Annotated in this window: 57 protein-coding genes (2 of these 57 cut by a window edge); 37 read left to right on the top strand and 20 right to left on the bottom strand. The window is 40.8% G+C overall.

The window, feature by feature from the left end; translation table 11 throughout:
- Both Q0779_RS10685 and Q0779_RS10680 read right to left on the bottom strand, forming a co-directional pair.
- Window positions 1-1,146: the 5' portion of a porin gene (locus Q0779_RS10685; RefSeq protein ID WP_298772434.1), read on the bottom strand. 36 nt of this gene lie to the left of the window's left edge; 1,146 of the gene's 1,182 nt are visible here — the first part of the coding sequence; its start codon is at window positions 1,144-1,146; its stop codon lies off the left edge, out of view.
- Window positions 1,147-1,391: 245 nt separating this feature from the next.
- Entirely contained in the window at window positions 1,392-2,027 is a 636-nt protein-coding gene (locus Q0779_RS10680; RefSeq protein WP_298772432.1) for a queuosine precursor transporter, read from the bottom strand.
- 321 nt (window positions 2,028-2,348) lie between these two features.
- Here Q0779_RS10680 and Q0779_RS10675 point away from each other — a divergent pair, with 321 nt between their 5' ends.
- On the top strand, window positions 2,349-2,771 hold the full coding sequence (locus tag Q0779_RS10675; protein WP_298772430.1) for a GNAT family N-acetyltransferase: 423 nt from the start codon (window positions 2,349-2,351) through the stop codon (window positions 2,769-2,771).
- Here Q0779_RS10675 and Q0779_RS10670 read toward each other — a convergent pair whose 3' ends face one another.
- From Q0779_RS10670 to cmoA, 7 genes are all read right to left on the bottom strand, one after another.
- Complete coding sequence (locus Q0779_RS10670; RefSeq protein ID WP_298772428.1) at window positions 2,772-3,659, bottom strand: LysR family transcriptional regulator; 888 nt, start codon at window positions 3,657-3,659, stop codon at window positions 2,772-2,774.
- Between the two features lie 27 nt (window positions 3,660-3,686).
- A complete protein-coding gene (locus tag Q0779_RS10665; RefSeq protein WP_298772426.1) occupies window positions 3,687-5,429 on the bottom strand; it encodes a M3 family metallopeptidase in 1,743 nt (580 codons plus the stop codon).
- Window positions 5,430-5,506: 77 nt separating this feature from the next.
- The gene (locus Q0779_RS10660; RefSeq protein WP_298772424.1) at window positions 5,507-6,457 is read right to left on the bottom strand and encodes an alpha-L-glutamate ligase-like protein; all 951 of its coding nucleotides are present in this window, start codon (window positions 6,455-6,457) and stop codon (window positions 5,507-5,509) included.
- 2 nt (window positions 6,458-6,459) lie between these two features.
- On the bottom strand, window positions 6,460-7,968 hold the full coding sequence (locus tag Q0779_RS10655; protein ID WP_298772420.1) for an inactive transglutaminase family protein: 1,509 nt from the start codon (window positions 7,966-7,968) through the stop codon (window positions 6,460-6,462).
- A gap of 10 nt (window positions 7,969-7,978) precedes the next feature.
- Entirely contained in the window at window positions 7,979-8,752 is a 774-nt protein-coding gene (locus Q0779_RS10650; protein ID WP_298772418.1) for an ATP-dependent zinc protease, read from the bottom strand.
- 19 nt (window positions 8,753-8,771) lie between these two features.
- A complete protein-coding gene (cmoB, locus tag Q0779_RS10645) occupies window positions 8,772-9,767 on the bottom strand; it encodes a tRNA 5-methoxyuridine(34)/uridine 5-oxyacetic acid(34) synthase CmoB (protein WP_298772454.1) in 996 nt (331 codons plus the stop codon).
- A 91-nt stretch (window positions 9,768-9,858) separates the two neighbouring features.
- Window positions 9,859-10,590 (bottom strand): carboxy-S-adenosyl-L-methionine synthase CmoA, encoded by a 732-nt coding sequence (gene cmoA / locus Q0779_RS10640; RefSeq protein WP_298772416.1) that lies wholly within the window; start codon window positions 10,588-10,590, stop codon window positions 9,859-9,861.
- A 149-nt stretch (window positions 10,591-10,739) separates the two neighbouring features.
- Here cmoA and Q0779_RS10635 point away from each other — a divergent pair, with 149 nt between their 5' ends.
- The 8 genes from Q0779_RS10635 (at window position 10,740) to Q0779_RS10600 (ending at window position 20,244) form a co-directional block, all read left to right on the top strand.
- A complete protein-coding gene (locus tag Q0779_RS10635; protein ID WP_298772415.1) occupies window positions 10,740-13,019 on the top strand; it encodes a transporter substrate-binding domain-containing protein in 2,280 nt (759 codons plus the stop codon).
- Between the two features lie 202 nt (window positions 13,020-13,221).
- Complete coding sequence (gene aspS / locus Q0779_RS10630) at window positions 13,222-15,003, top strand: aspartate--tRNA ligase (RefSeq protein WP_298772413.1); 1,782 nt, start codon at window positions 13,222-13,224, stop codon at window positions 15,001-15,003.
- A gap of 105 nt (window positions 15,004-15,108) precedes the next feature.
- Window positions 15,109-15,855 carry a YebC/PmpR family DNA-binding transcriptional regulator gene (locus Q0779_RS10625; protein WP_298772411.1) on the top strand — a complete coding sequence of 249 codons (747 nt, stop codon included), beginning with the start codon at window positions 15,109-15,111 and terminating at the stop codon, window positions 15,853-15,855.
- 270 nt (window positions 15,856-16,125) lie between these two features.
- Entirely contained in the window at window positions 16,126-16,647 is a 522-nt protein-coding gene (gene ruvC / locus Q0779_RS10620) for a crossover junction endodeoxyribonuclease RuvC (RefSeq protein ID WP_298772409.1), read from the top strand.
- 89 nt (window positions 16,648-16,736) lie between these two features.
- Window positions 16,737-17,354 carry a Holliday junction branch migration protein RuvA gene (gene ruvA / locus Q0779_RS10615; protein WP_298772407.1) on the top strand — a complete coding sequence of 206 codons (618 nt, stop codon included), beginning with the start codon at window positions 16,737-16,739 and terminating at the stop codon, window positions 17,352-17,354.
- Between the two features lie 36 nt (window positions 17,355-17,390).
- Window positions 17,391-18,395: a Holliday junction branch migration DNA helicase RuvB gene (gene ruvB, locus Q0779_RS10610; RefSeq protein ID WP_298772405.1), complete on the top strand. Its 1,005-nt coding sequence runs from the start codon at window positions 17,391-17,393 to the stop codon at window positions 18,393-18,395.
- 145 nt (window positions 18,396-18,540) lie between these two features.
- Window positions 18,541-18,747 (top strand): hypothetical protein, encoded by a 207-nt coding sequence (locus Q0779_RS10605; RefSeq protein WP_298772403.1) that lies wholly within the window; start codon window positions 18,541-18,543, stop codon window positions 18,745-18,747.
- A gap of 399 nt (window positions 18,748-19,146) precedes the next feature.
- Complete coding sequence (locus Q0779_RS10600) at window positions 19,147-20,244, top strand: alpha/beta fold hydrolase (protein ID WP_298772401.1); 1,098 nt, start codon at window positions 19,147-19,149, stop codon at window positions 20,242-20,244.
- A gap of 532 nt (window positions 20,245-20,776) precedes the next feature.
- Here the strand turns inward: Q0779_RS10600 and Q0779_RS10595 are convergent.
- Both Q0779_RS10595 and Q0779_RS10590 read right to left on the bottom strand, forming a co-directional pair.
- Entirely contained in the window at window positions 20,777-21,355 is a 579-nt protein-coding gene (locus tag Q0779_RS10595) for an integron integrase (RefSeq protein WP_298772452.1), read from the bottom strand.
- Window positions 21,328-21,735: a phage integrase N-terminal SAM-like domain-containing protein gene (locus Q0779_RS10590; RefSeq protein WP_298772399.1), complete on the bottom strand. Its 408-nt coding sequence runs from the start codon at window positions 21,733-21,735 to the stop codon at window positions 21,328-21,330. Before Q0779_RS10590 ends, Q0779_RS10595 begins: the two co-directional genes overlap by 28 nt.
- A gap of 410 nt (window positions 21,736-22,145) precedes the next feature.
- Here Q0779_RS10590 and Q0779_RS10585 point away from each other — a divergent pair, with 410 nt between their 5' ends.
- The 10 genes from Q0779_RS10585 to Q0779_RS10540 all read left to right on the top strand — a co-directional run bounded on the left by Q0779_RS10585 (window position 22,146) and on the right by Q0779_RS10540 (window position 33,218).
- Window positions 22,146-22,757, top strand: a complete 612-nt coding sequence (locus tag Q0779_RS10585; RefSeq protein ID WP_298772397.1) for a LysE family translocator — start codon at window positions 22,146-22,148, stop codon at window positions 22,755-22,757.
- Between the two features lie 188 nt (window positions 22,758-22,945).
- Window positions 22,946-23,320 (top strand): cupin domain-containing protein, encoded by a 375-nt coding sequence (locus tag Q0779_RS10580; protein ID WP_298772395.1) that lies wholly within the window; start codon window positions 22,946-22,948, stop codon window positions 23,318-23,320.
- 72 nt (window positions 23,321-23,392) lie between these two features.
- A complete protein-coding gene (locus tag Q0779_RS10575; RefSeq protein WP_298772393.1) occupies window positions 23,393-24,223 on the top strand; it encodes an EVE domain-containing protein in 831 nt (276 codons plus the stop codon).
- A 67-nt stretch (window positions 24,224-24,290) separates the two neighbouring features.
- Entirely contained in the window at window positions 24,291-25,283 is a 993-nt protein-coding gene (locus Q0779_RS10570) for a transposase (protein ID WP_298772392.1), read from the top strand.
- A 236-nt stretch (window positions 25,284-25,519) separates the two neighbouring features.
- The gene (locus Q0779_RS10565; RefSeq protein ID WP_298772389.1) at window positions 25,520-26,356 is read left to right on the top strand and encodes a DUF4020 domain-containing protein; all 837 of its coding nucleotides are present in this window, start codon (window positions 25,520-25,522) and stop codon (window positions 26,354-26,356) included.
- A 601-nt stretch (window positions 26,357-26,957) separates the two neighbouring features.
- The gene (locus tag Q0779_RS10560; RefSeq protein ID WP_298772386.1) at window positions 26,958-27,764 is read left to right on the top strand and encodes a class I SAM-dependent methyltransferase; all 807 of its coding nucleotides are present in this window, start codon (window positions 26,958-26,960) and stop codon (window positions 27,762-27,764) included.
- A gap of 331 nt (window positions 27,765-28,095) precedes the next feature.
- A complete protein-coding gene (locus Q0779_RS10555; protein WP_298772384.1) occupies window positions 28,096-30,351 on the top strand; it encodes a hypothetical protein in 2,256 nt (751 codons plus the stop codon).
- 124 nt (window positions 30,352-30,475) lie between these two features.
- Window positions 30,476-31,702, top strand: a complete 1,227-nt coding sequence (locus tag Q0779_RS10550; RefSeq protein ID WP_298772383.1) for a DUF924 family protein — start codon at window positions 30,476-30,478, stop codon at window positions 31,700-31,702.
- A 137-nt stretch (window positions 31,703-31,839) separates the two neighbouring features.
- Window positions 31,840-32,598 carry a hypothetical protein gene (locus Q0779_RS10545; protein ID WP_298772381.1) on the top strand — a complete coding sequence of 253 codons (759 nt, stop codon included), beginning with the start codon at window positions 31,840-31,842 and terminating at the stop codon, window positions 32,596-32,598.
- Window positions 32,599-32,978: 380 nt separating this feature from the next.
- Window positions 32,979-33,218 carry a hypothetical protein gene (locus tag Q0779_RS10540; RefSeq protein WP_298772379.1) on the top strand — a complete coding sequence of 80 codons (240 nt, stop codon included), beginning with the start codon at window positions 32,979-32,981 and terminating at the stop codon, window positions 33,216-33,218.
- Between the two features lie 96 nt (window positions 33,219-33,314).
- On the opposite strand, the gene Q0779_RS10535 is transcribed toward Q0779_RS10540, so the two are convergent.
- The 5 genes from Q0779_RS10535 to Q0779_RS10515 all read right to left on the bottom strand — a co-directional run bounded on the left by Q0779_RS10535 (window position 33,315) and on the right by Q0779_RS10515 (window position 38,938).
- Window positions 33,315-34,163, bottom strand: coding sequence for an ABC transporter permease (locus Q0779_RS10535; protein WP_298772377.1), 849 nt, complete (start codon window positions 34,161-34,163; stop codon window positions 33,315-33,317).
- A 4-nt stretch (window positions 34,164-34,167) separates the two neighbouring features.
- Window positions 34,168-35,430: an ABC transporter permease gene (locus Q0779_RS10530; protein WP_298772376.1), complete on the bottom strand. Its 1,263-nt coding sequence runs from the start codon at window positions 35,428-35,430 to the stop codon at window positions 34,168-34,170.
- A 1-nt stretch (window position 35,431) separates the two neighbouring features.
- On the bottom strand, window positions 35,432-36,502 hold the full coding sequence (locus Q0779_RS10525; protein WP_298772374.1) for an ABC transporter substrate-binding protein: 1,071 nt from the start codon (window positions 36,500-36,502) through the stop codon (window positions 35,432-35,434).
- A 168-nt stretch (window positions 36,503-36,670) separates the two neighbouring features.
- Window positions 36,671-37,735, bottom strand: coding sequence for an ABC transporter substrate-binding protein (locus Q0779_RS10520; RefSeq protein ID WP_298772372.1), 1,065 nt, complete (start codon window positions 37,733-37,735; stop codon window positions 36,671-36,673).
- Between the two features lie 81 nt (window positions 37,736-37,816).
- Window positions 37,817-38,938 carry an ABC transporter ATP-binding protein gene (locus Q0779_RS10515; RefSeq protein ID WP_298772370.1) on the bottom strand — a complete coding sequence of 374 codons (1,122 nt, stop codon included), beginning with the start codon at window positions 38,936-38,938 and terminating at the stop codon, window positions 37,817-37,819.
- A 218-nt stretch (window positions 38,939-39,156) separates the two neighbouring features.
- Between Q0779_RS10515 and Q0779_RS10510 the strand changes: the two genes are divergently transcribed.
- A complete protein-coding gene (locus tag Q0779_RS10510; protein WP_298772368.1) occupies window positions 39,157-40,029 on the top strand; it encodes an SDR family oxidoreductase in 873 nt (290 codons plus the stop codon).
- 95 nt (window positions 40,030-40,124) lie between these two features.
- On the opposite strand, the gene Q0779_RS10505 is transcribed toward Q0779_RS10510, so the two are convergent.
- Window positions 40,125-41,744, bottom strand: a complete 1,620-nt coding sequence (locus Q0779_RS10505; protein WP_298772366.1) for a S8 family serine peptidase — start codon at window positions 41,742-41,744, stop codon at window positions 40,125-40,127.
- A gap of 470 nt (window positions 41,745-42,214) precedes the next feature.
- Between Q0779_RS10505 and Q0779_RS10500 the strand changes: the two genes are divergently transcribed.
- From Q0779_RS10500 to Q0779_RS10425, 16 genes are all read left to right on the top strand, one after another.
- The gene (locus Q0779_RS10500) at window positions 42,215-42,700 is read left to right on the top strand and encodes a GNAT family N-acetyltransferase (RefSeq protein WP_298772364.1); all 486 of its coding nucleotides are present in this window, start codon (window positions 42,215-42,217) and stop codon (window positions 42,698-42,700) included.
- Window positions 42,701-43,734: 1,034 nt separating this feature from the next.
- A complete protein-coding gene (locus tag Q0779_RS10495) occupies window positions 43,735-44,130 on the top strand; it encodes a hypothetical protein (protein ID WP_298772362.1) in 396 nt (131 codons plus the stop codon).
- Window positions 44,131-44,269: 139 nt separating this feature from the next.
- The gene (locus Q0779_RS10490) at window positions 44,270-44,938 is read left to right on the top strand and encodes a hypothetical protein (RefSeq protein ID WP_298772360.1); all 669 of its coding nucleotides are present in this window, start codon (window positions 44,270-44,272) and stop codon (window positions 44,936-44,938) included.
- Window positions 44,939-45,033: 95 nt separating this feature from the next.
- Window positions 45,034-45,600, top strand: a complete 567-nt coding sequence (locus Q0779_RS10485; protein ID WP_298772358.1) for an alpha/beta hydrolase — start codon at window positions 45,034-45,036, stop codon at window positions 45,598-45,600.
- A gap of 2 nt (window positions 45,601-45,602) precedes the next feature.
- On the top strand, window positions 45,603-45,959 hold the full coding sequence (locus Q0779_RS10480; protein WP_298772356.1) for a VOC family protein: 357 nt from the start codon (window positions 45,603-45,605) through the stop codon (window positions 45,957-45,959).
- A gap of 157 nt (window positions 45,960-46,116) precedes the next feature.
- Window positions 46,117-46,461, top strand: a complete 345-nt coding sequence (locus Q0779_RS10475) for an aldehyde-activating protein (protein ID WP_298772354.1) — start codon at window positions 46,117-46,119, stop codon at window positions 46,459-46,461.
- 79 nt (window positions 46,462-46,540) lie between these two features.
- Window positions 46,541-47,965 carry a DEAD/DEAH box helicase gene (locus Q0779_RS10470; protein ID WP_298772351.1) on the top strand — a complete coding sequence of 475 codons (1,425 nt, stop codon included), beginning with the start codon at window positions 46,541-46,543 and terminating at the stop codon, window positions 47,963-47,965.
- Window positions 47,966-48,035: 70 nt separating this feature from the next.
- Window positions 48,036-48,842: a PhzF family phenazine biosynthesis protein gene (locus Q0779_RS10465; protein WP_298772349.1), complete on the top strand. Its 807-nt coding sequence runs from the start codon at window positions 48,036-48,038 to the stop codon at window positions 48,840-48,842.
- Between the two features lie 35 nt (window positions 48,843-48,877).
- Window positions 48,878-49,276 carry a GNAT family N-acetyltransferase gene (locus Q0779_RS10460; protein WP_298772346.1) on the top strand — a complete coding sequence of 133 codons (399 nt, stop codon included), beginning with the start codon at window positions 48,878-48,880 and terminating at the stop codon, window positions 49,274-49,276.
- A 78-nt stretch (window positions 49,277-49,354) separates the two neighbouring features.
- Window positions 49,355-49,969, top strand: coding sequence for a LysE family translocator (locus Q0779_RS10455; protein WP_298772345.1), 615 nt, complete (start codon window positions 49,355-49,357; stop codon window positions 49,967-49,969).
- A gap of 137 nt (window positions 49,970-50,106) precedes the next feature.
- Window positions 50,107-50,535, top strand: coding sequence for a GNAT family N-acetyltransferase (locus Q0779_RS10450; RefSeq protein ID WP_298772450.1), 429 nt, complete (start codon window positions 50,107-50,109; stop codon window positions 50,533-50,535).
- A gap of 76 nt (window positions 50,536-50,611) precedes the next feature.
- Window positions 50,612-51,064, top strand: a complete 453-nt coding sequence (locus Q0779_RS10445; RefSeq protein WP_298772343.1) for a cupin domain-containing protein — start codon at window positions 50,612-50,614, stop codon at window positions 51,062-51,064.
- Window positions 51,051-51,482, top strand: a complete 432-nt coding sequence (locus Q0779_RS10440) for a GFA family protein (protein WP_298772342.1) — start codon at window positions 51,051-51,053, stop codon at window positions 51,480-51,482. The genes Q0779_RS10445 and Q0779_RS10440 overlap by 14 nt, the downstream gene beginning before the upstream one ends.
- A gap of 106 nt (window positions 51,483-51,588) precedes the next feature.
- Window positions 51,589-52,044: a DUF952 domain-containing protein gene (locus tag Q0779_RS10435; protein ID WP_298772340.1), complete on the top strand. Its 456-nt coding sequence runs from the start codon at window positions 51,589-51,591 to the stop codon at window positions 52,042-52,044.
- Window positions 52,045-52,107: 63 nt separating this feature from the next.
- Window positions 52,108-52,917 carry a DUF4937 domain-containing protein gene (locus tag Q0779_RS10430; protein WP_298772338.1) on the top strand — a complete coding sequence of 270 codons (810 nt, stop codon included), beginning with the start codon at window positions 52,108-52,110 and terminating at the stop codon, window positions 52,915-52,917.
- Between the two features lie 78 nt (window positions 52,918-52,995).
- Window positions 52,996-53,529, top strand: coding sequence for an SLATT domain-containing protein (locus Q0779_RS10425; RefSeq protein ID WP_298772336.1), 534 nt, complete (start codon window positions 52,996-52,998; stop codon window positions 53,527-53,529).
- A gap of 522 nt (window positions 53,530-54,051) precedes the next feature.
- Here the strand turns inward: Q0779_RS10425 and Q0779_RS10420 are convergent.
- Window positions 54,052-54,390: a helix-turn-helix domain-containing protein gene (locus Q0779_RS10420; RefSeq protein WP_298772334.1), complete on the bottom strand. Its 339-nt coding sequence runs from the start codon at window positions 54,388-54,390 to the stop codon at window positions 54,052-54,054.
- Window positions 54,391-54,513: 123 nt separating this feature from the next.
- Between Q0779_RS10420 and Q0779_RS10415 the strand changes: the two genes are divergently transcribed.
- Window positions 54,514-55,107, top strand: coding sequence for an NAD(P)H-dependent oxidoreductase (locus Q0779_RS10415; protein ID WP_298772332.1), 594 nt, complete (start codon window positions 54,514-54,516; stop codon window positions 55,105-55,107).
- Between the two features lie 12 nt (window positions 55,108-55,119).
- Here Q0779_RS10415 and Q0779_RS10410 read toward each other — a convergent pair whose 3' ends face one another.
- Together Q0779_RS10410 and Q0779_RS10405 are read right to left on the bottom strand one after the other, a co-directional pair.
- Window positions 55,120-56,424 (bottom strand): hypothetical protein, encoded by a 1,305-nt coding sequence (locus tag Q0779_RS10410; RefSeq protein WP_298772330.1) that lies wholly within the window; start codon window positions 56,422-56,424, stop codon window positions 55,120-55,122.
- A gap of 177 nt (window positions 56,425-56,601) precedes the next feature.
- Window positions 56,602-57,671, bottom strand: the 3' portion of a protein-coding gene (locus Q0779_RS10405) for a hypothetical protein (RefSeq protein ID WP_298772328.1). 355 nt of this gene lie beyond the right edge of the window; 1,070 of the gene's 1,425 nt are visible here — the last part of the coding sequence; its start codon lies beyond the right edge, outside the window; the stop codon is at window positions 56,602-56,604.

Genomic DNA, 57,671 nt, shown 5'->3' with positions numbered 1-57,671 from the left:
AGCATCATTGGCCCCACCTTGATTTTCGTAGTCTGCTTTAAAGACCACATTCTCATGTAGCCAGTAGTTGATACCAATATTTGTTTGTGTTATTGAGGTATCATCATTATTGCCTGCTTGAGTATCATATTCATTATAACGTGCGAATACACCAAAACTCTCATTAAAGCGGTATGATGGTTCAATATAATAACCGTCTTGTTTATCTTTCCCTAGCGCTTCAGCTTCATTGCTGTCTATGTTCCAGTTGGCAATGAGGGCTTTCAGAGTAAATTTTTGAATAGTGTAAATCACATGCCCTGTTAGTAACATGGCTTGAGCGGAGTCAACGCCGGCTGCGCCTTGAGTGATGTCACTTTGATATTGCGCTGTTGCTGCTAGCTCTAAACCTGGAATGGCGGTGTATTTAATGCGCGCAGTATAAGCGAAATCAGAGGCAATTGCTTCGGAGACTTTTTGGCGGCCACTGCGAATATTATAGGCATTATCGCCCGTTGTGGGCACATTAAGTCCACTGGTAATCGCTGTATCGACAGACAGGCCTGGCATGGCTAAAATATTGAGGGCTAAACCGCCTTCCCACCAAGTGGTAGGGATGATATTTTTTTCAACTGGATTACGCTCCACACCGTAGAAAGTTGCAGGCTCATGGACTTCGTTCAAAATGCCCACTGGCATCAGAAACAGACCTGCTTTACCTGTAAACATTTGATTAAAATCATGTTCGACATAAGCTTGTTCTAGTTCTACCTCTCCGTTTTGTCCATCACCTGAGATGGAGTGTTCCAGTTCGACCTCAGAGAAAAAGCGAGTATTTTCAGTGAATTCATGACCAAAGAATAGAACAAAGCGATGGAAGTCTATTTCTTCCTTGCGCGTGTTAGTTTGATTATTTTTAATATTGTTATAATGTAACTCACCATATCCTCCTATGGTGGTTGCACTTTTACTGCCAACACTTTCGTCAACGACATCAGCAGTTCTTTCCACTCTTTTTTCTGTTTCATTTAAACGTCGCTCAAGTTCATCGAGCACTTGCTGTTGTTGTTCAATGATTTTTCTTAATTCTGCCGTGTCTTCCGCTGCAAATGCGATGGGTGTAGACAATAACGTTGCGAGTGCACTAGCAAGTATGGTTTTTTTCATCTTAATCCCAATGAGTCAGTAGTCATTTTTTGTTTTGAAATTGATTGTATGTATTTTATTTTTTATGAGCTTGTAATGCAAATTATTATTGTTTGTAAATGCGTTTGTATTCAGGTGATTATACTGTGGCTTTTGTGCAGTTTATTTTTATCAGTATTAACTAGTTAAAAATATTGAAGTGCTTCATCGCAAAGCGGAAGCGGCGCTGCAATTTTTATAGAAACAGAGGAGAGTGGGTACAGTGTTTATAACAGTGATTTCTGTTGAATGTATTTTACGATTTGTGCAGATGGCCAGATCATAATGGCTGTGATCACTATTTTCGAAAAAAAGGACACACTAATGAGCTCAATCATTTCGGGAAGGGTTTTAATGTCATAAAACCAGATGCTGTAGCCTATAACCGTAAAGAAAAAGACACCAATAATGGTTGAGCAGAAACTACGAAGTACGTAGTGGCGATGATTCCATTTGTTTTTCCACCAAGCCATTATACTGATATTAATTAATGAGCTAATGGTCAATGCAATGATGAGCCCCCAATAAATATGCGGTAACGGTCCCAGTATTGCTTCATAGGCAGGCTGCATTTTGAAGCTAGTGGGGGAAGGCAAATAAATAATTTGGCTGAGTACAACATCAAAAATAAACTCCATAAACAGTGAGCAAAATAATAAAAATTTAGCCAGTTGCTTGCCGTACACTTCATTGATCATGTCGCTGATTAAATAAATAACCGGAAATACAATTAAGGATGCAGAACCATTAATATTGCCAAGTTCGATGATTTTATAGGTGAGTAAGTCACTTGAAATAACGCAGAGCATGTAAAACATCGCAATGGTGATCAGCAATCTATAGTGGAATTGATGAATTTTCATGACAGATCTCGATTATTGTTAGCTATTTGAAGAATAGTCGAGGGATGAAAATCAACCATGTTTTGTGAATGACAATCAGGTGGTGGATGTTTATTATACGCGATTCGGCTAAGCGTGTTTTACTCTTTATTGTAGACCTCTTTATTAAATAAAGGGGAGCTTAGATCGCTAGGTGTCATCCTTCCCGCCGCGATTAAAACAGGTTTATCTTGGACATAATCTAACCATGAAAAATCAACAGGCTCTAGAGTCTGTTCCAAATTTGTCTTTAACTGTATAATAATGAGTTATTTTTTGTCTCATTAAAATGTTGGAAGCCCTATGATAAGAGAAGGCACATTTGAAGAAGCAATGAGTGTTTTTGATAACATTCCTGAATTTGAACGCTATGCAAGCGAAACAGAAATGCAGTCGAAATTGATCGAAGGCTCGCTTATTTTAGTCACAGAAAAAGTGGGTGAATTAATTGGTTTTAAAATGGGCTATCCTCTCAATGACAGTGAGTTCTATAGCTGGTTAGGCGGTGTGGTGCCCAAATACCGAAAAGCAAGTTGCGCTAAAGATATGCTGAAAGCTCAAGAAAAGTGGCTTAAAGCACATGATTATAAACGGGTGAGAGTGAAATCAATGAATCGCTTCTCGGGGATGTTGTGCATGCTGATCCGTAATGGTTATGATATTGAGCGGGTGGATGAGTATGCTCATCCTGAATTAGAGCGGATCTGTTTTGTAAAGGCACTTTGATTATTGGTGCTGCTTTAAAATTAACGACTCAAGCAGCTTTGAAGCCGGGCCTTGTAAATCTCGATTGGGGATCACTAAACTGAGCATGGCTTTTCGTTGAGTATTGCCTTTGATGATGAGTTGACTGAGCTCACCGCTTGTTAGCTCAGATGCAATAAGATGCGAGGGGATCCAACAAAAGCCAATGCCTTTTTTTAAAATTTTTATGGCTTCATGAAAGTTCGACACTGTCCAGCGCTGTTCTGCTTTAAGCCAGCCGAGATCGGAGGTTTCATGACGTGCGGTGTCTTTAATGACAATTTGTAAGTGCTGAGTGAGTATTTTGTCATTTTCAATATTCTCCCTTGCTGCTAAAGGGTGGCTTGGGTGGCAAACCAATAAGAAAAATATGTCGCATAAAGGTTCGGCAAGATAACCTTTTGGTGGGGTACCGCCAGAGATAGCGATGTCTACCGATTGATTGTTAATGTGTTCTTTTGTGCCTGTGATCACAGAGTCAAGTATCGTTACACGCGTGCCTTGACTTTGCGGTAAAAAAGCATCTAAAGCACCGATTAAGCTATCCATAGGATAAATAATTTCTCGCGCTATTGTGAGCTCTGGCTCCCAGCCTTGTTGTAGGTTACTGGCTAAATTTTCGAGATGATTTACCGATTGCGTTATTGTGCGTGAGTGGCGCAGTAAAACTTCACCATTGGGGGTTAACTGCGCTTTACGTCCTTGAACTTCAAGCAGTGCCACTCCGAGTTGTTGTTGTAATTTTCCCACAGCATGATTTAAAGACGACTGACTCTTATTCAGTTGCTCTGCAGCTTGGGCGTAACCGCCAAAATCGACCACGGCTTGTAAAATACGCCATTGCTCTAATGTTGACTTTGCTCTATCCATAGTAAAAGGTCTCTTTGTATTTCCGTTTCAATGTGTAGATCGTCTTCTTGAACAGGCGAGAGGACTATTTTGCTGCATTTTTTGAATGAGGCCATAGGGCGTGATTGGCATATTGAGTAAATGTGACAACCTATCAGTAAGTTTGACGCCCATTTCATTCGTCACTAAAGCATTAAAAAGCGTTTTTGGAGCGTAACAGCTTTGGAATGAGTGATAGAGATATTGCCCAAGGCTTGATTGCCATAGTGAATGATAATATAAGGGTCCTTCATCAGCAATAGCACTGAAGCTTACGGGGTAATTGTTGACTTGTGGCCAAGTGTCACCGAATGCGTTCACAAAGGCTTGGCTGAGATAATTCACTTTCGTTTGCGGGTTATTTTGGTAGGTACTTAATGCTACCTTAGCCCTAAAAACGGCTAGTTGTTTGCTATAAGCCTGAAGGATAGCATCACGGCTGCCAGCTAAAGGCTTCCCAATTAGGGACTGTGTTAATGCGTACGTTAGCCAATATTGGCCTATATTGGCACTGTCATGGGTTTCACCTAAGGTATTATTAAAATAATAATGGCTCCCTTGACTGAAATCGTTAATTGCCATAGCCACGACTTGGATGATTTTTTGGGCAGCATGATAGCTAGAGACTGTCTTTTTTACTTTGAGTTCAATTTGTCCAAATTGTTGTCCAACCACTAAATGTCGTATGGGTTGATAGGCAAATTGATTGGCAGATGAAATAAACAATTCACCTAATAATCGCCCATTAAGCCAAACCCGGTGAATATGTGGCGTGATGGCTTCAACGCGAATGCCGTAGGGCATGAGCGCTTGGTATATTTGTGTTAAGAAATCATTGCTACTCAAGGCGGTGAAAGGCGATTTTTTCGCTTTTTTTAGTGCCATCCCTATGTTCCATGGGGAAATGTTTATCGAGTGGGTTTGACTGTCCAAAAAGGCGTTAACCAATTCAGGAGAATACAACATTTGTGTGGAGGTTTGTAAACTGGCGTAATCATTAAAGCCTTTTTTCTTGGCATATGCGTTTTGAATATCGACAATAGTATTCAGGATAGGTGTATTACGTTCGATAGTTCGAGCTTGGTAGGCTTGCCAGATTGTTTTTCGGCAATTTGGATCCGTTTGTTTTAATAGATAGCTCGCGATAGATTGATTAAAAGCCGATGAACTTTTGATTTTATCGGGTAAGGCTGCATTGTCGCTTTGAGGGAGTTGACAACGTTTATCATTAAAATTCAATGATAATGCTTGGGAGGCTAATCCTTGTTTAAAAGCGGCCTGAGCAGTGTGAAGTTGTGATTTTGTTTCTCTCGCTTGTTGATTATAGAGTAGTCGATATAATCGCTGTCCTAATTGTGCCAATTCGTTATCAGAAGCATTTAATAATTGAGGGAGCAACGCGGTGAAGCCATCGGACAAAACAAAATGTTGCAGACTATCGCTTAAATAAAACTGACAATTTAATAAACTTTCTTTGTCATCATTGCGAATGGGAAATTGCTTATAATAATTGACTCGGTCTTTGATATTATAAAAACTTAACAATTGATGTTCAAGTTGAGTCATACGCTCGGCCAAGGTATCGACATCTTGTGCTGAGTCGAGAGGAAAGCTCATGAGTCCCGTCGACAAAGGGGGCAGTTGCAAGCACTGTTTAACTAAGAGTGATAACGGCGTTGTTGCTGAAAAAGCCATAGAAGAGAAGCCGATACTGATAAGTAACAGCATCGCTCTAATACCAACAAACATCATTGTATTATCCTGAAATAATGAATCATTGAAAACAACCAAAGACAAGGGCAGTGTAAAGGTTTTATCCTTAAAACAGTTTACCCTTTAAAACAAAAATGTGTTTTGGCATAAGCGACGCGATCTTCAACGGCCATGGGTTCATTTCTAAGATTTTCAATATGTTGTAATGGACCCAATAATCCGCGGTTATTGGCAATTTGAATGGCCAATCCAGGCCTTGCATTGAGCTCCAGTAACAAGGGACCACGTTGTTTATCCAGTACCATGTCGGTGCCTAAGTAGCCTAATCCAGACATTTCATAGGCTTTAGATGCCGTGTGTAATAAGGTATCCCATTCAGGCACGGCGATGGCGGTGAGGTTTTTTTGTGTATCTGGATGATGATTAAGAGGTGTATCAAACTGCACAGCATGCAAGCCTTTGCCAGTCCCAATATCAATGCCGACACCCACCGCGCCTTGGTGTAAGTTTGCCTTGCCGTCGGAAGCGGCTGTGGATAAACGTAACATGCCCATGACTGGAAACCCTTTGAACACAATCAAGCGAATATCGGGGACACCTTCATAAGAGTAGCCTTCAAAAACAGGATCAAATTGAATGAGTCCTTCGACAAGCGCAACGTCTGGATTGCCGCCTAATGAAAACAAGCCACTGAGTACATTAGAAACATGACGATATAATTCATCATGTAAGACTTCATCGCCATTGGGTTTGAAATAGCGATCACCTTCTACTTTGGTGATCACCAAAATGCCCTTACCACCAGAGCCCTTAGCGGGTTTAATCACAAAACCGGGCAGTCCTCTGACCATCGCGGGAATGTCATTGATGGCGTGCTGAACAAAAATGGTGCCGATCAAATCGGGCACCGCAATGCCATTGGCTAGGGCTAATCGCTTTGTACTTAGCTTGTCATCCACTCGTTTATAATATTTACGTTCATTATAACGGCCAATATAGTCGATATTACGTTTGTTCATACTCAGTACACCGTTGCGGTGTAAAGCTTGGGGCCGGGCGAAGATCATTGTTATTCTCCTGCCAAGGGTTTAAAACGTTTTAATTCAAGTAGGCGATACCCAGTATATTGTCCCATCACCAACACTATGGCTAAGACAATCAAGTGGATCCCTAAGAAGTTAAATACCCAATGTTGTACCCAGCTAGCACTCATAGCAAGGTAGGCCAATGTTGCGACAAGTAAACTGCCCCCCCCTTGGATGACGACTTCTTTAGGGCCTTCTTCTTCCCATAAAATAGACATTCGCTCAATGGTCCATGCCAAAATAATCATAGGAAAGAAGGTGATCGTTAATCCTTCACTTAAACCGAGTTTATAAGACAGGAGAGTGAATACACCGATAATGCCTATGACGACAATAATCACCGCCGATATGCGTGATATGAGCAATAAGTTTAGCTGGGATAAATAGGCTCGGATCATGAGTCCACAGGCCACAATAAGTAAGAAGCCAACGAGTCCAGTGAATAAGGTCGTTTGAATAAAGGCCAAGGCAATTAAGACGGGCATAAAGGTGCCTGAGGTTTTAATGCCAATCAGTACGCGTAAAAAGACCACCATAAGTACACCAATAGGGATAAGTAATATGCCTTTGAATAAACTTTGCTCTTCCAAGGGGAGTTGGTAAAGAGAAAAGCTTAATGCGTCATTATTACGTAAAATATCGATAGAGGTGGCAAGTGCAGAGCGGGTATCTTGTAACATCGAGAAGCTGACTTGTGAATTAGTCCCGCCGATCACATCTAATACTGATTTGCCAGATTGCCCCCATAATAGTAGGTTTTCAGGGCGTCCTTGTGTGCCGTCATTTGGGTTAAACAAGTACCATTGACCTTCATTGTATACTTCAACAAAATTAATTAATTCTTGTCGACGTCGTTGATCTTGCAAATACAGGCCGCTGACTTCACGTGCTGGTATTGCTTTGTTATGTAAGATATTAATAAATAAGTTTGTGGCAGAGTTTCCTGATAGGAGTAGCTCTACATTTTGACTGCGCTCTGCGGCATTAAACTCTTTATTTAATTGCTGGGCAAAAGACAAATTGGTTGCACTGTGATCCCAGACTTCCTGCGTGACTTGTTCTGCGGCAGCTTTTTCTGTTGCAGGCCAAATATAAGGGGTCGGCGCCTCGGGTTTTTTTGTGGCCATAATTCTGGTTTGGCCTGTCGGGATCAGGGTGACTTTATAGTAGAGATCTTGTCGTCCTGTGGCAGAGCGCTTTGACCAAATGGCGCGTTTATCACGATTATCGCTATTGCTGATACTCAAGCCATATCCAGGTGAGGTGGTATTTTCCACTAGCACTTCATATGCGGGATCTTGAGGTAATGAAAAAGACGCTTCGACGGGTTTTCCCGTTCCTTGAAAGCTCACTTTAGCATCGACAGCCCAACTTTGTACCTGTTGACCAGGTAAAAAAGGGACATGGTGTTCCACACTGCGATACACGCAGGCTGCAACACCTAAAATAAATAAGAAGGCAACTAAAATATAGAAGGGTTTCTTAGAATGCATCGGAGTATCCCTATTTGTTAGAAATGTTATTGTTTGGGTCCTTCTTTCCATGAATAAAGGTTTTTCCTACATCAACAACGGCAATATCTTTCATGAATTTTCTGCCTAACAGTAAGGGGTAATCCAGATGACTTCGATTGACTAAATTTAATTCCGTTTGGGCTTCGTATTCACCAATTTTGAGGTGGGCGAGGATAACGGGTCGGCGATCGGCGCCATCATCTGCGTCTTGTTTAATACGCACAAAGCGGACGACTTTTGCTTCAAAGGTTTTTGCGGGTTTATCGGGGCCATCGACAAAAACATCAAAACGAACCCAAGAATTGCCATCTCGTTCAAATAAAACGATATTACGTGAATCTAATGAAGAAGACTCAGCGCCAGTATCAATACGGGTATTGAAACTGGCTTTGACTTCATCGACATAGACACGCTCAATGGCGCCTAAAATGAATTTATCACCTAAGGGAGACGGACACTTCTTATTCATTGTCGGTTGACTCTCTTTCGTGGCAGGTTTGACTGCTTGAGCATGCGATGCCGCTTTTAGTGTTTTGACTTGATTTTGTAATGAGGCTAATTGATCATTGAGGGCATCTAAACTGGCTTGTTGGGATGCGCTGCCGAGATAAATCCCCGTTAAAATTGTGTCTCTTTGCTGGGCTAAACTGGTTTGAAGGTCCTCAGCATCGACAGGTTTAGGTGTTGGGGTTACTGCGTCTTTGGTGGCACATGCTGCCATTAGGCTAGAGAGTGCAATTATACAGGTCATTCGCTTCAACATAGAGTTTCTCATAACACAATTACTCGATAAGATCTTTATTTGGCTGGTTTTTGGTTGCAATAATTGTCGCTCGTTTAGGTGCTGGATAACCTTCCACAGTCAGGTTAATATCATTGGGATCTAAATAATCAACAAGCGATTCATTCGGCATCCAGTCAGTGCTCCGTTGCTCTGCCAATGACGTTACATCGATATTAACGCATTTTATATCAATAAAGTCACTTTTTCTTAGCCATAACATTAATGCGGCAACAGAGGGGAGAAACCACACATTGTTCATTTTACCGTATCTATCTTCGGGAACCAGTACAGTATTTTCATCGCCATCAATGACTAAAGTCTCTAAGACCAATTCTCCACCTGTGCGTAATTGATCTCTAAGTTGTATTAGGTGATCAATAGGTGAACGTCTGTGGTAAAGCACGCCCATGGAGAAAACGGTATCGAATGCATCCAATGGTGGGAGCGACTCTATGCCCAAGGGGAGCAAATGAATTGGTTGATGTTGACCTGCAAGGCGTTTAATGGCCTCGAATTGACATAAAAACAATGTTGAAGGATCAATTCCTACAACATGTTTAGCGCCTTCGCCTAACATTCTCCACATATGATAACCACTGCCGCAACCGACATCGAGAACGGTACGATTGGCTAAGGGAGATATATGGGCTTGTAGTCGTTCCCATTTCCAATCCGAACGCCATTCAGTATCAATGTCTATGCCATGTATGGAATAGGGGCCTTTTCGCCAAGGTTTAAAAATGCTTAATAAGTTTTTGAGTTTCTCTTGCTCGCCAGATGAAAGCTGATTGCCTGAGCCTATGGTAACACTACTTTTAAAATCAATCAGATCAGGAGCGGGATAGTGTAATTTATTGAGGACTTTTTCCCATTTGGGTAAAGTGCCATGTTTATGTTCCCGTTGCCATTGCCCTAAAATAGTCGGCAGCGTTTCTAACCAATGTTGTAAATTGGAGTCGGCAATTTGTTTGTAAAATGAGCTAAAGCTAATCACTAATTTTGGCCACCATGGTTGCATCATGTTTGTAGTATCACATGAAAGGGTCATTATTCGGTGTTGATTTGTTATCGATTTAACACGGCATTTATTTTATTGCGATCATAGAAGCAAAATTAAAACATTGGAACCAGATATTGAAATGTTCAAACCCTTGTGATTTTAAGCGTTGTTCATGTTCTTGTAGTGTATCGGGCTTCATTACATTTTCAAGAGAACTGCGTTTTTGACTGATTTCAAGTTCACTGTAGCCATTGGCACGTTTAAAATCGAGATGTAGCTCATCAAGCGTATTTTGGATTTCATCATGTGCAAAATATAATTTTTCAGACAAAATTAATATCCCCCCAGGATTAAGGCCATCATAAATCTTTTTGATTAATTGATCTCTATCATGTGGCGCAAGAAATTGCATGGTGAAATTCAAAATAACTAATGAAGCATTATTAATGTCAATGTCCCTAATGTCTCCACAAATTAAATCAACGGGGGTTTGACTGACATAGGAGGCGAGATTTTCTTGGCAACGTTCAATCATTGCTTGACTATTATCAACGGCAATAATGCGACAATGTTTATCTTGAATGCGTCGCCTCACACTTAAGGTGGCAGCGCCTAATGAGCAACCTAAGTCATAGACATGGCTGTTTGGGGTGACAAATTTATGGGCTAAATCCCCAATTGAATTAATAATTTGCCCATACCCTGGAACGGAACGACGGATCATGTCGTTAAATACGCCTACCACTTTACTATCAAATTGAAAATCGCTGACTTGGGTTAAGGGTGTGGCAAAAAGTGTATCTTGAGAAGAATTCATTTCGTTTACAGTGTGAAAATAGAGCCCATTATTGGCTGTATGATAGCAATTACTCGGCTGACTAGCACTGGAAATCTTTAGAAAAATTCGGTTTAATATCATTTTAGATACATCTTTGTCACATCAGTATATCAACATTAGGATCATCATTGAAAATTCTCGTTTATTTTATGTTCATTTTAGGCAGTTATAGTCTGGCCTCCTTTGTTATCGCTGATGAAGAGGGAAGGGATAAAGATCTGATTTTAGGTATGGATGGACAGGCTTACCCACTGCAATTTATCGATGAGATGGGGAAACCTGCGGGTTTATTAGTTGATCGTTGGCGCTTATGGGCTAAAGAAACACAAACGCAGATCCAGTTTACTGCACTTGAAAATAATGAAGTTAAACAATCACTCATGGATAAAAAAATCGATTTACATATTGGGGTTGTTAAATCAAATAAGCCTATTGATAGTCAATTTGCAGCACTAGCGGCGTTAACCAGTGTGAACCATTATTTGTACTTGCACCAAGCCTTATCGGTACCTAATGATATTAAGACATTATCGGCATTTACAATTGGTGTGGTAAGGGGAAGTTCAGCTGCAAGCGTTTTGGAAACGGATTTTACTTTTTTACGGTTACATTATTATGCGGACAGAAATGCGTTGCTGCTTGGCGCTGAAAAGAGTCAAGTTTATATCATTGCGGCAACGGAGGGGCTATTAGCTAGTCATCAAGCAGAGCGGCAAGTGACAAAGGGGTTACAAAGTTACCACCTCTTGCTGTTAAAGCAGTCACTGTTTCATCCTTGGGCGTTGTCAAGTCAGTTGCCGCTTATCGAAAAGGTGAGTCAACTTTATACGAACAATATGGCCACAGCATTATTGACGCAAAAATGGTTAGGTAAAGGGCAAGGTCAGGCTCATTTGACTTTAGGGCTTCCATTGGCGTTTGCGCCTTATGCCAGTATTGGTATTGATGGACTTGCTCATGGATTATTGGTTGATATTTGGCACGCTTGGTCACAACAGTCGGGTGTGAAAGTGGATTTTGTGTTTGATGAACATCAAGCCAATGTTAAGGCGTTGAACGCTGGGCGGCTAGATGGAATATTAGCTTACTTCAATAATGGTATGAGTCAGCCCACTTTTAATAAGCAACAAAGTGTTTATCAGATGAAAATGCGTTTATTTAGTCAGTTTCCAATGACCGATTTATCGCTTTTAGCGGGTCAGTCTGTGGCGATGAGTCGTGATTTTGAGTCGGTTAATGTGACTCATAAAGGTTTGTCTGATGTGAATATTGTTTACATGGATGATATGAAGGCTATGATTAAAGCCACTGAAAATAATGATGTTATTGGTTTTATCGCCCCGAGTGCTTTAACACAGCATTATCTGCTATTAGCGCAAAAATGGGACAGGTTTTATCAGGACCCATCATTGACGTTTAATGTTGGTATTGGGTTGATAACAGCTGCTAAGGGAATAAATGCTAAGGACAATCATTTATTGCAATTACCTCTGCTTTCAGCAGAAAAGCTAGCCGATATCGAGCGACGTTGGATTGTAGATAAACAGGATTATACACTGAATTCAACGTCTCAAAGGGGGTTAATTAATGCAAGTGAAAAGGCTTATTTGACACAGCTAAAGCGATTAAAAATCGGTTACTTGGCCAATTGGAAGCCCATGGAGTTTACCAATAATCAGGGTGAGTTTTCTGGGATTAATAGTGATGTGTTCGCTCGAATTTCGACAGATCTTGGTTTAACCATTGAGCCAGTTGCTTTTGAGCATTGGAATGAATTACTCACGGCGCTATATCAAGGCGAAGTGGATATGGCGGGCAGTGTGGCCAATATTCCTGAGCGTCAACATCAACTGCTTTTTAGTCAATCTTATTGGCCATCTTCATGGGGCGTGTTGACGCACTTAGATGCCGTTAATTTTTTTCATCTTGAAGATTTATCAGGGCTAAGAGTCGCTGTTGTTGAAGGTTATCATTTAGTGCCCACATTTATCAGAGAACATCCGACTTTGCAGCTGGTTCTTGTGTCTGATATTGATGCGGGGATCGATGCGATGACAAAGGGGAATGCCGATGTGTTTATTGATAAGTTGGTTAATCTTGGGATCAGGCTTAAACAACGTCGAAGCCATACATTAAAATTGGCGCTTTTAGTGGATTTATCCCAGCAACGTAGCCATATTGGTATTCACCCAAAGCATGCATTATTACCGCCACTCATCAATAAAGTGCTTTCAAGTATGGATGCCTCAGTTCAAAGGAAAATCCAAGATAAATGGGTGAAATCCTCCTTGCCTGTCAAAGGCGTCCATCAAAAAACCTGGCTTGATTTGATTGTGGTTATGTCACTTGTTTTGGTCAGTTTATTGGTATTAATTTGGTTAGTTCGCTATGGAAAAAATCAAACGTAAAGGTGGCGCTATGTTTGAAAGTGTGCGCTGTTTTTAACGTGCTCTTTTATTTGGGCAGAATAAATGTGAAAAAGTTGGTTGATAGTTCACCGACTGAGAGATGAATGGTTTCGAAGTGGGCGATATTTTATTATAATGCCGCTTTTGTCTTATTTTGAATATTCCTCAAGCACTAGTTTGCGGATTTAAAGGAAGGAATGAAATGCGCAGTCAATATTGTGGGGACGTCAATGCGTCTCACGTTGGACAGGAAGTAACGTTAGTCGGTTGGGTCAATCGAAGCCGCGATCTCGGTGGTGTGGTATTTTTAGATTTGCGAGATAGAGAAGGTATAGTGCAGGTTGTCTACGATCCTGATTTGCCTGAGGTCTTTGATGTCGCCAGCTCACTGCGCAGTGAGTTTTGTGTACAAGTGACTGGTCTGGTACGTGCTCGTCCTGATAGCCAAGTGAATAAAGACATGCGTACCGGCGAGATTGAAGTACTCGGCAAAGGGCTCACCATACTCAATAGTGCACCTGCCTTGCCCATCAATATGGATAAAAATCAGCACAACACCGAAGAGCAACGTCTTAAGTACCGTTATTTAGACCTTCGCCGCCCCGAAATGGCTGAACGGATCATCTTTCGCTCTAAAGTCACCAGTAGCGTCCGTCGCTTTTTAGACGGTAATGGCTTCTTAGACATCGAAACCCCTATTTTAACCAAGGCGACGCCTGAAGGGGCACGTGATTATCTCGTGCCAAGTAGAACCTATAAAGGGCAATTTTTCGCGCTACCACAATCACCTCAATTGTTTAAGCAATTATTGATGATGTCGGGTTTTGATCGTTATTATCAAATTGTAAAGTGTTTCCGTGATGAAGATTTACGTGCCGATCGTCAACCTGAATTTACGCAAATCGATATTGAAACCTCGTTCATGAGCTCAACGCAAGTGATGGCACAAACGGAGGCCATGACACGCGGACTCTTTAAAGAGCTGTTAAATGTCGATTTAGGTGAATTCCCTAAAATGACCTTTGAAGAGGCCATGCGCCGTTTTGGTTCAGATAAGCCTGATTTGCGTAACCCGCTTGAACTTGTTGATGTGGCAGATTTGGTTAAAGAGGTTGAATTTGCCGTCTTTAAAGGCCCTGCTAACGATGTTGATGGTCGAGTGGCGGTGCTGCGTATTCCAGGTGGCGCGAAGTTATCACGTAAGCAGTTAGATGACTATGCTAAATACGTCACCATCTATGGGGCGAAAGGCCTTGCATGGATGAAGGTGAATGATTTGAATAAAGGCATGGAAGGTATTCAATCGCCAGTGCTTAAATTCTTAACAGAAGATGTGGTCAATGGCATATTGGATCGCACCGATGCGCAAACCGGCGATATTATTTTATTTGGTGCCGATAAAGCCAATGTGGTGGCAGAAGCCATGGGCGCATTACGCTTGAAAGCGGGCGAGGATTTTGAGTTACTTGAAGGGGACTGGCGTCCACTTTGGGTGGTTGATTTCCCGATGTTTGAACGCACTTCTGATGGCGGTTTACATGCCATGCATCATCCTTTTACGGCGCCGAGCAATATGACGCCAGAAGAATTGGAAGCTAATCCAACGGCGGCTATTTCTGATGCTTATGATATGGTATTAAATGGGTGTGAGCTAGGTGGCGGTTCTGTGCGTATTCATAATGCAGATATGCAAGCGGCTGTTTTCCGTATTTTGGGTATTGAAGAGCAAGAGGCTAATGAAAAGTTTGGTTTCTTATTGGAAGCATTGCGTTACGGTACGCCTCCTCATGCGGGTCTGGCTTTTGGACTTGACCGCATTGTCATGTTGATGACAGGTGCCAGCTCTATTCGTGATGTGATGGCTTTTCCAAAAACCACGACGGCGGCCTGTCCGTTAACCAATGCACCCGGTGAAGCGAATCCGACTCAGTTGGTTGAATTAGGTATTGGGGTGTTAGAAGCGCCAAAAGATGAGGCTGAATAAAGTCTCACTGTTTTAAGCAGTATTGAGATTAAGGATAGACAGCACAAGGAAGTGAATGAATAGGTTCATTTCCTTTTTGATTTTAACCTCTTTGGGGAGTTATCAATGGCAGGTCACAGTAAATGGGCAAATATCAAACACCGTAAAGCGGCCCAAGATGCGAAACGCGGAAAATTATTCACAAAATTCATTCGAGAGTTAACGGTTTCAGCCCGTGAAGGGGGATCGGATCCGGATTCGAATCCTCGCTTACGTGCGGCTATCGATAAAGCCCTGTCTAATAATATGACCCGTGATACTGTGGAGCGTGCAGTGAAACGTGGTGCGGGTGAACTTGACGGGCAAGTGCTTGAAACGATTATGTATGAAGGTTATGGTCCGGGCGGTACTGCGGTGATGGTGGAAACCATGACGGATAATCGTAATCGTACGGTATCGGGCGTGCGCAATGCGTTTAGTAAGTCGGGCGGTAATTTAGGGACAGATGGCTCAGTCTCTTATTTGTTTGATAAGAAAGGCATCATTTCTTACGGCGAAGGCGCAGATGAAGATGCGTTGATGGATGCGGCATTAGAAGCAGGCGCAGAAGATGTGGTCACTCATGAAGACAGTTCCATTGATGTGTTTACCACACCAGAAGAGTTTGGCAGTGTCAAAGACGGGCTGGACGCGGCAGGCTTTGAAGCGCTCAATGCTGAAGTGACGATGATCCCTTCAACGAAAGCGGATTTGGATGCAGATACGGCCCCTAAATTTATGCGTCTTATTGATAATCTAGAAGATCATGATGATGTTCAAGAAGTGTACCATAACGCTGACATTTCCGATGAAATCATGGAAAATCTCGAATAATGGTGAATAAAATGAGGCACCAAAGCGTTAACGCTTGTCTTATGTAGACTGAATTTTTTCGGGCTCGCCTAAGCTGATATTGGGTTATGAGGTTATCTGGTTGCCTTGTTATTATGCTGTCTTCATTACCCATATAGTGCAGTGGCGGCTTCATTTTATTCAAGTTGAATTTTAAGCTGATATTGGATTATCAGGTGCCTTGTTGTTATGCCGTCCATATAGTGTAGTGGCGAGTGGCGGCTTCATTTTTTTCCATCAATATAGGATATTATGGCGATTATTTTAGGTGTGGATCCCGGTTCTAGGATCACAGGCTATGGCGTGATCCAATGTCAAGGTCGGCACCAGCAATACCTAGGTAGCGGCTGTATTCGTACATCAAGTGATGAACTGCCGCTAAGGTTGAAACAAATCTTTAATGGCTTATCAGAGATCATTCGTCAATATCAACCTACAGAATTTGCCATCGAGCGGGTGTTTATGGCAAAAAATGCCGATTCAGCACTTAAACTTGGCCAAGCTCGAGGCGCCGCTATCGTGGCGGCAACGGTGGCAGACTTGCCCGTTGCGGAGTACAGTGCGACGCAAATAAAAAGTGCCGTGGTGGGGTCGGGCCGTGCACAAAAAACACAAGTGCAGCATATGATCCAGCAATTGTTTAATTTGCCTGCTGCGCCTCAAGCGGATGCGGCGGATGCATTAGGGGTGGCTGTGTGCCACTTCCATACGAGTCAAAGCTTAGTGGCACTGGCAGGAAAAGCGGCTCGTCGGACTTATGGCCGATATAAATAGACTGGTTACCATTAACAATCGACAATGGGATAAAAAATGGCCATGGTTAATCAGAAATTAAAAAGCAGCATAATAAATGAGAGCGTCATATGATAGGTCGATTACGGGGCAGCTTGCTTGAAAAGCAGGCGCCAGAAGTGCTATTAGAAGTGAGTGGTGTGGGCTATGAGTTGCAATTGCCTCTCAGTTGCTTTTGTGAATTACCGGAAGTTGGTACAGAGGTGATACTTTATACCCATTTTGTGGTGCGTGAAGATGCGCAATTACTTTATGGCTTTATTACTAAGCAAGAGCGCGCCTTGTTTAGATTGTTAATTAAAACCAATGGCGTTGGGCCAAAATTAGCGTTAACCATTTTGTCTGGCATGAGCGCGAGCGAGTTTGTGACCTGTGTTGAACGCGATGATGTGGTGACCTTAGTGAAACTGCCTGGCGTTGGTAAAAAAACGGCAGAGCGTTTATTGGTTGAAATGCGTGATAAGCTTAAAGCATTATTAGAAGCCTCTGTTGGCTCTGAAAGAGAATTCGTGTTGCAGACCAATTATGCGCCAGAGCCCGTGGCAAATAGTGCCGAAGAAGATGCGATCAGTGCATTATTATCTTTAGGCTATAAGCCTGCTCAAGCGACGAAAGCCGTTGCGGCAGTTTATGTTGATGGTATGGACTCAGGTGCGTTAATCAAATCGGCTCTAAAGGCGATGTTATAGGCTCCCTTGTGTTATGTATTGTTTAAAGGATAAGTGATGATAGAGGCAGATAGGCTTATTCAGCCGCAAGCCATCATACAAGATGAAGTGGTCGATCGGGCGATGCGCCCTAAATTACTCGATGAATACACAGGTCAAGATGATACCCGCGCCCAGTTAAAGATTTTCATTGAAGCGGCAAAAAAACGGGAAGAAGCCTTAGATCATATTCTGATCTATGGTCCGCCGGGATTGGGGAAAACGACGCTTGCCATGATTGTGGCAGGGGAGATGGGCGTCAACATTAAATCGACCTCAGGCCCTGTACTTGAAAAAGCAGGCGATTTGGCTGCATTGCTCACCAACCTTGAGCCTCATGATGTGTTGTTTATTGATGAAATTCATCGTTTAAGCCCCGTTGTGGAAGAGATTTTATACCCGGCGATGGAAGATTATCAGCTGGATATTATGATAGGTGAGGGACCTGCGGCGCGTTCGATAAAATTAGACTTACCGCCGTTCACGTTAATTGGTGCTACCACACGTGCAGGCGCGTTAACCTCGCCTCTTCGTGCTCGCTTTGGTATTCCCTTGCGGCTTGAGTTTTATAATGTCAAAGATTTGAGCGCCATTGTGACCCGCTCGGCCAATGTGATGGGGCTGGAAATTGATGCGCTGGGGGCTGGTGAAATCGCTAGGCGCTCTCGTGGCACTCCGCGTATTGCCAACCGGTTGTTACGCCGCGTGCGAGATTTTGCTGAAGTGAAGCATGATGGCGCCATCACCCAATTGATTGCTCAGCAAGCGCTGGATGTACTGGATGTGGATAATGAAGGTTTCGATTACATGGACAGGAAACTGTTATTTGCCATTATCGATAAATTCATGGGCGGGCCTGTTGGGCTGGATAATCTCGCTGCCGCCATTGGTGAGGAGCGCGAAACCATTGAAGATGTGTTGGAGCCGTTTTTGATCCAACAAGGTTTTATTCAGCGGACCCCTAGAGGCCGTATCGCCACCCAAAGAGCCTATCAGCATTTTGATTTGGCCAAGCCAGAGTAGGTTAGCGTAATCATTGTTGTAAATGGTTGCAAAATGAGAAGGTCAGCATTCGCTGGCCTTTTTTGATTGTAATAGGTTTACTGGATTTTTGTATCGTAAATATTATTGCGTTATTTTTGATCTATTTATTACAGTAGGAGAAAGGATGAAACTGTATCAGTTGGTGAGTCAATTTAGGCAAGCAGTGCAACGCTTATCAGCAGAGGATGCTTTAGAATTCGAAGGGAGTGAAGCATTAACTGATTTTCCTATAGGCTCTTGCGGTGTTGTATCTAATCTACTTGCATATTACTTATCTCAGCTTGATTTTGATGCGAAGGTGGTTTCGGTATCGATAGAAGGGGATTTATGAATGCCGTGATAGCAGGGATGCTATGAAACGGCCCTATCTCTTGCTCAAAGAGGCCATTATTATGGTCTTCGCCCTCCAGTATTCACCATAAAGCCCGACGAAATTACCTGCAATTAAGTACGAGCTTCATGCTTATTCAAAAAATCATTAGCGCTTCCGATGGGACGTCCTGTCCCGCGAAAGCTAACCGTATCTCCCTATACGTTTCACATGATTTGTTGAATGCATTTCAGCAATTTCGATGGGGAGCCTTAAAAGCAAAAGCATTACAGCCAGTGGGTTAAATTTAATCATTTACAATAGTTTCAATTATGTAACAATCAAGTTGTGCATGGATTATCGCAGCGGCTCAATTTAGCGTTATGTTTCGATTCAATTGTCAGAAATAGGATAATAGCGATGGACAGAATTAAAACGTTACTTTTTATCTTTATCCCTATCATTGTAATCGGTTGCCAGAATCGAAATGAAAGCCCAAATAACATCGTAGCAAAGGCGAGTTCAGAAGCAGACTACGCCATTATGGAAGTCTTTTTTGCTACTGATAGAAAGCAAGATGATATGTCTAATATGAAATCATACTTTGGCGCTGAAAGAGGTGTTATTTCATACGGGAAAACGAAAGTCAGTATTCCTAGGGATCACAGAATGGGTGAGTTGGAATCGCCATCAATTTGGAGGTTTGAATTTAGTGAAGATGCCAAAGATCATATCGTTCTTCTTGCTATTGAGCCCTTAAAAAAAGAAATCTATTTTGACTTACTGACTAAAGAGATAGGCAGTTCATCGACGAATAACGCATTCATATTTGTGCACGGTTACAATGTCACTTTTGAGGATGCAGCGCGCCGAACGGCTCAAATGTCTTATGATCTTGGCTTTGATGGTGCGCCAATATTCTATAGTTGGCCATCACATGGAAGCATTCCAAAGTATACATTTGATGAAGCCAACATTCAGTGGGCTGAGAATAATATCAAGAATTTCTTAGCTGATGTTCTGACTCAAACAAGTGCAGAAAACATCTATTTAATTGCACACAGTATGGGCAATAGAGCTCTAACGCGTGCTTATATTAATGTGGTTAAAGAAAACCCGTCAGTGAGATCTCGTATTAGAGAAGTCATCCTAGCGGCACCCGATATCGATGCTGAAGTATTTAAAAGAGAAATAGCTCCTGCTTTAGTTGAGGCAAAGCGTCCTATAACCTTGTACGCCTCATCAAAGGATGTGCCTTTAAACGCCTCTAAACTGATCCATGGTGGCTATCCTAGAGCGGGTGACACTGGAGAAAATATAATCGTGTTTGATGGCATAGAGACTATTGATGCCACGAGTGTTGAAACTGGTTTCTTGGGGCATTCATACTATGCGGATGAGCGATCTTTGATTGCAGATATGTTTTATATAATCCACAACAATTTACGAGCAAAGGAGAGAGCGGGGTTGTTGGAGCAAGTGAGTGATGATGGGGTTTATTGGATATTTAGACAGTAGAATAATCATAACGCCCAACGGAGTTTATTTATTATCACCTGCGGTGAGGCTAAAGTCGTGAATTTCCATCCACACTGGATCAAAAGGGGATCAACAGCAATCCCCTCTTGGATCACCTGTGCCGCCTCTAGCGGAGCAAAGCGCTTTATAATTCAAAGGACAAGAATAGTTATCGCCTCATATTCGTCGTCTGATGTTTAGGACTAACAAATGTCGTGGTGACAGGGCCGTCAAGGAACGACCTTGACTCAACTAAGGCTATTGCGGCACTGATGTGAAGGGATCCACAAATGCAGTGATAACATGGACGTTAAGGAACTGCCGTCCCTCGCTCACGCAATGACTGATAAAATATCTTCGGCAACTTCGATGGGGATTTAAATCAAAAGAAAAATCAGGAGGGTTGCTTTGAATTGGCTTTTTAGTTTCTATTGGGATTTTTGTCGAATAACGAGCGCCTTTGAATGAAGGTTAAGTGATCTTGTTGATTAACGAATAAACCAAGTAAGGTCAATATGAACGATGAAGATATTTATTGATGATCAAGAGGGCTTATCACACCGCTATAATGTCCACCAATGACATGGGTGTATATTTGTGTTGTCTTAACATCAGTGTGACCTAACATTTCTTGAATTGTACGGATATCATAGCCTTTGCGTAATAAACATGTCGCGAACGAATGACGGAAAGTATGTGCTGTGACACGTTTATTGATCTGAGCTCGTTTTGTTGCTTGTCTTAATTCACGTGAAAATGCGGTGGGATGTATGTGATGACGACAAATATAATGATCACTAGGGTGTACACAGCGGCGACTCGCAGGAAAAAGGTATTGCCAATGAAACTGTGCGGCACTATTTTGATATTTGCGCATAAGTGAAATGGGTAATGATGCTAGCCCAAATCCTGCTGCTAGATCATGATCATGAATTGCTTTAACGTGTGTAATTTGGACGTTTAATTGAGATATTATTGTTTGAGGTAACATGCAGACACGGTCTTTTTGACCTTTTCCTTGATACACAAAAATCGACTTTTCTCCGAAATCAATGTCTTTTATTCGGATCCGTAGTGCTTCTTTTAATCGTAGTCCTGAGCCGAAAAGAATCGCCCAATCAGGTGATGATAACCGGGTAATTGATCGATTATCAACTTAGCTTCTTCACTTGATAATACTTGTGGTAATTTTTTTGGCGCTTTTGCATAAGGAAAGATTAAGTGTTCAGTATCTATTTTTAATACATATCGACATGCAAATACAATGGCGCATAAGGCTTGCTTTTGCGTATTTGCGGAAACCTGACGTTGCTTAGCTAAATAACAAAGAAACCGCTCTATTAATGCGCTGGTAATTTCTGAGCCATGGCGGATCGTTGAATAACGAATAAAATATCGATTCCAATAGAGATAGGATTTTTCCGTTTGATAGCTATAATGACGTATTCTTATTTCCGTTCGTATCGCTTCTAAATACTGTAACTGGCCCATGTGATTACCAATATACAACTGTGTTTATATACAGTTATAGCTGGTTTTGAATATTGTGCAAGAAAAAAGATGCGCGACTCATTTACCATAAGGTCATTATCATAGGGATAGCAATATTCGATGCAGCGATAATATTGAGTATAAAGTAGAAAAGTTACACAATTAATTGATATAATTTAACTTTTAATTATATGTTAAAAAGTGATATGCAGACCTCGTAAACACTGCTGCATGTTTTTTTCTTGGTTTCTAGTTAGTAAATAGTTAACTTTTGATTGATAATGATTGTATAACAATGGGTTAGTAGTATACTCTAGCTTAAAAATAGTATGCAGTCTGGAAGATTATCCTGCTGCTGTTGAATAAGCTGTTATATGGCACTCCCAAAAAATCTATCCTAAGGAGTAAGAATGGATATTTATCTAGTGTATATAGGTGTAGCTATGGCTACCATTTCATTACCTGGGCCAGCAGTATTGCTGACTATAAATAACTCAATTCAAAAAGGGTTAGTGAAGGCCATTTCTGGAATTTTGGGAGTTGCTCTTGGGATTCTTTTAATCGCCCTTATTTCGGCTACTGGCTTAGGAGTATTGTTAGAACAGTCAGTAGTAGCATTTACAATTTTAAAGTTTGTTGGTGCAGCTTATTTGGTCTATCTAGGGTTGAAAATGTTGCGAGATAAATCTGAAATTAAAACATCAATGAACACCACAAATACTTCAACCTTAAAGTGTTTTTTTGAAGGTTTTATGGTTTCCACATCGAACCCAAAAGCAATAATATTCTTCATATCAATACTTCCTCAATTTATTGATAAAACTCAAGATTACAGCAGTCAATTATTTATACTAGCAGTTACGTTTAGTATTTTAGTAATAATTATTCATATGTTGTATGCCATATTTGCAGTTATAGCAAAATCAAAACTACTTCCTCATAATAATAAATCATTATTTAACAAAATCAGTGGTAGTATTTTCATTAGCTTTGGTATTGGTTTAGCAGCCTCAAGCCGATAAATAGCCATATAACAAGGCGCACCACTCGGACTGCGCTAGACGCGCAGCCGGTGTGCTTGGCGTTAAGTGGTAATTAGCGAATATAAATCCTGCATGAAAATTTAAAAAACGATAGTCAAGAACTTTGCATTGTTGTAAATTTATTCTGGTATGGAATGGAAAAGTACTGAGTAATAAGAGGGGGATGCATGGGAAAAGATACAGCCACATACTGGAATGTTCTTGCAAGTGAAAACAAAGATAAATGGAAACCCATTGATGGAACAAATGGTATGCTGGAAGAGCTTACTTTGGCAATGGATCTAAATACAGGGGATTACACACGATTAACAAGATTCAAAAAAGGAGCTGACACAAAAAGCTTTGGTGGTAAATCACATGAATACCCAGAAGAAATTTATATAGTGTCGGGTCGTTTGTATGATGAGGCCTTTGATGTTTGGCTGGAGGCGGGCCATTTTGCTAGTAGGCCTCCTGGAGAGATTCATGGGCCATTTGTGTGTGAAGAAGAATGTTTGGTATTAGAAGTTTCATATCCAAGCCAATCAAAAAAAACCACTTAACAAGCGTGTCCACGGGATCCCTCGCTACGCTCGGTCCCCGTGACACGTGCGTTATAACTCTGCGGAGAGATTGTGACCGACTGGATATTTAGAGGAAATAGAGAAGACTTTGATATAGATACGTATCTTAAAGACTTCGACTACATCTACTGGGCTGTTAAGCACCGAAAGCATCAAGCTGAAATGCTAGTTGGTGACAGAGTTTTCATATGGCGTTCTAAAGGTAAATCTAAAGATCCGTATGGGCTAGTTGCGTACGGAAAAATAACTGAAGCTCCCACAGATAAAAACAAAGTGCTTCACCCTGAATTCTTACTTGAGGAGTACTGGGAGAAAAGAGAGGTTTCTGAGATTAAGGTTGGAATAAGGATCGAGGAAACTCGGCTTGATATTAACAAGGGACTGGTCGAGTCGAGCCTGCTGCTCAGAGATAAAGAGCTGTCAAAGATGCAGCTCTTAACTGCAAGACAAGGTACAAACTTCAAGTTAACAATAAGCGAATTTAGCAAAATTTGGTCGTTGTGGCATGAAGAAACACTCGACCTTGAAGATGATGAGTATGAAACAGATGAAAGTAAAACGCGCCTTAGGACTCACAAAGTAAGGGAACGAGATAGCCTGTTGGTAAAAAAAGCAAAAGAGAGATTTGTTAAGGAAAATGGCTCTTTATTTTGTGAAGTGTGCGGCTATGACTTTCTGCCCAAGTATGGTTTTAGTTATGCAGAGGCACATCATAAAAAACCATTGAATAAAATAAAGGCTGGTGAAAAAACTAAGGAATCTGATCTTGCAATCATATGTGCAAACTGTCATCGAGCAGTTCATCGTATAGAGTCAGAAGACCCATGGTCTTATCTTTTGCGTATTCATGGCAAGTTATCGGATCAATTTAGACACCCATAGTTATTTGACTTATTAATGACCATAAACTAGGCTTTGATGAGTGAATAAGCTATCAATGGATGGATTTATGCCGACATCAAGGAAAGCGATAGTGAGCTTGGAAGACACTTCCTTTTATCATTGTGTATCTCGCTGTGTTAGGCGGGCTTACCTGTGTGGTGTTGATGATTACACAGGCCAATCTTATGAGCATCGACGTGAATGGGTTGAAGACCGAATCCTTGAGCTTGCAGACGTTTTTGCCATTGATATCTGTGCCTATGCGGTGATGTCAAATCATCTGCATTTAGTATTAAATGTGGATATTTATAAAGCAAACTCTTGGTCTGAACTTGAAGTTGCCGAGCGCTGGCATCAGTTATTCAATGGAACTGATATTACCCAAAAATTGACTAATGATGTGTCATTAGAGCCTCATGAAATGGTTTTATTATCAAAAACGATTGCAAAGTACCGAAGTCGCCTAAGTGATATAAGCTGGTTCATGAGAGCACTAAATGAACCTATTGCAAGAAAAGCGAATTTTGAGGACAAGTGTAGTGGACGGTTTTGGGAAGGACGGTTTAAAAGCCAAGCATTATTAGATGAGGCGGCGGTACTTTCTTGTATGGCCTATGTCGATTTAAATCCTATTCGCGCAAAAATTGCAGACACGCCAGAGCAGTCAGATTTTACCAGTATTCAAAGGCGCATAAAGGCTGCGTTTAAAGGTGAACAACCTGCAAATTTATTGGCGTTTGTAGGTAATGAAAGGCTTGATATGCCAAAAGGATTACACTTTCATTTGGGTGATTATTTGAAGTTAGTAGATGAAACGGGGCGACTAATTCTTCATAATAAGCGAAACGATAAGCGAGGTTCAATCAGTGAGTTAGCTATGCCTATTCTCAATAGATTGAATATTCCCCAAGAAAACTGGCTTAAATTGACGACAGAGTTTACTCGTTTATTTAAAGGCCCAGCAGGTAGCTTACAAGAACTGGATGCCTATTGTGCTCATTTAGAGCGAAAGCGGCGACAAGGCGCTGGGAATTGTCATCGTTGGCTTGATAGTGCTTAATGGCTTTTGATGAGTATTGAGTTCTAATCATGTGTCCTCCCATCTTTATATCGCTCTGAACACGCTTAAAATATTGCTCTGCGATTGACTCTTGTCTGAAACCCATATGGATCAGTTATTTTTATATCATTACTGACGATGATGATGTTAAATTCACCTTGATGTCACTGAGATAGCTCAAAGAGTCGCTTTGTAGCCCGTGGATTTTGGGCTGTGTCGTAAGAAATTAATTTTGGGTGTCTGAATTAGCATTACTCTGTCGGCAGATTAATTTTCTTTACAATGTAGATGCTGAATGGACGGTGGAGCATATATTACAATTACTTGAGTCAACATCTAAAAGAACTGAGCAAGCTTGGCATGGATTATTGGCTAGTAGTGGTATAAGCGCTACTTTGTTTGCCAGTGTTAGACCGTACTTTGAAAAAATGAGAGGAATGTTTGAAGAACTTTTGCCTGGGAAAGAAGCTAAGTTTATTGAGCACTATGTTGCAGTTGCATTTTGGTGTGTTGAAAATCCACATATAGATTGGTTACCCAAGTTATTATCAGATGGTATGTCAGGTGAGCATAAGGTCATTTTCGCTTGTCACTTGTCTCGTTTTTTCTCTAAGCAGAAATCTATTCGTCAGTCAGATATATGGATAAGTTGGTTTAAACCATATTGGCAGAACCGTATTAAGGGAAAACCAATGCTCTTTGATGCTAAGGAAGCTGGAGCTATGTTGAGTTTACTTAAGAATATTCCAGATCTTTTCGAGAAGATGGTTAGCCTGATAAAACTTATGCCTGTATCAGATCTTACTCATTCTAACCTCTTGTACAGTTTGAGTAAAAAGGATTGGGTTTCGAAGTATTCCAATTCGGTAGCGATTTTAATTATTTATTTATTAGAGAGTAAAGAAACTCATTCTGAACTATATGGTCTCGATATGCTTGTAGAAAAAATTAATAGTGATGATCTTGATGCAGATGTAACAAGATTTCTAGAGCAAAAGTTAATAGCATCTGGTAAACAACAACTATGTTTATTTAATCGGGTAAAGTTAGCAACTGAAAGTGAAACCAGTTAGTTTTAAATTTTTGGGGCTTGCCATAACCTCCCCACAATTATTTACTTCTAAACAATTGAAAGTAAAGTAGATGGTAAGTTAGAAAATATTGAGGTTGAGAGTTGTGATCCTTTGCTGGTGGCTAAGTTGTTAATAAAGTTTAAGGATTTAACCATGGATGGTTTGGTTAACGATTTTTTATTATTTGGGTTGCAGTTGAATCTTGAGGGCAGGGGAGGTATGCTCCATGGTCTGAATTGTTATCCCCTTCAACAATGGAGAATACCGATATGAACAAGTAACTAAAATGACACTATTATTTTTTATAAAAATTTAAGTGTATTTTATCGTTGCAGATATGTTCATAAGGATATTTTTCTCACTGCTATTGTTTCTATCCGTTCTATTATCGAAGTAGAGCCATGCTTAGCAGTTTCATCATATTTTAAAGTAAGCATTATCTGTGGTGTCTATTTTAACCCTATTTTGGCCCTATTTTAACTCTATTTTAATCAGGGCATGTATTAGGCATTGAGGGTTAAAACCGACTGTCATCATAAGTCGATCATTAATACGTTTGTTATTAAATACGCAGTGATGGTCGCTATTCTGGAAATGTATTATGACTGAAAATAATTTAGATAAAGATAAATATGTCGTTGAGCACAACGGTGTTGTTTGGGATGGTTATGCGCAAGCAAATGGGGCTTGGTCTAGGCCTGTATCACAAGAGATTATCGAGCAAGCGAAACAAGGGCATTGGAATGTTCATATCACCAAGAAAGCCTTAGATGATGATTGGTTACCAAAGGATATAAGAGGAAAGAAAATTCTTTGCCTTGCATCCGCCGGAGGTCAGCAAGCGCCTGTTCTCTCTGCTGCAGGTGCAGACGTTACCGTTTACGATATATCTAAAGGTCAGTTGGAAAAAGATGATTTCATCGCTCAACGGGATGGATTGACGCTTAAAACCATTCAAGGTGATATGCGCGATCTTTCCGTTTTTAGTGATAACACCTTTGATTTTATCCTTTCACCTATTTCAAATTTATACATTCCTGCTTTGGAGTCACTGTGGCGAGAGTGTTACCGTGTGTTGAAACAAAGTGGTGTATTGCTGACCAGTTTTTATAATCCGGTTCTTTTTATATTTGATAAAGATACGCCAACAATTGAACAAGGATTACTGAAGCCTAAATATGTGTTGCCTTATTCTGACGTTAGTAGCTTGGAAGAAAAGGACTATAAAGAGAAACGGTTAAATGGAGAAGCATTAGTTTTTGGTCATACATTGACACAGCAGATTGGTCAACAGATAGAGGCTGGATTTGTAGTATCAGGATTTTATGAGGATGATCACCCGAGTCCTCGTTTTCTTATTGAGGAATATATGCAAACCATGATAGCGGTAAGATCCGTTAAATTGTAAAAAGTGGGGTCAGAGTAAACTTTTAAGCAACCAGCAAGCACAACTATCTATAACGTATTGAAAATAAGCTGCTTAGGCCAAAGTGACCATTCTTGCTAGTGGTTAAGCTGTTAATAAAGCTTAAGCATTTAACAAGGCTTACTCGTTGACCCGATCAGCTTTTGATTGGCTTTTGCTTGGCTTTTTATTAACTAGAAGATTGGCTAGAAGGGGACTAGAAGGGGGAACATTTAACCATTTTAATGTCTGATGTCACGATTTGAGGCTAAAATTAAGGGATCAATGAATGTTGTGACAATGGACTTGTTCATTAAAGTAAAGGATTAATGTTATGAATACTCTCAATGTCAATTATCTCGTTTTAGTGCGCTCAGCACTCCTTATAACATTACTCTCAACGCTACTTACAACAAATGTGTTAGCAGACCGAGGGCCGATCCCTAATATAAACAGTGATTCTACATTTATTGTTTATTACGGCAATGATTTTTATACCAATACTCAAGCCAGTTCAGAGAATTGGGTTATTAACCAATCTCTCATTAATACGTTGTCGGACTTTGATGTGGTCGTGGTGCAACCAAACCAATGGACGTTTACCCCTGAAATTGTTCAGGCTTTAAAAGCGGGTGGCGTGGACAAGGTATTGGGTTACATCAGTATTGGTGAAGACTATGTTAATCAATCACTAGAATCGGCATTAGGTAACGGCACTGGCATGAGGGCATACGATCCATCCTCTCATCAACTTGTCACTGTACCGGCTACGACGCTACAAAGTTTTTATATGGATGTTGATACACAAACAGTCACTTATCACCCAAACGGTGATGTTGAAAGCGTGACAACGACTGCTCGATTAACCCCCGATGGTTTACCTGATTTAAATCCGCACTTTCATGGATTTATGGTGTATCCCGATGCGAATTGGCGCTGGGTTTTGGATAACATGAGGATAGGCTCTGCCAATGTCGCTGGCCGTCAATACAAGGCAGGCTTAGCGCAATTAGCGGGTGGTAGAGACGCCTCCAACCTTCGTGAACGCTCAACAAACTTCGGTTTTGATGGATTCTTTTTAGATACCATTGATACCGCGGGGCCTTACGATAATGCTGGCTGGTACCCTTGGACTGCTCAGGCCATGCAACAAACGGTTAAATTCATTAGCGATCAATATCCTAATAAACTCGTGATGGCCAATCGTGGCGCCTTTTATTTCTCACCTGGGCTCAAAAGCCCCGTTACGAATGAATATTCAATAGATTACAATATTCGTCCTTATATAAACGCATTTTTGTTTGAGAGCTTTCGCTATGACAGCGATCCCTCAACGGATGGAACAAATGGTGTGTCTGAGTACTATAACGAGAACCGTTTTAACAGTGCCCCCAAAGTCATTGCTGAATCGAATCGAGAAGACGGCTTCACTGTGTTTGGTTTAGATTATCAAAGTGGTCGCCAACACGTTGAATTAGACAGTTTTGAGATTGCTGTAAGAGAAATGGGCTTGGTTAACTATTTAGCACCGAATGGTGATTTAGCCACGTATAGTTTGGCAATGGCAGCGTTGTTACCAGACAGCCATAACGATAGCACACCACCCGCTTGGGATAATACGGGTCACCATTTATATAACACGCCAAATACCAACATGAGAGTCGGCGCGCAATCGGTAACAGAAGGGGCGACCTCAACAGATATGGTTATTACATGGGATATGGCTATCGATCAATCCTATCCCGTCCATTACGACATTTCGGTTGAAAACCTGTCAACAGGCAGTATTACTGTGCATGATGATGTTGCCTTTACCACTAATCCTGCATGGTTACATAATCCAATCGAGCATAGCGCCAACCAAGCCGTGATTTCCGGTTTGACCTTAGGTGATGATTTTCGTGTCAAAGTTTATACAGAAGATGCTAAAGGGAATCGAAATGAAGAGGATTTGGGCTTGACCTATTCACTTGCAACGCCCATGTCAAACCCTATCCTTAAATCCTTAATTACGTTAGATGGTTTATTAGGAGATTGGTCGACGATTGTAGCCTATCCGGTGGATCCTGACGATATCGTTGAAGTCAGCGCTGCGGATAACATCAGTGGTCAAGGCAATCAAGCCAATTGGAGAGGTATTCACGTTGCTCATACGACTGATACCAATGAATTATTGATGGCCTATACCAATGAAACTAACATTTACATCAGCTGGGGTTTTCAAGTCTTTATCGATAGTGACGATGATGCCACCACTGGATTTAAAGGCAGCTTTGGGGGGATTACTGCCTTTCCCATTGGCGCTGATTACTTAATCGAAGGGGTGAATGTTTACCAATATTCAGGTTCTGGAAATGATTGGCAATGGATTGTCTCACCCAATAGTGGCGGTTATGAAATGGGCCGGATTTGGAGCGGCCAGACGGGGGAGGTGTTTTTACCATTGCATTGGATTAACAGCCCAACTCATGCGATGAATTTTATTGTGTTTGGCAATAACGATTTTTATGTGGATGGTGTAACGCCCATTGAATTTGACTGGTATCCAGATAACGCGACATCGGGTGGTTATTTTCGGTATCAGTTTTGATTAGGGGGGCTTTGTTGGTAAAGTATGCCAGTGGCTTTTATTCAAAAAAATGGAATGGTGGTATGAATAAATGAGATCTGAGTTAGCATGGTATTAACATGTTCAAAGAGATGATGGAGTGAAGATGAAGAAGCAATTAACCCAAGTTGATCACAATTTAATTGAGTCTCTTATTCATTATATGTTTATTAAAGATCAGAATGGTGAGCCAAATGCGTTAAAGTGCGTAGAGTGTTGGTTTAAAAAGAGTGCGAAAATTGATCGAGATATTCGCGAGCATTTTCATCAGCATGTGGAGAAAGCAATTGAAGGTTATTATAATCATTGGATGCAATCTCCAATTGGCTGCGTGGGATTAATGATCCTTGTGGATCAATTCCCACGTAACATTTATCGTGACAGTATCGATATGTTTGCAGGTGAAGAGGTTGCTTTAGCGATTGTTAATCAATCACATGATTGGCAGTCGGTTCTTTCACCTGTCCATCAGTTATTTCTTCCAGGATTGATCCTCACCCACATTGAAGATCTTGAGTCTCAAAAGCAGTGTGTGCAACATTATTTAAAAATTGAACCACGTTTACCTATTGCGTTTCATGGGTTTCGCTCTATTTTTGTGAAGCATTTTGAGGTCATTCAGACATTTGGCCATTTTCCACATAGAAATGACCTGCTAAGGCGGCAATCAACAGCTGAAGAAATTGAATTTATGCATGGATCTTCTTGTCGATTTGATCTCATGACTCGTATTGATCCGGCAACAGGAAAAATGATGTTTGGTCGAGATCCTAATACGCTATGGTTATTGTTCCACAGTGAACTAAAAGCTTGGCAACAATTTGGTTATCTAATGAATGATGGGAAGCAAGCATTATTGTCCCATCAGATTTCTCAAGAAAAGGAGGAGGAATATCGAACCTTGTTTGGTCAACTTGATGTTGATGGTAGTGGGGATTTAGATATGCAAGAGCTGATTATTTTATTGGAGTCTTCGGGGAAGCGATATTCTATCGAAAAAATACAAGACCTTATTACGCATCTTGGCAAGGTTAATCAAAGTGGTTCAATGGGAATTGGTTTTCAGAAATTTGTTGAAATTATGGAAATGGACTTAGGTGAGGCTTGTTTATCGCCAACGATTGGTGAATTTTTTTCGATGTTCGACCAAGATAATGACGGTCAAATTACATCCGATGAGTTTTATTCTTGTGTCAATACGATTAACCCTAAAATAACAAATTTAGAGATGAAGAGTATGTTTCAATATGCAGATTTTGATGATAATGGACTCATTTCACGTGATGAATTCTATCGGCTTGTGATTAAGCTTCATCGGAATGACAAAGATTAGTTGTTTACATTGTGTAACAATAACCATCTGATTTATTGATGATAATTGATTAAATTTAATGAACAAAAATATAAATAAGGAGATAGATTATTTTGTTAGTATTCATTGAATGAGTGATGAGGAAGGAAATAAACGATATGAATACTGATACGAAACAAGTATTAAGTAAAGTACCGGCTGTGACGCTTGGTTTTTGGGTGATAAAAATACTTGCCACTACACTTGGAGAAACCGGTGGTGATGCTGTATCGATGTCAATGAATATGGGCTATTTACTGGGGACTGGGATATTTATTGCTTTCTTTATCATCGTTGTTTTTGCACAAATTAAGGCTAATCGTTTTCATCCATTTTTATATTGGGTCACCATTATTGCTTCAACCACGCTTGGCACCACGCTAGCCGATTTTGTTGACCGTTCTCTAGGGATTGGTTACTTAGGGGGATCGTTAATATTAATCACTTTGTTAGCCCTGACCCTTTTTGCTTGGCAGCGTACATTAGGTTCTATTCATGTCGGCTCAGTATCAGAGCCCAAAGCTGAAATGTTTTATTGGCTGACAATAATGTTTTCTCAGACATTAGGCACAGCGCTTGGGGATTGGACTGCCGATACTGCAGGCCTTGGGTATGTGGGGGCCGCTTATATTTTTGGTGCTGGGTTGTGCTTAATTATTGCTATCTATTACTTCACTAGCATGTCGAGAACATTGTTATTTTGGCTGGCTTTTGTGCTTACTCGCCCTTTAGGCGCTGTTGTGGGGGATTTTCTCGATAAACCTGTTGTTCATGGAGGATTAGCACTCAGTCGATATACTGCTTCCGGTGTACTCATTCTAACGATAATTTTTCTTGTTCTTATGTTGCCACAGAATGCGGCTAGAAAGGGTCATTGACTGTGATGTGAGTACTTTGACCCTTATCGTCTCTAGTGCTCTAGTCATAATAAAGGACTATTAGCGGGGAGACTCAAAGCTCCGTTCTTATAAGGGGTTAAAAAGATAGATAATGGATTGTAAATGTTCATATCAGAGGCAGCATACCTTCGTTTTGTTGTAATATTGACCTCTAGTCAATATGCGTATTAAGTATGAATGATCCTTTTTTCTTTTTCATATGAAAATATGTACCTGGTAAAATTCAAACGATGTCATCAATACATTGCACAAGATTAATCAAAGGAATTTACCAGGCTATAATTAATAGTCAGTTTGGTTACCCATACTCTAAGTATTTTTATGGCAGTAATCTCATTTAACATACAAAGGGACAACTAATGAAAACCATGAATTGTAAACAGCTGGGTGGGGCCTGTAAGAAAACCTTTAGTGCCAATACCTTTGAGGAGCTGGTTGAGCTGAGTAAACAGCACGGTATGGACATGCTGAAAAAGCAAGATGCTGCGCATGTACAGGCGATGGCGAAAGTCAATATCCTGATGCAAAACCCCACTGAAATGCAAGCTTGGTTTGATAATATAAAAGCGCAATTTGAGGATTTACCTGAAGATGACTAGCGGTATAAGAAGTTGATTTTAAAAAGTAGATAATAGCACCCTTAATGTGTTGTGCGTTTTTGATGCTTTTTGAAATGAATATACCTATGGCATGAATCATTCATGGTTCACATGTGCTTTTTCTTTATGACGTACGACTAAAATGGTAATGAGGAGTAAAAGTGTTGTTAAGGTCAGCAAGCTGGAAACCGCAAGTATGGTAGGGTTGATTTGCTCTCTTAGGCCAGAGAACATTTGCCTTGGAATGGTACGTTGCTCGGGGCCAGCTAAAAAAAGCACTAATACGATTTCATCGAGAGAGGTGACAAAAGCAAAGAGTGCACCTGATAGCACACCGGGTTTAATCAGCACAAAGGTGACCGTAAAAAATGCTTTTAAGGGGGTCGCGCCACATAAGCGTGCGGCATTATATAAGCTTTGATCAAAGCTTTTTAATGCTGCGCAGACTGTAATGATGACAAACGGGATCCCTAATGAAGTGTGCGCGAGTATTAAGCCTAAATAGCTGCCAACAAGGTTGAATTTTGCATAGAAGAAAAACATGCCCGCCGCAGTGATAATCAGAGGAACGATCATAGGGGATAAAAAAAGTGCCATAATGAATCGTTTGAAAGGCATGGTATTCGCATTTAACCCCAAAGCGGCAAGTGTGCCGAGCACAGTGGCCAGAAGAGTGCTGATCACGGCAACGAAGAGGCTATTTTTAATGGCCGTTAGCCAAATTGGAGTGGTAAAAAAGGCTTGGTACCATTTTAGTGAATAGGCTTGGGGGTCTAGATTGAGCATGCTTTGAGTGAAGCTAAAATAGGGCTCGGCATTAAAGGATAGTGGGATCACAATAAGTAGAGGTAAGATTAGAAAAAATAGAACTAAAAAAGAAAAGAGCTTTAATATAATAAAAAATAGCTTTTGTGACATCTTATAATAGCTAGGGTAATGAGCCATAATGTTATACCAATTTCAGCTTATTGGGATCGGTTAATCGGTCAAAAACCCAATAAAGTATAATAATAAATAAGAGCAGTAAGGCTCCTAGTGCAGAAGCCAGAGCCCAGTTATTGGATTTTTGCATGTGAAACGCAATAATATTAGAAATAAGTTGGCCATCGGTTCCTCCGACTAATGCAGGAGTAATAAAATAGCCAATAAAGAGAATGAATACTAATAATATACCGGCGCTGACTCCTGATAATGTCATGGGGAAATAGACGGTACAGAAAATCCGAATTGGCTTTGCACCTAATGAACCTGCGGCGCGGACATAGCAAGGGTCAATACTTTTCATTACTGAATATAGGGGTAAGATCATTAAAGGTAATAGAATATGTGTCATGACCAAAATGGTTGAAAATTGATTGTATAGTAATGGTAAGGGCTGTTGAATAATATTAAGCCAAAGTAGCGTTGAATTTATTACACCATGGCTTTGTAATAGTGCAATCCAAGCTGTGGTTCTGACCAGTATGGATGTCCAAAAGGGTAATAAGACGAAGATAAATAAGATATTGGCTGTGCGACTTGGAACATGTGCTAAGTAATAGGCTAATGGGTAGCCTAATATTAATGTCAAACTGGTGACAATGAATGCCATTTTTAAGGTTTTAAAAAACAAATCAATATAAAGTTTGTTTTCTGGCTTGAATTGGATGTGTCCTTGCACTGTGCTTTCAAGGCTTAAAGCGGTTAAATAATATTGGGCCGTTATAACTTGACCTGCCTCTTTAATGGCTGTCCAAATGGCTTTGTTTTTCCAGTTAGGATGACTATTGAATAAATAATCTTGGCCTTGATGTAATAATATTGCGTCGTCTATTTTACCTAATTTCCTTGCACTGATTTTGATTGAAGAGGCAGCGCCAGGTAAATTTCGATTGACTTCTTGTGCCAATTGACCGGCTTTCCTTTCTTTGGCAAGTACTTTTAATTCAAGCGCCATCTGGGTCATCACTTGTTCATTGGGCAGTTTATCACCTTGCCACTGATTCAGTAATGCGATGGTTTGAGGTATTAATTGTTGTACATTAGGATGATAAACACTACGAAATAAGAGTGTTGCAATAGGTGCAATAAAGCTAAAAACGAGAAAGCAAATTAAGGGAAGCGTCAGTGAAAAAGCTAGCCATTGATGGCGGTGATGCTCTGCACGAGCGGCGGCTTTTTCATCTGCAGAAAGGACGGTATAGTGTGAAGAGTGCTGATGTTGTGACTTCATGTTATTTTAATAACCACTGGTTAAATTTGACGCCTAAAGATTCACCATAATCACTCCAAAAGAGAGAATTGGCTTTGAGACCTTGTTTTATATGTGAGGTCGGTAAAAAGGGCAAGATACTGGAAGAGACGTAAGCCATTGAGGATTTTCTGGTGGGGGCATATGCTATATTGGCCAATCCTGCTAATGGTCGAGTACTTGTTGCAAAAGCAATAAAATTCAGCGCTTCTTTTTTATGTTCGCTGCCTTTGACAATTGACCACACATCAAGATCATATAAATTGCCATCCCAGACGATTTGAAAAGGCTTTTTATCTTTTGTTATCGCATCAAAAATACGCCCGTTTGCAGATTGAACGATCACTGCACCACCATCATTGAGCAGTTGAGGGGCTTGAGACCAGCTGTTAAACCAGATAATGTCATCTTTTATGGTATCGAGTTTAGCAAAGGCTCTTTGTTGACCTGCTTCTGTAGCCAGTACTTCATAGAGTTTTTCCTTAGGTACACCATCAGCAAGTAGCGCCCACTCTAAATTCACTTGTGGTCGTTTACGTAAGGCGCGTTTACCGGGGATTTTTTTGGTGTTGAAGATATCTTTGATTGTTTTTGGATGAATGTTGCCAATGGTTTTCGTGTTAAAAGCAAAAATATTTGCCCAAATAATAACACCGACTCCGCATTCATTGGTTAAAGCGTCAGGTAAAAAATCTTGTGTAGCAGCTGTGCCGTTACTGCCTTTGGGTAAAATACTCCTTGGGATCACTTCTAACAAACCTTCACTGCAAGCACGTTCTAAATCAATGGCTTCAATATCCACGACATCCCATAGTATTTTTTGGGCTTTTACTTGCGCCTTAATTTCTGCCACGCCACCAGAATAGCTATCAAATAATAAGGTATTTTGAGTTTGCTCCATATAAGGATCAATCATGTATTTTTTCTGTATGGCTCCATAAGCACCTCCAAAAGAAACGACAGTGAGCTCGTTTTCTTCTGCGAAACTGACAGAGATAAGGCCAAATAAATGAATAAAGAGAATAGCAATGACTTTGAAAAAAATATGTGCCATATTGGCTGAGCCTTATTCTGGGGGCGGTGATGTTATTGGTGAATGAGTGGCCAATCATCTGCTCATTTCAGCTATGCGTTAATCGAATCATCCACTCATTTGGCGTTTCGCTAAGTCGTTAATTGAGTCATTCAATAACCCAATAATTCGTTAAGCTAATAAAACGGGCTATTTCTCCAATAACCATTGGTTGAATTTGACGCCTAAAGACTCACCATAATCACTCCAAAAAAGCGAATCGACTTTTATCCCTTTTGGCATGTGTGAGCTGGGTAAAAATGGGAGTACATCAGATGAAACAAAGGCCATTGATGATTTTCTGGTGGGACCGTAAGCAATATCAGCCATACCAGCTAAGGGCTTGGAATTTGTGGCGAATGCGATAAAATCCAAGGCGGCTTGCTTATGTTGAGTGCCTTTGACAATCGACCACACATCCAGATCATATAAATTGCCATCCCAGACTATTTGAAAAGGCTTTTTATCTTTTGCTATGGCATCATAAATGCGGCCATTGGCAGATTGAACAATAACGGCACCGCCATCATTGAGCAGTTGGGGGGCTTGAGACCAACTGTTAAACCAGATAATGTCCTTTTTAATGGTATCGAGTTTAGCAAAGGCTCTTTGTTGGCCTTTTTCTGTGGCTAGGATTTGGTAGATTTTTTCTTTGGGGACGCCATCGGCCAGCAGTGCCCACTCTAAGTTGACTTGTGGGCGCTTACGAAACGCACGTTTACCGGGAATTTTCTGTGTATCAAAGATATCACTAATGCTGGTGGGGGGCGTTTTTCCGATAGTTTTTGTATTAAAGGCAAAAATATTAGCCCAAACCATGATCCCAATACCACACTCGTTCGCTAGGGCTTCGGGTAAGAAATCTTGCTCGGCGGGGGTACCATTAGTGCCTTTGTGTAAAATGCTTTTGGGGATCACTTCAAGTAACCCTTCACTGCAGGCGCGCTCTAAATCAATGGCTTCAATATCGACCACATCCCAAAGAATTTTATTGGCCTCGACCTGCGCCTTCATTTCTGCCACACCCCCAGAATAATTGTCAAATAATATTGTTTTTTTTGTTTTGGCCACATAGGGATCGATCATGTGTTTTTTCTGTGTGGCACCATAAGCACCGCCAAAAGAGACAACCGTTAAGGGGGAGTCTTCAGCAAAAGCAGAGAAAATGAATTGGTTAAGAAAAAGGAGTAGGGAGAACATCACTGAGTGTTGCATTAGTTTTTCCTTAATCGATGTACATAAACTCTTTGGAGTGTAGTTTATTTTTGCCAGTCTTTAGACACAATGACGGTTTTTTTATCTTTCTAGTGGAAAGATATGTGCATGCTCCATAGGCCAAGTTAACTGCATTTTATCCTGTGGGGCTAAGTTCTGTGGGTGGTGAGTGTTGAGGCTTTTCACAATAATGGTTTGCTTTTTAGGACTATCTTCATGACTGAGTTGGAAATAATAACGAATGTAATCACCAACAAAATGTTTAAAAGAGAATGTGGCAATTAATGCGTTGGCTTGAATGTCTTTTGATGCGGTATTTATGGGGGACATAATGATTTTTTCGGGACGAATTGAGATGATGCAGGCTTGATTGGGTTGTAATGTTTGATTGGTGCTGACATTGATATGCTGATTATTCGAGAGCTTAATCTTCGTCTGTTGTGTTTCTTGACGTATACAATGGCCTACCAAGATATTGTTTTCACCAATAAAGCCTGCGACAAATGCATTACTGGGTTGCTCATATAACATTTGGGGTTTGGCGCACTGTTGTACAACACCTTGATTAAAGACGGCGATCCTATCTGACATGGTTAATGCTTCTTCTTGATCGTGCGTCACGTATAAGACAGTAAATTTGAGCTTTTGATGTAATTGAGTGATTTCAAGTTGCATTTGCTCTCGAAGCTTTTTATCTAATGCTCCTAGTGGCTCATCCATTAAGACTAAGCTTGGTTCAAAAATAAGTGCTCTGGCTAACGCGACACGCTGTTTTTGTCCTCCGGAGAGTTGACTGGGGTATCGGTGCGAAAAATCAGTGAGTTCAATCATTTCCAGAAAGGTGTTAACTTGCTGGGCACGTCGTTTTTTTGACCACTTCCTGACTTTTAAAGGGTAAGCAAGATTTTGTGATACCGTCATGTGAGGAAAAAGGGCGTAATTTTGAAATACCATACCAATATTACGTTCATGTGGAGCAAGGCGTTTTATTGAGTGCCCATTCAGTAAAATGTCACCACTGGTTACCCCTTCAAATCCGGCGACTAGCATTAATACAGAGGTTTTTCCTGATCCTGATGGACCCAGTAAGGTGACAAATTCACCTGCTGCAATGTTTAAATTAAAATCTTTAACGACCAACTGGTGGCGGTCATAACTCTTTTTAATTGCACAAAACTGTAAAAATGCCTGTTCATTTTCCATTGATTGCCTTCAGATAGAGAGATGCAGCCATACGACTATGCGAAACCGCTTGAGGAATAATTTAAGGGTAAGTAGTGATTGAGACTTGTGCAAGTTCAGGGAAATGAAAAAATTAATGTGATATTGGGTGAATATTAACGATTTTTATATCGTATTTTATATCGATAAGGCGTAATTTGCTTAATCATTGTGAGTATTCATCAATTATGGAGTTAGCAATGGCTAAAGTTGCTGTAGTAACGGGCGCATCGACAGGGTTAGGGCTGCATTTATCAATCATGTTAGCAAAACAGGGGATGGTGACCTATGCCACGATGAGAAACCTTGATAAAAATCGAGCGTTATTGGATGAAGCACACAAACAGGGTATTAAAATAGGCGAAGAACTGATTGTTAAACAGCTTGATGTAGAGGAGTCGAGTAGCGTTCAAACTTGCATTAATGCGATTTTACAAAAAGTGGGTAAAATCGATGTTCTCGTTAATAATGCGGGAGCAGGTTTTATCAGAACCACAGAGCAAGCGACAGAAGAAGAGATCAAGTGGGCGTTGGATGTCAATTTATTGGGGGTTATTCGCTGCACGAAAGCTGTATTGCCTAAGATGCGTGAAGCAAGAACGGGGCATATTATTAACATTTCCTCTGTGGGAGGATTGGTGGGTCAGCCTTTTAATGAGATTTATTGCGCAGCTAAGTTTGCCGTTGAAGGGTACACTGAGTCGATGGCGAGTTACATTCAGCCTTGTTTCAATGTGAGTTTTACACTTGTTGAACCTGGTGGGATAGTGTCGGAGTTTGCCAATAATGCCTTGAGTCAATTTCAAGAAGCAGGTGGCATGCGGGATGATGAATATAGACCCATTATAGAGCAGTATATTCAAGGTGCGAAAAATCGAAGTGATGATGGTGTGTATCAAACGAGTGAAGAAGTCGCACAAGTGGTGCTTGATTGTATCGTCATGGATAGCCCACCAGTGCGTATGAGAACTTCACAATGGGCAGAGGACTTTTGTCATATCAAAACGCAAACTGATCCCGATGGTAAGCGGCTGCAGCAAAAAGTGTTGGATACTTTTTTACCTCATGTTTAACGTCGCTTAATAAAGCATCATTTATCAAATAACAGGAGTGCAAAAAAGAACGTTTGCACTCTTGTTAATCCGTTTTATAGAGATTTAGCAGTGAATTAAAGTGACGATGAACCTGTGCAAGGATTATCGATTAAATACTGATTGGCGTTAGCAGCTTGAATAATTCCATAGCCATAGTACACATCATGCGCTGATCCATCGGTGCCAGGATACAAGGCTGACTGTATTAATGCGTTGCGAATTTCCTCCCCTGAGCATTGATTATGATTGGACCAAACTAATGCAGCAACACCAGATACTGCGGGAGTGGCCATGGAAGTGCCACTCATGTAACCGTAGTCACTGGTGTTAATATCAATACTGATGCTAGCGGCCGTTAAAAGCGCACTTTTGTCGTTAAAGTCTGCTCCAATGGCTGGAATAGTGGTGTCATTATCTGTACCTAATGTTGCTGTTAATACGCCTGAGACATTATTGATGATGACGGCGCCTACTCCCCCGGAACTTTCACAATTAGCGACTTTTTCATAGAAGGTGTTATTACCTCTATCAATAAGGCACACTTTTCCGTTAGCATTACTATCAACGGCTTCGGCTGTGCCAATATAATAACTACTGACCTTAGAGACCGTGCCTAAGTTTTCCATAGCACTGCTTTCGTAGCTCACATTATCTGCAGACAATGAGGCTAAGGTTGCCATATCTTCAGGATAGGTGGATAGTGTATTGACACCTCCTGCACTCACTTCGACACAAACACGATCGTTTTCTTGTTGATTAAATAAGAAGCCAGTTGAACATTTTGGGTATTGAGAAAAATCAGCAATATTGTTGTCACCGTCCACTGCGCCCACCATCATGACAGCGGGATAACCTGCAGGGTAGGATCGTATAGCATTGCCATCATTGCCTGCAGCGGCAACCGCGAGTCCACCTGAGTCGGCAAAAGATTGAAAGGCTGCCTCTTCTGTCGTGCTCGATCCACTTCCCCCTAAGCTCATGCTGATAATATTGGCGCCAGCATCTTGGCAAAGCTGCGCGGCACTGGCAAGATCAGAAGAATAACCCCAACCATCTTCATTAAAAACTTTGATAATGTGTAAGTCGACGTCAGGCGCCATTCCTACAACACCAATGTCATTGTTTGATGCAGCGATGGTTCCGGCAACATGCGTACCGTGAGGCCCTCCATTTTCATTCCAATTGCCGGTGCCTGAATCATTATCACCGCTGATGTTGTTCCAATTGAAATCGGTTGCACTGGCATCAAGGCCTGAGTCGATAATGCAGACTTTAATTCCTGCATTGGTGTTAAAGCTGACTTGGTCTGCTTGAGATTGATAAATCGCATAGGGTGTGACTTGAGTGAGCGTAGGATCGCCACTATCATCTTGATAAACTGTTTCGGTGGCCAGTGTTTTGGCATTAGTCGTGTTTGAGAATAAATAGCGGGGTTGATCCACTTCAATTAATTGGATATTCGTGTTGTTGAGTAAACTTTTAACCTGAGAAAGTGCTTTTCCTTTGAAACTTGCTGAGAAAAACCCATTACCATCAAGGTTTATTTTAGCACCGAGTTTTTGGGCGAGTGCTTTGATCACTTTTTTATTATTATTATCAACTTTGATAATATAGCGATTATTATCAACCTCAGATGCAGCGGAAAAGCTTAAAGATGCTGCTGTTATTAATGTTGCTATTTTAGATAGTTTCATTCTCACCTCTTTTACTTATTTTTTCTTTATGACGCTTTATTAAAATCGATATTAAATTATATTTATTAAAGTTAATAAACAACGTAATTTACTCATATAAGTATTATTGTTAATAAAAAGTATTTTTAAACGTAGGGTAATATCAATATCAGTGTTACTTAATATGATTAACTTGGTATTTAATTGATGCGAGTTGGTTTACATAACCTGCACTTACAATAGTGAGGTTAAACAGTTTAGATAAAAACTTTAAATTGATTGTTCTTCTGTCAAGTCTGGCTTAATAAACCTGAATTCGGGGTAACGAGTGTCAACGAATTTAAATACTTCATTTAAATTCAATATATTAATAAATGATTAGATATTCTTCATTTAGGGCTAGACGGTGGTGGACTGCGATTGTGTTTTAATATAGATTGGTTTTGTCATTGAAGTATATGGATTCTTATAGGGAATCTAAGAGGTTTTTCATGGATGTTAAAGTTAACCCTTGTATCCGCTTTGCAACACATCAAGATGTCGAGAGAGTTTGGGCTATTCGAACAGAGGCTATTTTAAAAAGTTGTGCTCAATTTTATGCAGCTCAGAAGGTTAGCGCTTGGGCTGATTCACCTATGCCAAAAGATTTTTCTCATATTTTGGTTACACTCAAGGCTATTGTATATGAAGAAAAAAGTAAGGTTTTAGGCTTTGGTTTTATCGATAGCGATAAACAATCGCTTGAATCTGTGTTTGTTGACCCTTTTCATCATGGTAGGGGCATTGGGAAAATATTGACGCTTGCACTACAACAACAGGCGATAGAAACAGGTGTGCAGGCATTATCTTTGTCGGCTTCGTTAAATGCCGTTCCCTTTTATCAGAGCCTTGGCTTTATTGCGCAAGAACCCAGCTTTTGGTTGCACCCTTCAGGGGTGAAGCTTGAGTGTGTGCCTATGTCAAAATGTTTACGTTAACCGTGTATGCCCATGCTATTAAAAGATCCGCGCCATAGTATGGCTGAGTGTTATATTAGTTGTCGTGACTTGGGCGTTTATAGCCTAATATTGTAAGGGTTTTGGAGCACCGTAGGATCGGCATAACCTTCGTTAAAGTGATATCTTCCCACAGAAAAATGGGTAACGTGTTTAGCCATTTGAGAGGAAATCAATCAATTTGCTGGTGACGATATTTAATACGCAATGGTTAAATATGTGTCTAAATTCAATAGGCGACTTGATACTGTTGATAATGTGTCATTATCAGGTGCTCTGCTTTTATCTCAGTTAGCCGATGTTTTGGTATTTGAAAAGCTTAAGTAATCACGAGGTTTCACTGCCAAGGTAAGGTGCCTCAATGCCATGGACCTGCTTTTTGGTAAAAGGGATTTACATGAAGGGGGGAGGTGATAACTCATCAGGATTTTTTTGTTAATGGCACCAGCTAGTGGCGTGAATTTGCTTGTATTGGTTGAGGAATTCATAGCATGACTATTGTTGTGCATCAAGTAAAAAAGACTAGGATAAAATGAGTTGCTTAGCGGTATTATATTAAGGATGCCTTATTTTAATGAAATTGATTTAATAAAAATCAAGTTTGATTGCTGATAAAGGTTGAATAAGTGTATGATTACGGAGAGACGTTCATTTAGTAATATAAGTTAATATACCCAAACCACTTGAAGATGCAGGATTCAGCTGGAATTAAAACGCGTTTAGGCAAGGCATTGAGTTGAGGGCTTAGTTATTCTAAGTTGATATTCAATAACGCAGAATAAAAGTGTTTTAAACCAGCCCGTTGGGAGCCTGTAAAAAGACTAACTTCTACGTTGCATCACCTCAAAAGGCAATAAGCATTCTTTCAATAATGCGCCTTGAATTAAGCCTTTTTACGGGCTCTGAAAACATGCACTTTCAAGTGGTTTGGGTATATATCAATATGACTTGATACTAATGTCTTGTTTTTGAGTATGTTTGAGCTCATTTAATTATCGGTGACTGGGTATGTGTAGATGAAATATTGTCTTGTTTTTTTGCTTTGTTTGATGAGTTTACAAGCTGCTGCTAGAGAAGCAATGTGTGGCAATATCGATAATATTAACGCTATGCGCGCTGATCATCCAAAGGTTAAAGTGTTGGCTGTTTACCCTGAAATTCCTTTTAAGGCCCCGCATTCAAACAAGGTATTTCGACCGCCCCATGAGCCTGGTTGTGCTGCGGTGACCTTTACATTATCAATAAAGCCTAATTCTCAAGGTGAATTATTCGTTCCTCAAAACGTCAAAATTTACAATGCTTCAGAAACACGGTTTGGTTTTGCAGCGGTTAAAGCTGTGTCTCAGTGGGAATATTCAGCGAAAGATATACAGAGTAGTGCTTTGTATTACACTGTTATTCGTTTTTTGTAACCTACTTATTTATAATTTAAAAATATTATTGTCTGCGAGCAATCATTGATCTATCTGTCTGCGTATTATTTAGCGTTCTCATTCCTCATTGACTACACTTTATCCTCATCATAATAGCACTCAGTTAAAAGGATTTTTTATGGTTTGGTCTAACAATCTTGTTTCTGTGCTTGTATCTGCTTTATTCATGCCTCTGCGATTAGTCATATTATTGAGCATGTTTGTCTTTATTTCAGCTTGCTCTTCTACAACTGGGGGGGATATTGCCGGGTTATTTCCTGCTCCTAAGTTTACTGATGGAGACATTCGTCAAGATCGTTATTTTTCTCCTAACGGTGATTTTTCAATCGCGCTTCCCCATAAAGAAGAGACATATGAATATCGTTATATGCAAATGAAAGAGCAGTTTAGTAAAGAGAGCGATTATGTCAGTTTTGGCCCTGCGGCGATGGACAGGTCGATTTATCGAATGTTGATTGTGAAAAAGATTTCACTACAAAGTCAACAATACACCCAAGATGAAGCAGTGCAGATTTTGTTCGACAACTACTTGGCACAATTAGGGCAATCTCAACTGGAGCCTAGGTTAATCTCAAAAAAATCGGTGGAAGTGAATGGGCTTAATGGGGGAGAATGGTTATTTAGTCAATCATCTGAAGGTAATGAACTTCTCAACCAGTTTATTATCATTAATGAAAAAACAAGAGTACTTTTGTTTGGTGAGCAATGGCTTAAGACGGATGAGGATAAACCAAGGTTAAGCTTGATGGCATTTGCACAATCCTTTCAAATGATGCCGCCAAAATAAAAGTGTAGGCTAACCCCTCGACTCCTTGAATACAAAAGATACACTTTGAATATCGTTTAAGCTTTAAAGATCAATATGCTTCAGGAAGATGGATAATGAATATTATATTTGTACCCGGCTATCTTAATTCTCTAGCAGGGCATTGGCAGCGATTTTGGTTTGAAGAATTTGTTGGTAGTTATTGGGTGGAACAAGAAGACTGGGCCTATCCAGATTGCAATAAGTGGGTGTCGACATTGAATAAGTTAGTCGACAGTGTATCAGGGCCGACAATGTTTATCACTCACAGTTTAGGCGGAAGCACGGTTGCACACTGGTGCCAACGTTATCCAGAGAAAGCGGCAATGATAAAAGGGGCTTTTATGGTGGCAGTGCCGGATGTCCAGCGAGATGACTTTCCGAAGGTTATTACAGGTTATAGCACGCCACCATTAACGCCGTTGCCTTTCCCTTGCGTGATGTGTGCCAGCAGTAATGATCCCTACTGTCGTATCGAACAGGCTCATTTTTTTGCGAAGCATTGGCAGGCTGAATTGATCCCTGTTGGTGCACTAGGGCATATAAACACCGATGTCAATATTGGTGATTGGCCTGAAGGAAAAGCACTTTTTGACGTGTTTAATAACATGATTCAAGTGCGTGATAATAACGAAAAGGATTGAATATGAGTCAACATGAGAAAATGGATTATATTGAGTTTTCAGCAACAGATTTAGCGGCGACCAAGGCTTTTTTTAGTCAAGTATTTGCTTGGACTTTTGAAGATTTTGGGCCAGATTATACTGCCTTTGATAATGCGGGCCTTAGAGGAGGCTTCTTTCGTTCAGAGTTACATGCATCAACAACTAATGGCAGTGCCTTGATGGTGTTTTTTAGTGAAAACTTAGAAGAAACGCAAGATAAAATTATTAAATCAGGTGGAAAGGTGATTAAACCGATATTTTCATTTCCTGGAGGCAGACGCTTTCACTTCACTGAGCCAAGCGGTAATGAGTTTGCTGTGTGGGCTCATGCAAGCTAGATCGATTCAATAGGGGGCAAGATTGTGATGCAGCAGGTAAAAGTAAAATCATTATTGACTCTGAAGCTGTATGTATATACAGTTGTTTTTCGTTTATTGTAAATGAGTGCCGAATACTAAAGGACTCTTAATAATATCAGTGAATAAGGAAATTAATATGCCAACAGCCTCCTGCCATTGCGGCAATGTTCACGTTGAAGTCGACGCATTGCCCGACACCCTAACAAGTTGCAATTGCTCAATTTGCCGAAGAACGGCCGCTCTTTGGGGCTATTACCCACAAGCCCAAGTTTCTGTTACTGTCAACACTGAGCCTTTGCAAACCTATTGCTGGGGAGATGAATATATTGATTTTCATCGTTGTAGTCAATGTGGGTGCATCACGCATTATACCTGTCGTCCTAAGGCCGAGATGGACCGTGTGGGAGTCAATTTCCGCTTATTTGAAAGCGAACAGGTTCAAAGCATTGCGGTGAGAAAAGTCGATGGTGCGAGTTTTTAATCCTCAATATTTATGCCTTTGTAGATTGTAATGATAGAATAAGCGTTATTTTTTAGCGCTTTTTTATTGGTCAACTTTTATGTCTTTTTCATCAATAGGGTTAATGCCTGAGCTTGTCAGTCGTTTATCATCTTTGGGTTATACGGAGCCAACACCTATTCAATCATTGGCTATTCCTGCCATATTAGCAGGGCAGGATGTGATGGGAAAAGCCCAAACGGGCACGGGAAAGACCGCCGCTTTTACGTTACCGATTTTGCAACATTTAGTCTCGTCCCGCAGAGCTTTTGATAGTAGTGCTGATAAAAGTGTTGATAATAGTGCTGATAAGAGTATTAGTCACGGTGTGAACGGCGAGTGCCAGCAAAAGAAACAGGCAGTTGGTGCATTAATCTTAACGCCGACAAGAGAATTGGCTATGCAAGTCCATAAGAGTGTTGATACTTATGCGCAAGATCCAGAGTCATCAACAGTGAAGGATAGCGCTGAGCATCAAGGCGGCTTAGGTTTACGCAGTGCACTCATTTATGGTGGCGTCAGTATTGATAAGCAGGCAGCAGTGTTAGCTGAGGGCATTGATATTATTGTGGCAACACCGGGCCGGTTATTGGATCATCTGAGCAGAGGCAATTTACAGCTCAATGCCTTGGACTTTTTGGTGCTGGATGAAGCGGATCGCATGTTGGATTTAGGTTTTAAAGACGATATTAATAAGATCCTTAAAGCCTTGCCTAAAACGGCTATGAATAAAAAGAGGCAAACCTTACTGTTTTCAGCCACCTTTAATCCGTCTGTCTATAGCTTGAGTCAAAAATGGCTTAATAAGCCAACATTGATAGAAATGGCTGAAAAAAATAGGGTGGCGAGTCAAGTTGAGCAAGTTGTTTATCAAGTGGATAGCGATAAAAAAATCTCCATTATTAGTCACTTGCTGAATAAAAACCTGTTTAATAAAAATTTGCTTAATAAAATCAAGCTAAATAATCCAGTGGATCATCTTGATCGTGCGCCGCAAGCGTTAATCTTTTGCCGAAAGAAGCAAGGGGTGGATACATTAGTGCAGGCATTACAACAACAAGGCATTTTAGCACAAGCACTTCATGGGGATTTATCACAAAGTGTGCGCGAGCAAGTATTAACGCAATTTAAACAAGCTGACACTCAAGTGTTGGTCGCCACTGACGTGGCGGCGCGGGGGTTGAATATCAATGCCCTTGCATTCGTTTTTAATTATGAACTGCCATTTAATGCTGAGGATTATGTGCATCGAATTGGGCGGACGGGGCGAGCGGGTAACACAGGTCGAGCGATCACCTTATACAGCGAAGAAGATGCCTTATTGCTTGAACAAATTGAAACCTTATTAGATACCCGTCTGCCCCAGCAATGGCTGACGGGTTTTGAGCCGGATCTCACTAAAAGCACACCTGTGGATTATAAAAATACTAAAGCGGCCCAGAAAAAACGGGCTAGAAGAAGAGCATTGGATCATCGAAAGCGTTAAGTTTACCTTTGTTTTGAAGTGCCTTGTGTTTGTTGTTTATTCACTCGATTAATAGCTTGGAGTTATCATATTGGAATTAGCCATTTACCAAGTAGATGCTTTTACATCTGAACGATTTAAAGGTAATCCTGCAGGCGTGTGTATCACCGAAAAAGGGTTAGATGAGCGTCTAATGCTGGCAATCGCTGCTGAAATGGCGGTGTCGGAAACGGCTTTTCTCTCTTTAAGTGATCTCACTTTACGTTGGTTTACGCCGCAAGTGGAAGTGAGTTTATGTGGCCATGGTACCTTATCTGTGGTGCATATTTTACAGGAAACCGGTGTGCTCGATGTCGGTGATGAAATGCGTTTTAATACTCTATCAGGGCCTTTAAAGGTAGCGATTAAGCCTGATAGCATTTCCATGTTGTTTCCGGCCCCGAGGCTTGATTTTTCACTTGATAATGATGGTGTGTTAATGACTTCGTTAGGTATTCAATCTGATCAAGTGGTCAGTTACTGCGGTTTTGATGGTAAAGGGTTAATTGAAGTGAATGATGAGCAGATCGTGCGGGCATTGAGACCGAATTTTGAGAGTTTAAAGCGGCTACCGGGCCGAGGTGTTATTGTGACAGCGAAAAATGATGCTGCAAACACTGACTACCATTTTTGCTCTCGCTATTTTGCCCCTTGGGTGGGGGTCAATGAAGATCCTGTAACGGGGTCAGCCCATTGCGCTCTTGCTGTTTATTGGCAAGAAAAGTTGAATAAAGCGTGTTTAAAGGGCTATCAAGCATCTCAACGCGGTGGCGTTGTTGAAATGGAAGTCTTGTCGAATGAACACGTGAATTTGATTGGGCAAGCCGTCACCACATTGAAAGGTAAAATTATCGTTTAATGGAATTAACATATTATAAAATATAGGGAAATATTATGATTCAAGTTGTAGAACAGGTCGCTTCAGTGAATGACTTTATTCGATTAAGGCAAGTCTCAGGATTAAGCCCACGCCTGTATGAAGCGGTTGAAAAAGGGCTACCCAAGAGTTTATTTGGTGTGCAGATTGTGATTAACGAGCTGACAGTGGGCATGGGGCGAGTAGTGGGAGATGGCGCCTTGAATTTCGATATTGTCGATGTTGCCGTGGATCCTGATTATCAAGGTCAGGGTTTTGGCCGCTTGATCATGCAATCGATTATGGATTATCTTGAGCGTGAAGCGTTGCCGACAGCCTATATCACCTTAATGGCTGATGTGCCCGCGCTATATAAAAAGTTTGGTTTTAAACTGAGCCGTCCTGAGAGTGAAGGCATGTATCTTATCAAAGAGTAGATGCGTGTTTTTTGCGAATAATCCTTGAAATTATTTTCTATATTATCAATATAATAAGATGTAAAAAGGAATACTGTCATGTCTATTATCAGTTTATTCACGTTAATGGGGGCCATGTTACTGTTGGCGATTGTGCCAGGTCCAGGTGTGTTTGCAATTATTGCTCGTGCTTTCTCGTCGGGGTTTTCTCGGGGAGTCGCGATGACAATGGGAATGCTCGTGGCCGATTACCTTTTTATCGTGTTGGCACTATTTGGCTTATCGGCTTTATCGACAGTCATGGGGACAGCGTTTATCGTTATAAAATATGTAAGCGCAGTGTATCTTATCTGGTTGGGGTATAAATTACTCTCATCAAGGGCCACCAAAATGGATGTGGAAGCAAATGCTCAATCATCATTGAAATCAAGTTTTATGACGGGATTAATCGTCACCTTAGGAAATCCAAAGGCGATTTTATTTTATGTGGGTTTCTTTCCAGCATTTGTCAGTATTGATACCGTGTCTGTTTTTGATGCGGGACTCATTATGTTGGCGGCAACGGTTGCGTTTGGCAGCGTTAACTTAGGCTATGCGTTTATGGCAGTGAAAGCCAAAGGCATTTTTAAATCATCTAATACTTTCAATGTGATCAATAAAACAGCGGGTAGTATTATGGTGTCGACAGGTGTGTTAGTGGCGGTTAAAGGGTAAAGTGGATACTAGAGCTGATTGATTACTGAATACTAAAATGAAAATAGCGAGTATCAACGGCCCGTACCATATTGAAAATAGCAATAAAAATAAATAATAAAAACAAAAGGAAGTCGTTAAAAATGGAAGCAAGTAGTATAGCCATGCAGGTCATTCTCGAGGATAATCCCGCTGTACTGGAAGCGCTCATCAGTGGTCTGCGCCAATACAATGTTGAACACCTGGGTGATGAAAAAACGAAGCCTTTGATGGTGGTAGCTCGGGACTGCGAGGGTAAGCTTATCGGCGGCGTTGCGGGTGTGACGATTTATCAGAATTTTTTGATCAATATCGTTTGGGTGGATGAAGCGCATCGAGGCTCAGGGTTAGGGCGTCAGTTAATGATGCAAGCTGAAAATGAGGCTAAGAGGCGAGATTGTTTAGCGGCCCAGCTCGATACCTTATCGTTTCAAGCGCCGATTTTTTATCAAAAAATGGGTTTTGATATTATCGGTACTGTTCCAGGATTTGCAAAAAGCCCTGGTCGTTTTTTTATGCTTAAGCGTTATGATGAGGAAAATCAGTAAGCGCTTAATAAAGATAAGCATAAACCTTAAACCTTAAACCATAAATATTTGTCATAATCGAATGGAGTCGTTTTTAATGTCTAAACCTATATCAGAGCTTAAACAAGCGCATAAACCCAACCCTGCGCCCATCAATATCTTAGATGCTTTTTCAACCGTGAAACGCTTTCAAGGCAGAACCCCAGAAATTACCGATGAAGAGATGCAAGGCGCATCGGCATTATTGTCTACATACCGAGATGGTGGGGTTTATGTGACCGACTATTCAGGCTTTAGTGAGTGGGAGCAACATCCACAAGGGGATGAGTTTGTGCAGGTGATGGAGGGAGAGACACACTTAGTCTTATGGCTTGATGGCAGAGACCAAAGTCACTTGTTGACCAGCGGGCAAATGATGGTAGTGCCTCAAGGGGTGTGGCATCGCTTTGAATCCCCCAAAGGCATTAAAGTCATGACCATTACCCCGCAGCCAAGCTTGCACAGTATTTCGCATCCTAAACATACGGACAAATTAGATGGCGCACGATGAGAAAGCACTTAAAAGAGTGATGAAAGGTGCGTGTAACTGCAAGGAAGTGATGTTTGAGGTGTCGACATCAACGTCGGATATTTATATCTGCCATTGCTCTATTTGTCGTCGAGCCACTGGCACAAATGGTATTGCGGTGATTGTGGTGAATAAACAAGATTTTTGTTGGTTAAAAGGGGCCAATAGCCTTAAGACTTGGCGTAAACCCGATCATGATTGGGAAACATCATTTTGTCCAACCTGTGGCTCAAATTTACCTGGAATGAATGATGATGAGCGCATGTATATTCCCGTGGGATTATTAACAGAGGGCGCCGAGTCGTTAGGTGTTGCTCACCATATTTGGGTTGACTCTAAAGCGCCGTGGGATAGTGTCGCAGATCAGGGTAAACAACATCCACAAGGGTTTATGGGTTGAGCCTAGCCAATAACCCTTTTTTTATGGGCTGGTCGTTATCATTACTGCACCACTACATACCACGGCCTTGGATCATTTAGACCTGAGTTTTAAGGAAGTCATCAATATGAAACCGCTTTATCATTTAATTCAGCAAGCCGATCTCGAACAACTTAAAACGAGTGAACGGTACGAGCCCGACTCATTAGCCCTTGATGGCTTTATTCATTTAGCCTATAAGGAGCAGCTGCCTTTTATTATTCAGCAATTTTTTGTGCCACCTTTTTTGAAAGCGGGTGTACTCAATAAAGGAGAGGGGTTACAGCAGGTTGGACTTTACTTAGTTGAAATCACACCTGAGAGATTAACCGCCAAAGTTGTCGATGAGCCCGCTGTGGGCCTAAGCACTGATCTAGCTGCCAGCACGGAGTCAGACAGCCTTGAGCAAGATAGGAGCCCCGAGCGGAATAAGGCCACGGAGCTTTATCCGCATTTATACGGTGCCTTAAATCGAGAGGCCATTGTGACAATAAACTCACTTCACATTAATGCTCTGGGAGACTATGTAATATCGGGGCTCTAACAATGGCTTTTTCCAATAAGTAATGTGTAAGCTATAAGAGACGTCTCAATAACAGGGATAAAGATGATCATAAAATGGATAGACGTGTTGCCCTTAAAAGGGCAAGCACAGGCGTTTTCTGTGGCCCAAGAAGCATGGGCGGCCACCAATGAATGCGCAGGGTTTAATGGTCAGCTTGGTGGCTGGACGGCAGTTCAACAAGGCCCCAGTGCAAGTGACAGCACCAGCACTAATGAAAGTGCCAGTGCTAATTCACGGGCGATGATCTTGGCTTTTTGGGATGATCAGCCCGCCATTGATGGGTTTATGGCCCATAAACACGATGCCATTGCCGATAATAATCACCAAGCTGAGACCTATCAAACTTGTGCAGTGTACTATTTGCAGCTTGAATTAGCACTTTGCGCTCATGATCCTTTGATGCCAAGCAAGTCTGAGTCTGAGCATGCACTGTATACTGAATTTAGTGAAACTGAAATCAGTCATAATGCACTTGGTCATATTGGTCATATTGGTCATATTGGTCATATTGGCTTTATTCGCATCGCCGATCGTACGCTGAAAACAGATGAGCCTGAATGGGCTGAACACGCATTTTTGCAGGATCAAATTCATGTTTGGAACCCTGCAATGCAAGCTTGTGAAGGTATGTTAGGGGGTGCTGTTGCACGCTTTAATAAAGAAAAAAATCGCTTCTTAGAGATTTCTTTTTGGAAAAATGAACAGTGCCACCAGCAGTATTGTCAAGGGGCGTTTAAGGCAGCGAAGAGTCAAGTCAAATTAGGCTCGTACATGGATAAACTCACAGACCATCACATTCATATTGAGCCCAAATGGCATATAGAGAAAGTGGAAAGCGAAAAAAGGGTGTAGGAGATCGAGAGGCCTTAGAATAAAGGTTTGTTAATTTAAATGGAAATCAAAAATAAAGCGTCATAGGGAGAGCGTTAATTGAATCACATTGAAGTCATGAATAGCTGGTTAGCAAGGACTCGTGCAGTAGAAAAAGCCCATTTTAAAGCCTGTGTGCGTTTTCGAAAGTGGCATTACATCTGGGGAGGAGCAACCATTTTTAGTGCATCTTTAGCCACAACGATTACAGCTTTATCTGAAAGTGAATCCAATATGGATTGGTTTGATTCCAGCTGGGGTTTTGCAATCAGGGTGTTATTAGCGCTTTTCGTACCGGTTTTTGCATCGTTAACGACGTTTTTAAATTTTAATGTGAGATCGAAAGAGCATCACTATGCGGCAGCGAAGTTTTCGTCGCTTAAACGGGATCTGTCTATCGAAATATCTAAGCATTATCATTCTGCAAATAATGTGAGTGATGATCCCTATCAATTCCTTAAAAAAATATGTCGAAAATGGAATCACTTAACTGAAACATCTCCCGCTTTATATAAACAAGACTGGAATAGAGAAATTGAAGCATTTGAAGAGCACTTTATTGATAAAGAGCCAGCTGTGCGTCACATCGCCTAACAAGAGAGCTGCCGTTTTTATTCGAGACAAAATGGCTTTGTATTCACGGGGGCACTAGGGCCTGTTGATCTTTGGTGGTTAAATTATGTCCGAGATAAACGTGTTTTAATCGCGACGGGAGGGATGACGGCTAGTGATCTAAGCCCTCTTTCTTTAACAAAGGGGCTCCCAACAAAGAGTAAAACACGTTTAGCCGGATCCTGCTTTATAAAAGAATGAGGACAGCGTTTGTGGCTCCTTTTTACGGCGTTATCGCTTATTTATGTAGAATAACTACACCGCATAAGCTCTGCCTTGTATAAATAACCCACAAGCTGCTGCAGAAATCATCACCAAAGTTCAACAGGCCCTAGCTAAACGGACTCAATCATATCACTGTAGTCGTGAGGGGGGATTCACTTTATATATTCGCTCTAAATGGTCATAAATAGAGATACATGTTGGTAGTCTCAATATATCGACTCGAGTCTTTAACAATCGAGGCATATGAGGGGCAGCAGCTTTATTAGGGGTTGCATGTTATTATTTTCTCGGTGTTGATTCGAGATGTTGAATTCCCCAAGCATGTAGGGCATTGATGATAGGGGCTAATGTTTGCCCATATGGCGTCATAGAATACTCGACTTTGGGTGGTATTTCTGGGTAGACCTTTCTTAAAATCACATTATCAGCTTCGAGCTCTCGTAGCTGTTTCGTTAGCATGCGTTGTGTAATACTAGGCATCAATCGGTCCAGTTCGTTAAAACGGTGTGTTTTGGTGAGTAAGTGATAAAGGATGACGCCTTTCCACTTCCCTCCAATGGTATTGAGTGTTGCCTCAACGGGACAACCTAAGTTGCAATCATAGTCGGTATGTTTCATGTTTTTTCTCACGCCCATAGTATACTTAAGGGTACTATATACCAAAAATGTGCGTACTTATATTAATTGTAAATATAGATTATCTTAGCCATACGTTAAACAATACGTTAATAACTGAGGTAAATGATGAGAACATTGGTTATATTTGTACACTCTGATGTCAATAATACTTCTATTGCAAACCGCCATATTATTAATAGATTAAAAACAGCTGATGGGGTTGAAATTAGAGATCTGTATCAACTTTATCCTGATTTCAGTATCAATGTTGAGGCAGAGCAACAGGCAATACTTAATGCTGATGTTGTGCTTTTTCAATACCCTTTTCACTGGTACAACGTACCTGGTATGTTAAAAGAGTGGATCGATCGCGTTTTTGTTCGTGGATTTGCTTATGGCTCAGGACGAAAACTAGAGGGAAAAACATTGTTGGTTTCGACGACGATAGGCGGGCCTGAGGAAAGTTATCAAACTGGGGGAACGAATACCTTTACCGTGCAAGAGTTTTTGAAACCATTTGAACAAATGGCCAAATTTACAGGCATGATATTTAATACGCCGATTGTTTCCCACAGTATGGTATGCCTCCCTGATAGAGAAAACACCAAAAAGGAAATTGTGCAAAGAGCGGCTGAACATGGCGAGAGTATTATATCGCAATTAAATGATTTATCGCTGCAATATGCTCGAGTATCACTTCATTTAAGCCGACCTTGAAAGTAGCCTATTTTAAATATTAGCAATATGAAATAGCAGTATTTCGTATTCTCCGGTATGGAGTTGAGTGGCGACGGTAATTTTTTGTTGTCTAAGACTCACTGAACCAAGGAAAATCTGTGATACTGTGCCTATTCCTTGCAATATGTCATCGGGTTCTATCACTGGAAATATTGGTGCTCTCGATGTCAGGCTTGCAATAGTGTGTAAATTGACAGATGAGGCATAAATGCCTATGCGGTCTTTGTGCTTTGTTGCTGTTCCTTGAAATGCAATCCATGCTTTGTTTGCATTGATTTCGAGCGTTGGATTGCCTACATCGATTATTTTGTCTTTGATATTGTTTGTTTGGGGATCCATTATCGTATCGTGAGTGGCAACCCATAAGAAGTTAGGGAAAATGTTTGAATAAAGGGCTGTATATTTTGATGTGAGCACATCGTAAAAACGCACTAAATTAACCACATATTCCTGTTTGTTATCACTAAAATAACTGGGGCCGCCAAAGGTATACCTATTTGTGCCTGGTGGTAAATATAATGTTGAATAAACACTTTTCAATACATTGGATTGCTCATGTAAATAAATATTTTGCGCATGTGTTGTTTGACTTTCGCCTCTGATAGCAAAATTTATTTTGTTTAATGACATATCCCAGTACTGACTAATATCATTATTATTTGAAGTTAATACCATATTGAGGGTCTGGGATGGAATATCAAATGTAAAAATAGTGTAGATTGTTTTTTCATCTTCTGTTTTTAATGAAGTTAAGAAATAAACCTTGTTTTTATTAATATAGGGGGCATCTAAATTGATGACTTTATTATTTTCAATGATATCACCAGTTTGCATAATGGCGTTTGTTATCCATTCTCCTTGTTTCTGTATTGAGTAGAAAACACCATTTTTTAGGTTATCCAGTTCTGCTGCAAATACTATGGTTCCTTGATACACCATGGGGCCGTTATAGTTGATTGAACCATGGCTCGTAATATTTTTAGAAAAACTGATAAACTTCGCGTTTGAATTGTTTATAGGGGTCGATGGAGTAATGATTGCTTGCAGGGGGGTCCAGCTTGTATCAATCAATTGGCTTAAAAAAATGGCTGGTTGGTTAAATAAAGTGCCTCTGAGTATGATCTCTGTTCCATTATCAGAAAGGTTGGGGCCTTCATAGGTTACATCCTGTTCGCTTGAGGTAATATGTTCTAAGGATAATTGGATCCTATGATCGTGTTCCAAATCATCGGAACGGCAAGCTGTTAGTAAATAAATGAGTAAAAGTGAGCTAATAAAGTGATGTCGTATTTTCATGGTTAGTGACCGCTGCAGTCTTATGTTTTATTGATAATGAAGCCTATTCTTATTTAATATTAGCTTAACTTATGCAGATTATACTGCCGTTTTGCCTGACAGATTTAATGACTATTAAACGCCATAAGCTTATTTATGCACTGTCATTTTTCTCGTTTGTATGTTCTGTAATCGGGTTCAGTTTTGTTCGACGAATGTGTTTTTTATTTGGCTTTCTAGTGCCAGGTAGAAAGCCTCAATGGCGTGTTTGGGCATGCCAAAATACGTATAAAAGTTGTGGCTATTGGGCTTTTTGTTGAATGCGTTAATGATGGCCTTTTTAATATCATCAATCTGATAGGCTTTATCGGCTAAATGATGTTCGATGGCATCATTGGTATAGTTTTTAGTGATAAAAATCACGTTTTTAGGGACGCTCAGCGCAGCGGTGCCCATGGAAGATTGATGCACAATAAACACAGGACTGAGGGTCGCTAAACAATAAGTCGAAATAAGGTGAGGATCCACCAGCTTAATATTGTGCTGTGCGTTGTTATTGCCTATGGCTTCTTGTTCAATGCGGCCTTGTGTTTTTGGATGATAAGTGACTAATGCTTGATATTGGGGCATTTGTGTCATGGCTTTAACGAATTGTATAAAAGCGCTTTGATAACTTTGGGAGGTGTCGCCCGCAAAAATGAGACGTTTTTTAGCTGGGTTAATATTAAGGCGCTTTAACATTTGTTGCTCTGTCGGGCAAGTTGTTGTGAAAGGGCTTTTGGTAACCTGATTAGCATTGGGTATATTCGCTGTCTGTTTATTTTTTTTACCTTGTTTATCTGTGGAGGCGTGGTCGTCAATTAAATGGTGTGGCGGTTGCCATAGCATTAAGGCTGGGCTGCCCACGATATGGATGGCCTTGTGAATGTCTTGGGTTAATTTATTGGGGTTAAAATAATGAATAAATGAGGCTTTAATACGCTGGTTTGGAATGAATAGCGCGGTCAAAGCATGATAATCGAGTTGATGTAAAAAAGGGGTGGTGTAATGCTCTGGGTAGCGCACTTGTGGGTTGTGAGCGTTTGTTTTTACAAAGTGAGGAGGTGCAGGGTAAGGGTCTAAGTTGTCATAATAGGCGATGATACTTGCCTGTTTATGGCTATTGTCATTTTGATCACTATTTCTACTTGCATGATATGTATCATTTTTGTAAGCATTAATGATTTGTGCCAGCGCTGCGCTGGACATGCCCGATACAATGGCATCGG

The organism is uncultured Shewanella sp. (assembly GCF_947491715.1).
Taxonomy (GTDB): Bacteria; Pseudomonadota; Gammaproteobacteria; order Enterobacterales; family Shewanellaceae; genus Shewanella.
Note: the sequence above shows the minus strand (reverse complement) of the source record. Positions and strands in the feature narration are given on the sequence as shown.

Bases quoted from the DNA above. Each gene is read 5' to 3' on its own strand.
- Q0779_RS10680 (WP_298772432.1), bottom strand. From the start codon at position 2,027: ATGAAAATTCATCAATTCCACTATAGATTGCTGATCACCATTGCGATG.
- Q0779_RS10675 (WP_298772430.1), top strand. From the start codon at position 2,349: ATGATAAGAGAAGGCACATTTGAAGAAGCAATGAGTGTTTTTGATAAC.
- Q0779_RS10670 (WP_298772428.1), bottom strand. From the start codon at position 3,659: ATGGATAGAGCAAAGTCAACATTAGAGCAATGGCGTATTTTACAAGCC.
- Q0779_RS10665 (WP_298772426.1), bottom strand. From the start codon at position 5,429: ATGATGTTTGTTGGTATTAGAGCGATGCTGTTACTTATCAGTATCGGC.
- Q0779_RS10660 (WP_298772424.1), bottom strand. From the start codon at position 6,457: ATGATCTTCGCCCGGCCCCAAGCTTTACACCGCAACGGTGTACTGAGT.
- Q0779_RS10655 (WP_298772420.1), bottom strand. From the start codon at position 7,968: ATGCATTCTAAGAAACCCTTCTATATTTTAGTTGCCTTCTTATTTATT.
- Q0779_RS10650 (WP_298772418.1), bottom strand. From the start codon at position 8,752: ATGTTGAAGCGAATGACCTGTATAATTGCACTCTCTAGCCTAATGGCA.
- cmoA (WP_298772416.1), bottom strand. From the start codon at position 10,590: ATGAATTCTTCTCAAGATACACTTTTTGCCACACCCTTAACCCAAGTC.
- aspS (WP_298772413.1), top strand. From the start codon at position 13,222: ATGCGCAGTCAATATTGTGGGGACGTCAATGCGTCTCACGTTGGACAG.
- Q0779_RS10625 (WP_298772411.1), top strand. From the start codon at position 15,109: ATGGCAGGTCACAGTAAATGGGCAAATATCAAACACCGTAAAGCGGCC.
- ruvC (WP_298772409.1), top strand. From the start codon at position 16,126: ATGGCGATTATTTTAGGTGTGGATCCCGGTTCTAGGATCACAGGCTAT.
- ruvA (WP_298772407.1), top strand. From the start codon at position 16,737: ATGATAGGTCGATTACGGGGCAGCTTGCTTGAAAAGCAGGCGCCAGAA.
- ruvB (WP_298772405.1), top strand. From the start codon at position 17,391: ATGATAGAGGCAGATAGGCTTATTCAGCCGCAAGCCATCATACAAGAT.
- Q0779_RS10605 (WP_298772403.1), top strand. From the start codon at position 18,541: ATGAAACTGTATCAGTTGGTGAGTCAATTTAGGCAAGCAGTGCAACGC.
- Q0779_RS10600 (WP_298772401.1), top strand. From the start codon at position 19,147: ATGGACAGAATTAAAACGTTACTTTTTATCTTTATCCCTATCATTGTA.
- Q0779_RS10590 (WP_298772399.1), bottom strand. From the start codon at position 21,735: ATGGGCCAGTTACAGTATTTAGAAGCGATACGAACGGAAATAAGAATA.
- Q0779_RS10585 (WP_298772397.1), top strand. From the start codon at position 22,146: ATGGATATTTATCTAGTGTATATAGGTGTAGCTATGGCTACCATTTCA.
- Q0779_RS10580 (WP_298772395.1), top strand. From the start codon at position 22,946: ATGGGAAAAGATACAGCCACATACTGGAATGTTCTTGCAAGTGAAAAC.
- Q0779_RS10570 (WP_298772392.1), top strand. From the start codon at position 24,291: ATGCCGACATCAAGGAAAGCGATAGTGAGCTTGGAAGACACTTCCTTT.
- Q0779_RS10560 (WP_298772386.1), top strand. From the start codon at position 26,958: ATGACTGAAAATAATTTAGATAAAGATAAATATGTCGTTGAGCACAAC.
- Q0779_RS10555 (WP_298772384.1), top strand. From the start codon at position 28,096: ATGAATACTCTCAATGTCAATTATCTCGTTTTAGTGCGCTCAGCACTC.
- Q0779_RS10550 (WP_298772383.1), top strand. From the start codon at position 30,476: ATGAAGAAGCAATTAACCCAAGTTGATCACAATTTAATTGAGTCTCTT.
- Q0779_RS10545 (WP_298772381.1), top strand. From the start codon at position 31,840: ATGAATACTGATACGAAACAAGTATTAAGTAAAGTACCGGCTGTGACG.
- Q0779_RS10540 (WP_298772379.1), top strand. From the start codon at position 32,979: ATGAAAACCATGAATTGTAAACAGCTGGGTGGGGCCTGTAAGAAAACC.
- Q0779_RS10535 (WP_298772377.1), bottom strand. From the start codon at position 34,163: ATGGCTCATTACCCTAGCTATTATAAGATGTCACAAAAGCTATTTTTT.
- Q0779_RS10530 (WP_298772376.1), bottom strand. From the start codon at position 35,430: ATGAAGTCACAACATCAGCACTCTTCACACTATACCGTCCTTTCTGCA.
- Q0779_RS10525 (WP_298772374.1), bottom strand. From the start codon at position 36,502: ATGGCACATATTTTTTTCAAAGTCATTGCTATTCTCTTTATTCATTTA.
- Q0779_RS10520 (WP_298772372.1), bottom strand. From the start codon at position 37,735: ATGCAACACTCAGTGATGTTCTCCCTACTCCTTTTTCTTAACCAATTC.
- Q0779_RS10515 (WP_298772370.1), bottom strand. From the start codon at position 38,938: ATGGAAAATGAACAGGCATTTTTACAGTTTTGTGCAATTAAAAAGAGT.
- Q0779_RS10510 (WP_298772368.1), top strand. From the start codon at position 39,157: ATGGCTAAAGTTGCTGTAGTAACGGGCGCATCGACAGGGTTAGGGCTG.
- Q0779_RS10505 (WP_298772366.1), bottom strand. From the start codon at position 41,744: ATGAAACTATCTAAAATAGCAACATTAATAACAGCAGCATCTTTAAGC.
- Q0779_RS10500 (WP_298772364.1), top strand. From the start codon at position 42,215: ATGGATGTTAAAGTTAACCCTTGTATCCGCTTTGCAACACATCAAGAT.
- Q0779_RS10495 (WP_298772362.1), top strand. From the start codon at position 43,735: ATGAAATATTGTCTTGTTTTTTTGCTTTGTTTGATGAGTTTACAAGCT.
- Q0779_RS10490 (WP_298772360.1), top strand. From the start codon at position 44,270: ATGGTTTGGTCTAACAATCTTGTTTCTGTGCTTGTATCTGCTTTATTC.
- Q0779_RS10485 (WP_298772358.1), top strand. From the start codon at position 45,034: ATGAATATTATATTTGTACCCGGCTATCTTAATTCTCTAGCAGGGCAT.
- Q0779_RS10480 (WP_298772356.1), top strand. From the start codon at position 45,603: ATGAGTCAACATGAGAAAATGGATTATATTGAGTTTTCAGCAACAGAT.
- Q0779_RS10475 (WP_298772354.1), top strand. From the start codon at position 46,117: ATGCCAACAGCCTCCTGCCATTGCGGCAATGTTCACGTTGAAGTCGAC.
- Q0779_RS10470 (WP_298772351.1), top strand. From the start codon at position 46,541: ATGTCTTTTTCATCAATAGGGTTAATGCCTGAGCTTGTCAGTCGTTTA.
- Q0779_RS10460 (WP_298772346.1), top strand. From the start codon at position 48,878: ATGATTCAAGTTGTAGAACAGGTCGCTTCAGTGAATGACTTTATTCGA.
- Q0779_RS10455 (WP_298772345.1), top strand. From the start codon at position 49,355: ATGTCTATTATCAGTTTATTCACGTTAATGGGGGCCATGTTACTGTTG.
- Q0779_RS10445 (WP_298772343.1), top strand. From the start codon at position 50,612: ATGTCTAAACCTATATCAGAGCTTAAACAAGCGCATAAACCCAACCCT.
- Q0779_RS10440 (WP_298772342.1), top strand. From the start codon at position 51,051: ATGGCGCACGATGAGAAAGCACTTAAAAGAGTGATGAAAGGTGCGTGT.
- Q0779_RS10435 (WP_298772340.1), top strand. From the start codon at position 51,589: ATGAAACCGCTTTATCATTTAATTCAGCAAGCCGATCTCGAACAACTT.
- Q0779_RS10430 (WP_298772338.1), top strand. From the start codon at position 52,108: ATGATCATAAAATGGATAGACGTGTTGCCCTTAAAAGGGCAAGCACAG.
- Q0779_RS10420 (WP_298772334.1), bottom strand. From the start codon at position 54,390: ATGAAACATACCGACTATGATTGCAACTTAGGTTGTCCCGTTGAGGCA.
- Q0779_RS10415 (WP_298772332.1), top strand. From the start codon at position 54,514: ATGATGAGAACATTGGTTATATTTGTACACTCTGATGTCAATAATACT.
- Q0779_RS10410 (WP_298772330.1), bottom strand. From the start codon at position 56,424: ATGAAAATACGACATCACTTTATTAGCTCACTTTTACTCATTTATTTA.